This is a genomic window from Pontimicrobium sp. MEBiC06410 (genome assembly GCF_053601615.1).
This window is the reverse complement of sequence record NZ_JBSHNT010000157.1, coordinates 173,015-230,685: the sequence shown is the minus strand read 5'-3', so window position 1 is coordinate 230,685 and position 57,671 is coordinate 173,015. Positions and strand designations below refer to the sequence as shown.

51 protein-coding genes (1 of these 51 cut by a window edge) are annotated in these 57,671 nt (G+C 31.4%); 35 read left to right on the top strand and 16 right to left on the bottom strand.

What is annotated here, in order from left to right; all coding sequences use genetic code 11:
- Positions 1-27: 27 nt before the first annotated feature.
- From rpmB to ACVC08_RS13140, 8 genes are all read left to right on the top strand, one after another.
- Positions 28-264: a 50S ribosomal protein L28 gene (rpmB, locus tag ACVC08_RS13175; protein WP_452597480.1), complete on the top strand. Its 237-nt coding sequence runs from the start codon at positions 28-30 to the stop codon at positions 262-264.
- Positions 265-294: 30 nt separating this feature from the next.
- Complete coding sequence (gene rpmG, locus ACVC08_RS13170; protein ID WP_452597481.1) at positions 295-477, top strand: 50S ribosomal protein L33; 183 nt, start codon at positions 295-297, stop codon at positions 475-477.
- Positions 478-520: 43 nt separating this feature from the next.
- Complete coding sequence (locus ACVC08_RS13165; protein ID WP_452597482.1) at positions 521-673, top strand: DUF4295 domain-containing protein; 153 nt, start codon at positions 521-523, stop codon at positions 671-673.
- A 348-nt stretch (positions 674-1,021) separates the two neighbouring features.
- Entirely contained in the window at positions 1,022-1,996 is a 975-nt protein-coding gene (ftsY, locus tag ACVC08_RS13160; protein ID WP_452602354.1) for a signal recognition particle-docking protein FtsY, read from the top strand.
- Between the two features lie 239 nt (positions 1,997-2,235).
- Positions 2,236-3,666: a hypothetical protein gene (locus ACVC08_RS13155; protein ID WP_452602353.1), complete on the top strand. Its 1,431-nt coding sequence runs from the start codon at positions 2,236-2,238 to the stop codon at positions 3,664-3,666.
- Positions 3,659-4,285 (top strand): hypothetical protein, encoded by a 627-nt coding sequence (locus ACVC08_RS13150; RefSeq protein ID WP_452602352.1) that lies wholly within the window; start codon positions 3,659-3,661, stop codon positions 4,283-4,285. Before ACVC08_RS13155 ends, ACVC08_RS13150 begins: the two co-directional genes overlap by 8 nt.
- Positions 4,286-4,521: 236 nt before the next feature.
- Positions 4,522-5,826, top strand: coding sequence for a 30S ribosomal protein S12 methylthiotransferase RimO (gene rimO / locus ACVC08_RS13145; protein WP_452602351.1), 1,305 nt, complete (start codon positions 4,522-4,524; stop codon positions 5,824-5,826).
- An 80-nt stretch (positions 5,827-5,906) separates the two neighbouring features.
- Positions 5,907-6,827 (top strand): AraC family transcriptional regulator, encoded by a 921-nt coding sequence (locus ACVC08_RS13140; RefSeq protein WP_452602350.1) that lies wholly within the window; start codon positions 5,907-5,909, stop codon positions 6,825-6,827.
- 16 nt (positions 6,828-6,843) lie between these two features.
- Here the strand turns inward: ACVC08_RS13140 and ACVC08_RS13135 are convergent, their stop codons facing one another.
- From ACVC08_RS13135 to ACVC08_RS13125, 3 genes are all read right to left on the bottom strand, one after another.
- On the bottom strand, positions 6,844-7,128 hold the full coding sequence (locus ACVC08_RS13135; protein ID WP_452602349.1) for a hypothetical protein: 285 nt from the start codon (positions 7,126-7,128) through the stop codon (positions 6,844-6,846).
- Between the two features lie 14 nt (positions 7,129-7,142).
- Entirely contained in the window at positions 7,143-8,411 is a 1,269-nt protein-coding gene (locus ACVC08_RS13130; RefSeq protein ID WP_452602348.1) for a carboxypeptidase-like regulatory domain-containing protein, read from the bottom strand.
- Between the two features lie 157 nt (positions 8,412-8,568).
- A complete protein-coding gene (locus ACVC08_RS13125; protein WP_452602347.1) occupies positions 8,569-9,357 on the bottom strand; it encodes a dienelactone hydrolase family protein in 789 nt (262 codons plus the stop codon).
- A 222-nt stretch (positions 9,358-9,579) separates the two neighbouring features.
- On the opposite strand from ACVC08_RS13125, the gene bshC reads away from it, so the two are divergent.
- The 9 genes from bshC to ACVC08_RS13080 all read left to right on the top strand — a co-directional run bounded on the left by bshC (position 9,580) and on the right by ACVC08_RS13080 (position 23,137).
- A complete protein-coding gene (gene bshC, locus ACVC08_RS13120) occupies positions 9,580-11,184 on the top strand; it encodes a bacillithiol biosynthesis cysteine-adding enzyme BshC (protein ID WP_452602346.1) in 1,605 nt (534 codons plus the stop codon).
- 44 nt (positions 11,185-11,228) lie between these two features.
- Positions 11,229-12,764, top strand: a complete 1,536-nt coding sequence (gene guaA / locus ACVC08_RS13115) for a glutamine-hydrolyzing GMP synthase (RefSeq protein WP_452600054.1) — start codon at positions 11,229-11,231, stop codon at positions 12,762-12,764.
- 266 nt (positions 12,765-13,030) lie between these two features.
- The gene (locus ACVC08_RS13110) at positions 13,031-14,998 is read left to right on the top strand and encodes a PBP1 and LysM peptidoglycan-binding domain-containing protein (RefSeq protein WP_452602345.1); all 1,968 of its coding nucleotides are present in this window, start codon (positions 13,031-13,033) and stop codon (positions 14,996-14,998) included.
- 50 nt (positions 14,999-15,048) lie between these two features.
- On the top strand, positions 15,049-15,582 hold the full coding sequence (locus tag ACVC08_RS13105) for a DUF922 domain-containing protein (RefSeq protein ID WP_452602344.1): 534 nt from the start codon (positions 15,049-15,051) through the stop codon (positions 15,580-15,582).
- Positions 15,583-15,772: 190 nt separating this feature from the next.
- The gene (locus ACVC08_RS13100; RefSeq protein ID WP_452600057.1) at positions 15,773-16,006 is read left to right on the top strand and encodes a DUF3820 family protein; all 234 of its coding nucleotides are present in this window, start codon (positions 15,773-15,775) and stop codon (positions 16,004-16,006) included.
- A gap of 85 nt (positions 16,007-16,091) precedes the next feature.
- The gene (locus ACVC08_RS13095) at positions 16,092-17,705 is read left to right on the top strand and encodes a CTP synthase (protein ID WP_452600058.1); all 1,614 of its coding nucleotides are present in this window, start codon (positions 16,092-16,094) and stop codon (positions 17,703-17,705) included.
- 120 nt (positions 17,706-17,825) lie between these two features.
- A complete protein-coding gene (yidC, locus tag ACVC08_RS13090) occupies positions 17,826-19,730 on the top strand; it encodes a membrane protein insertase YidC (protein ID WP_452602343.1) in 1,905 nt (634 codons plus the stop codon).
- Positions 19,731-19,872: 142 nt separating this feature from the next.
- The gene (locus ACVC08_RS13085) at positions 19,873-20,592 is read left to right on the top strand and encodes a toxin-antitoxin system YwqK family antitoxin (protein WP_452600060.1); all 720 of its coding nucleotides are present in this window, start codon (positions 19,873-19,875) and stop codon (positions 20,590-20,592) included.
- Between the two features lie 76 nt (positions 20,593-20,668).
- Positions 20,669-23,137, top strand: a complete 2,469-nt coding sequence (locus ACVC08_RS13080; RefSeq protein WP_452602342.1) for a hypothetical protein — start codon at positions 20,669-20,671, stop codon at positions 23,135-23,137.
- A gap of 127 nt (positions 23,138-23,264) precedes the next feature.
- Here ACVC08_RS13080 and ACVC08_RS13075 read toward each other — a convergent pair whose 3' ends face one another.
- Positions 23,265-24,665, bottom strand: coding sequence for a fasciclin domain-containing protein (locus tag ACVC08_RS13075; protein ID WP_452602341.1), 1,401 nt, complete (start codon positions 24,663-24,665; stop codon positions 23,265-23,267).
- A 164-nt stretch (positions 24,666-24,829) separates the two neighbouring features.
- Here ACVC08_RS13075 and mnmA point away from each other — a divergent pair, with 164 nt between their 5' ends.
- The 7 genes from mnmA (at position 24,830) to ACVC08_RS13040 (ending at position 31,656) form a co-directional block, all read left to right on the top strand.
- Positions 24,830-26,041 (top strand): tRNA 2-thiouridine(34) synthase MnmA, encoded by a 1,212-nt coding sequence (mnmA, locus tag ACVC08_RS13070; RefSeq protein ID WP_452602340.1) that lies wholly within the window; start codon positions 24,830-24,832, stop codon positions 26,039-26,041.
- Between the two features lie 23 nt (positions 26,042-26,064).
- On the top strand, positions 26,065-27,684 hold the full coding sequence (locus tag ACVC08_RS13065; protein ID WP_452602339.1) for a S8 family serine peptidase: 1,620 nt from the start codon (positions 26,065-26,067) through the stop codon (positions 27,682-27,684).
- A 14-nt stretch (positions 27,685-27,698) separates the two neighbouring features.
- Positions 27,699-28,640, top strand: coding sequence for an NAD(P)H-dependent flavin oxidoreductase (locus ACVC08_RS13060; protein WP_452602338.1), 942 nt, complete (start codon positions 27,699-27,701; stop codon positions 28,638-28,640).
- Between the two features lies 1 nt (position 28,641).
- Positions 28,642-29,178 carry a hypothetical protein gene (locus ACVC08_RS13055; protein ID WP_452600066.1) on the top strand — a complete coding sequence of 179 codons (537 nt, stop codon included), beginning with the start codon at positions 28,642-28,644 and terminating at the stop codon, positions 29,176-29,178.
- Positions 29,179-29,259: 81 nt separating this feature from the next.
- Positions 29,260-30,639: an MATE family efflux transporter gene (locus tag ACVC08_RS13050; protein ID WP_452602337.1), complete on the top strand. Its 1,380-nt coding sequence runs from the start codon at positions 29,260-29,262 to the stop codon at positions 30,637-30,639.
- A 61-nt stretch (positions 30,640-30,700) separates the two neighbouring features.
- Positions 30,701-30,928: a hypothetical protein gene (locus tag ACVC08_RS13045; protein WP_452600068.1), complete on the top strand. Its 228-nt coding sequence runs from the start codon at positions 30,701-30,703 to the stop codon at positions 30,926-30,928.
- Positions 30,929-31,083: 155 nt separating this feature from the next.
- The gene (locus tag ACVC08_RS13040) at positions 31,084-31,656 is read left to right on the top strand and encodes a phosphatase PAP2 family protein (RefSeq protein WP_452602336.1); all 573 of its coding nucleotides are present in this window, start codon (positions 31,084-31,086) and stop codon (positions 31,654-31,656) included.
- Here the strand turns inward: ACVC08_RS13040 and ACVC08_RS13035 are convergent, their stop codons facing one another.
- From ACVC08_RS13035 to ACVC08_RS13025, 3 genes are read right to left on the bottom strand one after another with little or no spacing between them, the layout of a single operon-like run.
- Positions 31,657-33,288 carry an ArnT family glycosyltransferase gene (locus tag ACVC08_RS13035; RefSeq protein WP_452602335.1) on the bottom strand — a complete coding sequence of 544 codons (1,632 nt, stop codon included), beginning with the start codon at positions 33,286-33,288 and terminating at the stop codon, positions 31,657-31,659.
- The gene (locus ACVC08_RS13030; RefSeq protein ID WP_452602334.1) at positions 33,281-33,904 is read right to left on the bottom strand and encodes a lipid-A-disaccharide synthase N-terminal domain-containing protein; all 624 of its coding nucleotides are present in this window, start codon (positions 33,902-33,904) and stop codon (positions 33,281-33,283) included. Before ACVC08_RS13030 ends, ACVC08_RS13035 begins: the two co-directional genes overlap by 8 nt.
- Positions 33,904-34,617 (bottom strand): glycosyltransferase family 2 protein, encoded by a 714-nt coding sequence (locus ACVC08_RS13025; RefSeq protein WP_452602333.1) that lies wholly within the window; start codon positions 34,615-34,617, stop codon positions 33,904-33,906. The genes ACVC08_RS13030 and ACVC08_RS13025 overlap by 1 nt, the downstream gene beginning before the upstream one ends.
- Before the next feature lie 233 nt (positions 34,618-34,850).
- Here ACVC08_RS13025 and ACVC08_RS13020 point away from each other — a divergent pair, with 233 nt between their 5' ends.
- Positions 34,851-35,792, top strand: coding sequence for an NAD-dependent epimerase/dehydratase family protein (locus ACVC08_RS13020; protein ID WP_452602332.1), 942 nt, complete (start codon positions 34,851-34,853; stop codon positions 35,790-35,792).
- A gap of 22 nt (positions 35,793-35,814) precedes the next feature.
- Here the strand turns inward: ACVC08_RS13020 and ACVC08_RS13015 are convergent, their stop codons facing one another.
- The 4 genes from ACVC08_RS13015 to ACVC08_RS13000 are packed head-to-tail and all read right to left on the bottom strand — an operon-like array spanning position 35,815 to position 38,627.
- Positions 35,815-36,459, bottom strand: coding sequence for a response regulator (locus tag ACVC08_RS13015; RefSeq protein WP_452598806.1), 645 nt, complete (start codon positions 36,457-36,459; stop codon positions 35,815-35,817).
- 11 nt (positions 36,460-36,470) lie between these two features.
- Positions 36,471-37,226, bottom strand: coding sequence for a sensor histidine kinase (locus ACVC08_RS13010; RefSeq protein WP_452602331.1), 756 nt, complete (start codon positions 37,224-37,226; stop codon positions 36,471-36,473).
- Positions 37,227-37,238: 12 nt separating this feature from the next.
- Positions 37,239-37,904, bottom strand: coding sequence for a hypothetical protein (locus ACVC08_RS13005; protein WP_452602330.1), 666 nt, complete (start codon positions 37,902-37,904; stop codon positions 37,239-37,241).
- 12 nt (positions 37,905-37,916) lie between these two features.
- Positions 37,917-38,627 carry a hypothetical protein gene (locus ACVC08_RS13000; RefSeq protein ID WP_452602329.1) on the bottom strand — a complete coding sequence of 237 codons (711 nt, stop codon included), beginning with the start codon at positions 38,625-38,627 and terminating at the stop codon, positions 37,917-37,919.
- A 432-nt stretch (positions 38,628-39,059) separates the two neighbouring features.
- Here ACVC08_RS13000 and ACVC08_RS12995 point away from each other — a divergent pair, with 432 nt between their 5' ends.
- Positions 39,060-41,078, top strand: coding sequence for a zinc metalloprotease (locus ACVC08_RS12995; RefSeq protein ID WP_452602328.1), 2,019 nt, complete (start codon positions 39,060-39,062; stop codon positions 41,076-41,078).
- 226 nt (positions 41,079-41,304) lie between these two features.
- Here the strand turns inward: ACVC08_RS12995 and meaB are convergent, their stop codons facing one another.
- Both meaB and ACVC08_RS12985 read right to left on the bottom strand, forming a co-directional pair.
- A complete protein-coding gene (meaB, locus tag ACVC08_RS12990) occupies positions 41,305-42,384 on the bottom strand; it encodes a methylmalonyl Co-A mutase-associated GTPase MeaB (protein WP_452602387.1) in 1,080 nt (359 codons plus the stop codon).
- A gap of 5 nt (positions 42,385-42,389) precedes the next feature.
- Entirely contained in the window at positions 42,390-42,944 is a 555-nt protein-coding gene (locus tag ACVC08_RS12985) for a DUF2911 domain-containing protein (RefSeq protein ID WP_452598810.1), read from the bottom strand.
- Between the two features lie 184 nt (positions 42,945-43,128).
- Between ACVC08_RS12985 and ACVC08_RS12980 the strand changes: the two genes are divergently transcribed.
- The 4 genes from ACVC08_RS12980 (at position 43,129) to ACVC08_RS12965 (ending at position 48,637) form a co-directional block, all read left to right on the top strand.
- The gene (locus tag ACVC08_RS12980; RefSeq protein WP_452598814.1) at positions 43,129-43,671 is read left to right on the top strand and encodes an RNA polymerase sigma factor; all 543 of its coding nucleotides are present in this window, start codon (positions 43,129-43,131) and stop codon (positions 43,669-43,671) included.
- The gene (locus ACVC08_RS12975; RefSeq protein ID WP_452602327.1) at positions 43,664-44,251 is read left to right on the top strand and encodes a hypothetical protein; all 588 of its coding nucleotides are present in this window, start codon (positions 43,664-43,666) and stop codon (positions 44,249-44,251) included. The genes ACVC08_RS12980 and ACVC08_RS12975 overlap by 8 nt, the downstream gene beginning before the upstream one ends.
- 105 nt (positions 44,252-44,356) lie before the next feature.
- Positions 44,357-45,952: a hypothetical protein gene (locus ACVC08_RS12970; protein WP_452602326.1), complete on the top strand. Its 1,596-nt coding sequence runs from the start codon at positions 44,357-44,359 to the stop codon at positions 45,950-45,952.
- A gap of 333 nt (positions 45,953-46,285) precedes the next feature.
- Positions 46,286-48,637, top strand: coding sequence for a T9SS type A sorting domain-containing protein (locus ACVC08_RS12965; protein WP_452602325.1), 2,352 nt, complete (start codon positions 46,286-46,288; stop codon positions 48,635-48,637).
- A 1-nt stretch (position 48,638) separates the two neighbouring features.
- Here the strand turns inward: ACVC08_RS12965 and ACVC08_RS12960 are convergent, their stop codons facing one another.
- Positions 48,639-50,231 carry a sensor histidine kinase gene (locus tag ACVC08_RS12960; protein WP_452602324.1) on the bottom strand — a complete coding sequence of 531 codons (1,593 nt, stop codon included), beginning with the start codon at positions 50,229-50,231 and terminating at the stop codon, positions 48,639-48,641.
- 311 nt (positions 50,232-50,542) lie between these two features.
- Here ACVC08_RS12960 and ACVC08_RS12955 point away from each other — a divergent pair, with 311 nt between their 5' ends.
- From ACVC08_RS12955 to ACVC08_RS12935, 5 genes are read left to right on the top strand one after another with little or no spacing between them, the layout of a single operon-like run.
- Positions 50,543-51,397: a heme-binding protein gene (locus tag ACVC08_RS12955; RefSeq protein WP_452596798.1), complete on the top strand. Its 855-nt coding sequence runs from the start codon at positions 50,543-50,545 to the stop codon at positions 51,395-51,397.
- A 4-nt stretch (positions 51,398-51,401) separates the two neighbouring features.
- The gene (locus tag ACVC08_RS12950) at positions 51,402-52,652 is read left to right on the top strand and encodes a ferritin-like domain-containing protein (protein ID WP_452602323.1); all 1,251 of its coding nucleotides are present in this window, start codon (positions 51,402-51,404) and stop codon (positions 52,650-52,652) included.
- Positions 52,653-52,674: 22 nt separating this feature from the next.
- The gene (locus ACVC08_RS12945) at positions 52,675-53,256 is read left to right on the top strand and encodes a hypothetical protein (protein ID WP_452602322.1); all 582 of its coding nucleotides are present in this window, start codon (positions 52,675-52,677) and stop codon (positions 53,254-53,256) included.
- 11 nt (positions 53,257-53,267) lie between these two features.
- Positions 53,268-54,221 carry an MNIO family bufferin maturase gene (gene bufB / locus ACVC08_RS12940; RefSeq protein WP_452602321.1) on the top strand — a complete coding sequence of 318 codons (954 nt, stop codon included), beginning with the start codon at positions 53,268-53,270 and terminating at the stop codon, positions 54,219-54,221.
- 2 nt (positions 54,222-54,223) lie between these two features.
- On the top strand, positions 54,224-55,018 hold the full coding sequence (locus tag ACVC08_RS12935) for an HvfC/BufC N-terminal domain-containing protein (RefSeq protein WP_452596794.1): 795 nt from the start codon (positions 54,224-54,226) through the stop codon (positions 55,016-55,018).
- A 182-nt stretch (positions 55,019-55,200) separates the two neighbouring features.
- Here the strand turns inward: ACVC08_RS12935 and ACVC08_RS12930 are convergent, their stop codons facing one another.
- Positions 55,201-55,770: a type 1 periplasmic binding fold superfamily protein gene (locus ACVC08_RS12930; RefSeq protein ID WP_452602320.1), complete on the bottom strand. Its 570-nt coding sequence runs from the start codon at positions 55,768-55,770 to the stop codon at positions 55,201-55,203.
- 21 nt (positions 55,771-55,791) lie between these two features.
- Positions 55,792-57,671, bottom strand: the 3' portion of a protein-coding gene (locus ACVC08_RS12925; RefSeq protein ID WP_452602319.1) for a TonB-dependent receptor. 520 nt of this gene lie beyond the right edge of the window; the window shows 1,880 of its 2,400 coding nt (coding positions 521-2,400); its start codon lies beyond the right edge, outside the window; the stop codon is at positions 55,792-55,794.

Sequence of the window (57,671 nt, the reverse complement as noted above, 5' to 3'; positions counted from 1 at the left end):
TTTTTAATAACATTTAAAGTAGAAGTAATGTCAAGAGTTTGTGAACTTACAGGGAAGGTAGCAATGGTTGGAAACAACGTATCTCACGCTAAGAATAGAACGAAGCGTAAATTCAACGTGAACTTAATAAAAAAGCGTTTCTTCATTGCTGAAGAAGATAAATGGGTAACTTTAAAAGTTTCTACATCAGCTTTAAAAACAATCAACAAGATTGGGATTGCTGCAGCAATAAAAGACGCTAAATCTAAAGGATTTTTAAAATAATAGCCAAAACGCGCTTAAAGAAATAAAGACATGGCAAAGAAAGGAAATAGAATACAAGTAATATTAGAGTGCACAGAGCACAAAGCATCGGGACAGCCAGGTACTTCTCGTTATATTACAACAAAAAATAAAAAGAATACTCCGGACAGAATGGAAATAAAGAAATTTAATCCAATCTTAAAGAAAATGACCGTTCACAAAGAAATTAAGTAATTAGACATTGTCACGTAAGTGGTAATATCAAATATATAATATTATGGCAAAGAAATCAGTAGCATCGTTACAAACAGGTTCAAAGCGTTTATCTAAAGCGATAAAAATGGTGAAATCTCCAAAAACAGGAGCTTACATGTTTGTTGAATCCATTATGGCACCAGACTTAGTAAACGATTTCTTAAACAAGAAATAGTATTACTTTCTACACAATATATAAAGCTGCTTTCATAAAGAAAGCGGCTTTTTCTGTATCTATTAATATGTAGAGCGAAAAGCTAAAATCTTTTATAAAAACGATTAAGCATATTAAAAAAATATTCTTTTCTTTATACCTAAATTTAATGACAATATTTCAGTCCTCCCTTTTAGGCTTAACTATTGCTATTAAATATTTGGGCGTTACCGATAGGTTGGGCTTTTACAACATGCTATTTTTGTTAAAAAGAGCATCAACAAGTTGTTTTAATCCCTAGCGCACATTTAGATAATAAAATGTATTTTGCTAACCGTTAAGTACATCATTAAAACCACAAGCAAAAAAATGAGCTTTTTTAAAAAAATATTTTCTTCAGAGAAAAAACAAACATTAGATAAAGGTCTAGAAAAAACAAGCACCAGTTTTTTAGGGAAACTAAGTAAAGCCGTTGCAGGAAAATCTAAAGTAGACGATGATGTTTTAGATAACCTAGAAGAAGTATTAGTATCTAGTGATGTAGGCGTAAATACAACACTAAAAGTAATTGACAGAATAGAAGCACGAGTTGCTAAAGATAAATATTTAGGAACCGACGAATTAAATAGAATTCTACGTGAAGAAATAGCAGGACTACTATCGGAAACCAATACAGGAGAAGAAACCGATTACGTAGTGCCAACATTGCCAAAACAAGCAAATGGTAAAAAAACGCCGTATGTGTTAATGGTAGTAGGTGTAAACGGAGTAGGGAAAACAACAACTATAGGAAAACTAGCCTACCAATTTAAAAAGCAAGGCCTAAAAGTAGTACTGGGAGCAGCCGATACCTTTAGAGCAGCAGCAATAGACCAATTACAAGTCTGGGCAGATCGAGTAGACGTGCCAATGGTGCGCCAAGAAATGGGAAGCGACCCAGCAAGTGTAGCTTTCGATGCTTTAGAATCTGGAGTCTCTCAAGAAGCAGACGTTATTATAATAGACACCGCAGGGCGCTTACATAATAAAGTTAACTTAATGAATGAGCTAACCAAAGTAAAACGTGTTATGCAAAAAGTAGTTGGAGATGCACCACACGATGTATTATTAGTATTAGATGGTTCAACAGGGCAAAATGCTTTTGAGCAAGCTAAACAATTTACAGCAGCAACCGAAGTAACCTCATTAGCAGTAACAAAGCTTGATGGAACAGCAAAAGGAGGCGTTGTTATAGGTATAAGCGATCAATTTAAAATACCTGTAAAATATATAGGAGTAGGAGAAGGTATAGAAGATTTGCAAGTTTTTAATAAATACGAATTTGTAGACTCTTTTTTTAAGTAAATAAATATGCATTATTAGAAGAAGAACTAATTAAACTTGAAGCATCGAGAACAGAAAATATTAAAAACAATAACTATAATTGTACTAATATATTCTGTATTTCAAGCTTTAACAAGCTTAGTCAATGTTTTAACAATAGTATATAACTCAACTTTTCTAATAGAGCCATAAAAGAAAAGATAGAAAGCCTTTCCAAAAACTTAGAAAAAAACAAGCTTAATACTCAAAATAAAGAAACTGTGTCTAGTGAATATGGTTTTACTATAAACACAGAACAAGCAACTTATATAGAAAATACAGAAACTAACTACCATTCTTACACCTTTCCTATACAGAGGCCTATAGAAACAGAATATCTTGAAAACCTAGTGCTTAGTGTACAAAATGATGAAACCTATAAACTAGCTTTAACTACATATAATATTACAGAACAAGAGAAACAACTGATACTAGACAAGGCGACTATTAATTTAGAAGGTAAGATTACTATTACTTATCTCGAAGATGAAAACTTAATAGACGCTTTATTAAATAAAGCAACAACTACAGAGCAGTGTTTAGTTTATGACTATAGCTATGGTGCGTGCGATAATGGTGATACTTACATACATGAACCTCAGCCTTTTGCTAATGGTGGTATGTGCACAGGTTCTACACAAACAATTATAGGAGCAAGCTACGATATGGATTGCCTAGATGGTATTAGTACAGATAACGGCTCACCAGGTATTGGTACAGATAGCACCAATACAGGTACAAATACTAATAACCAAACCGATAACGGAGGAGCAGATCCAACAAGCATAGTAGTTACTGCCCCAGTAGTTTTGCAACCATGGCAGCAAGTGGTTTCTTGTTTAAATACAATTAGCGAAACGGGTAACAATGGGTTTACCTCAGAAATGGCTGCTTGGTTGCAGACTCAGTCAAAATGTGTTAGTGGTAGTATAAACAACTTTCTCAGTAAAAATTCTTGTAATGAAAAGGCACAAGAAATCGCTATTTTAGCGATAGAAAATTCTATGAATAATGAAAACGCTTTTCTCCCATTTACAATAGACCCTTTACAAATTCAAGCTGAATATAACCCAAATTTATTTGGTGATGCACCGAATCCAGCCACTCAATTAGACCATGATGCAATAAAATCGCAATATGAACAAACAAGAACTACGGATGGTGATTTAGCAGCAGTTAATTATCTTATCAATACCTATTCGATGGAATCTTTTGGGCCAAATAATGTAAGTTTCGATTATTCTATTTCCTTTGCAGACGAAGTTGAGCAAGGTCATGCTATAACAGTTCCAGGTTATGATTCTTCGGGAAATATGGTATCATGCGAAATTATTATAGAGAACAGTTTGTTTACATTTTCTGACTTTGGTTTTATTACAAGAGTTATTAAGCATGAGCTATATCATGTTCTACAAAATGAATTTTATGGACAAAATGGAATATCTAATGCTGCTAAAGAATTTGATGCTTATTATTCTCAAATTTTTAGATTTAATAAATTAAAACAAATCCAAGACTTGAGTATTATAGAACAATTAGCCCAATTTATGTATCATAATATGAATCAAATGACTGATTCTGAAAAAGCAGTTAGACAAGATATGATTGATAGAGCTAAACAACAATTTCCTAAAATATGCGGTGATGATTAAATATTTCTTTCAACTAGTATTAATTGCATTATTGTTAATTGGTTGTAAAACCTCTAAACAAAGTAATGAAAAAAAACTTTTGACTTATACTTTAAGTAAAGATGATTATTTACCAGATGACTACCTTAAAAAGTTAAAGTCATCGAGTAAAATAGATACAAATAGTGTATTGTCAAGCACTACCGATTTTTACAGAATAAAAATTATCTCAAAACCAAATAAAAAAAAATATAGTTTAGCTGAACCAAAGTTAATTTCTCTTAAAATTACTAATTATGGAAGTAAAGAACTGTATCTACCTGAATGGTTTAAAACTCATAATCTAGATAATAATCCTGAAATGATTATAGAGATTTACAAAAAAAAAGGAAAAAAGTTTAAAAAATATGTGCAAAAGAGAATAAAAACAGAAACCTTTTTTCAGCCTAAAATTAACCAAAATAGAGTTGTTTTAAATTCAAAAAAAGGGAAGCACATATCTTATGATAATATTCGAATAGATACATTCCACAAAATAGTAGATGAAGGAGTTTATAACGTTAAAATTTATATTGACTTATCTAATTTTGGCTATTTTAAAACTTTAAAAACAGAAATGTTTTTTGAAGTAATAAATTAAAATATTGCCTATAGTCAGGTATATAAAAGTAGCAAGAGGCAAATTAAAGCTTAGTTCTTTTTTTACTACCTTTATTTTAAATCAAAAATAACACATACTATGCTATACTAATGTATAAGTATTTATATGGCAAACTATAATTAGATGTTTTTAAGTTAACCCTTCAAGTGAGAAATCGAAAATCGAATATCGTAAATCATAAATCATTGTGTATCTTTGCAGTCCAAAATTAAGATATGCGTACAAAGTCACTTAAAAAGAACAAAATCAATGTAATAACATTAGGCTGTAGTAAAAATGTTTACGATAGCGAAGTGTTAATGGGACAACTAAAAGCTAGTGGTAAAGAAGTTGTACATGAAGAAGAAGGAAACATTGTTGTGATTAATACCTGCGGATTTATTAATAATGCAAAAGAAGAAAGTGTAAACACGATCTTGGAATACATGCATAAAAAAGAAGAGGGCGAAGTAGATAAAGTATTCGTTACAGGTTGTTTAAGTGAACGATATAAACCAGACTTACAAAAGGAAATACCTAATGTAGATCAATATTTTGGAACTACAGAATTACCAGGCTTATTAAAAGCCTTAGGAGCAGATTATAAACATGAATTAATAGGAGAACGTTTAACAACAACACCTAAAAATTATGCCTATTTAAAAATTGCTGAAGGCTGCGACAGACCTTGTAGTTTTTGTGCTATTCCTTTAATGAGAGGAAAACATAAAAGTACACCAATAGAAGATTTAGTTACCGAAGCCGAAAAACTAGCAGCAAACGGAGTAAAAGAACTTATACTAATAGCTCAAGATTTAACATATTATGGACTAGATTTATATAAAAAAAGAAACTTAGCAGAATTATTAGAGAATCTAGTAAAAGTAGAAGGAATAGAGTGGATTCGTTTACATTATGCATTCCCTACAGGGTTTCCAATGGATGTTTTAGACCTTATGAATCGCGAACCAAAAATCTGTAACTATTTAGATATACCATTACAACATATTAGCGACTCTATATTAAAAAGTATGCGTCGTGGTACTACAAAAGAAAAAACGACAAAACTTTTAAAAGCCTTTAGAGCAGCTGTACCAGATATTACAATTCGTACAACACTTATTGTAGGATACCCAGGAGAAACAGAAGAAGACTACCAAACCCTTAAAGAGTGGGTAAAGGAAATGCGTTTTGAACGTTTAGGATGTTTTACCTATTCGCATGAAGAAAATACACATGCGTTTAATTTAGAGGACAATGTGCCGCAAGAAGTTAAGCAAGAACGCGCTAATGAAATTATGGAAATTCAGTCTCAAATATCTTGGGAATTAAATCAAGAAAAAATAGGACAACAATTTAAAGTAGTAATCGACAGAAAGGAAGGAGAGTATTTTATAGGAAGAACAGAATCCGACTCACCAGATGTAGACAACGAAGTTTTAATAGAGGCTTCTAAAACATATTTAAAAACAGGAGAATTTGCCAATGTAAAAATAACAGATGCGGCAGATTTCGATTTATATGCGGAAGTAGTTAAATAATAATGATATAAGATAAGAGTAGCTATTAAATTAAAGCCAGTTTTATATATTAATTAATAGGATTTAAAATAGTTTAATTTATGATTTCTAAAGTAGAATTTAATAAAGACTATATAAAACGTATTAATTTAGCTTTAAAGTACATAGATGCTCATCTAGATGCAAAATTAACCTTAAATACAATTGCAGAAGTTTCATATTATTCCCCATACCACTTTCACCGCATTTTTAAGGCAATAATAGGAGAAACACTCAACGATTATATAATACGACAACGTGTAGAGAAAGCAGCAATACAATTAATAACCAAAAAGGACATAACAGTAGCCGAACTAGCAGAGCGTTACGGTTTTAATAGCCATGCTGTATTTACTAGAACATTTAAAAAGTATTATAATGTTAGCCCTACAGAATTTAAAACACTAAGCCCAAGTAGATATAGTAAGATTAATCAAACAAACCGCAAGAAAAGTCAAGGAAACTTTATTTTCGAGGAATACATTTGCAACATTAACAATCATTTAAATTGGATAACTATGAATGCAACTATTGAAATTAAAACTATTGAAACCTTAACTTGCGCGAGCATAACCCACATAGGTGTAGAGGGATTAGAACATATATTCGATAAATTAATACGTTGGGGAACATCTAACGGCTTAATGGCTAACCCTAATACTAAATTAGTAAGAGTATTTCATGACAGTTTTAAAGTCACTGCACCAGATAAAGTGAGAATGAGTATTTCTTTGTTAACAAAAGAGCCTTTTACTGCAAAAGGAGAAATAACAAAAACAGAAATAGCTAAGGGAAAATATATAGTAGGACGTTTCGAAATATTACCTAACGAATTCGAAACCTCATGGAGTTCTTTATTTATTTGGATGAATGATAAAGGCTATGAGAAGGCAGATAAAAACCCATTTGAAATATATCATAACGATTATAGAGAACATCCAGAAAGGAAATTTATAGTAGATTTCTATATCCCAATAAAATAAAGTTCTTTACATTAAACTACTCAGGAGTATAAATTAGAAGATGTCTTTTGGTTTTACTTTTATTGTAATAATTAGGAATACTAAAATAACCTTTTGGCTTTATTATAGGCATTTTACTTGCAGTTTTACTTAACTCTTGTAGCTGTTTTAAAAATGAAGGAGCTTTACTCTTTGTAATAGAAAACGAATGTAAAGCGTTATTTACAGGTTTAGATAGTGAAAAATTTTGCAAACGATTTTGTGAGTAGCCAATTATAGAGATTAAACAGATAATAATGGAAAGGAATAGTACTCTATTCATAGAATAATTTATTATTATGATTTTTTCAATTGTTTACTAATCTTTTTTATAGCAGATTCAATAGATTTTTCGGGTTCTATTATATTGTATTTACCCCAAAAATCAGGGTCGCCAAAACCAGACACTTCATCAATTAAAATAGTGCTAGATTTAATACGATCTTTTAATTTTGGCATTTGTCCAGTAGTGTTAGGTTTCCAATCGGTAATAGCCATCTCACTCTGTAAAGTATAACGGTTATTAAACAACCTGTTCTTCCAATTTACTTTAAAAGTTAGTAAAATGTTACTATAACCATAATACCATTTACCATCTTTAACCCTGTAATTAACTCTATAACTAGCTTCTGTAGGGTAAACTGTAACTTTTCTGGGTTTTTTCTTAACAAAAAGTTCTGTAGCTGCAGCTCTGTTTTCTACATTTAAGTTATATGTAGCGCTTGTTAAAGCATAAGAATCGGCATCAATAAATAACTTACCATAATATAAAGCATCATTAATAGTTTCTTTTTGTTTAAAAGAAACAACATAAACCAGTTTGTCATTTATTTGTGTAGACCTATTAAAAGTAAAATTATAAAGAGATAAATTATCTTCAGTAAATATAAACTCTGGATATTTCATAATATCAGTATGCAAAGCACTAAAAGGCCCACCTTGTAATTTTAAAGCTATAGTATCTAGCCTAGAATAATTGGTGTTTTTTCTAGACTTTATAAGTCGTATCCCATCATTTTTATTAGAATTGTAAGGCGTCTTATAGATTTCTAAAACTGCTTCAGATAAAGACGCATTTTTATTTCTCTTTTTTATAGTTTCTCTATAAAAACCAGTCATTGTAATGCTACTGTTAAAATAATTTTTATTTTTTAGCTTTAAAGTTTTCCTTACTAGGCTTTCTGCATCTTGTGGCGTGTTTAAATCTATTTGAGCTAAAACAGTGGCAGCTTCCTCAAGTTTTATTCTTGTGTTTTTAGTTTTAAAAGCAGACAGTGGGATTTCTTTCTGTTTATAACCTAAATACGATACAGTTACAGTTTTAGACAGTAAATTATTAGGTACTTTTAAAAGAAACTCGCCTTCTGTATTAGTAATAGTACTAATATTAGTGTCTTTAATAATTAAATCTGCTAAAGCCAAAGGATCATTTGTATTGTTATCTAGAACACGACCTTTGTATTCTTTAACATTTTGGGCAAAAACAAAATGTCCTATTAGAAAAAAGAAACTAATAAGAATTAAAAATTGTCTTTTAGGGTAAGTAAAGCTATATAAAGAACTCATAACAATAATTATTGGTAATTTTTATACCAGTCGTTTAAAAAGGTATTACATTTCAAAGTACGCAAAAACAAGCTGTTTTTTGTAATTATTTATGTTAAATAAATTACCAATAATTATGTAAGTGTTATTTTAGTTATTATTTAAGCTTAGGTAAAATTTACCATACATCGCTTACTAACCAAGAAGCAGCATCTTGTAAATACGAAACATATTCACAAGGTTCTGTATGTGTTAAACCAGTAGCAACAACCAATGTAGAATCACTACCAGAAAGTACAGTAGCATCTACCCAATCTTGTGTATTCTGTAACGGAAATAATTCATCATTTTCTCCATGAATAACATAAGTTGGCGTTTGTATAACTCTCGCACTACCATCAGAATTGTACGACCCATAAGCACTAGCCATAGGTATTCCAGCAGAAAACACATTAGGTTGTGTTTCGCTATACCACCAGGCACCATTACCACCATCGCTATAACCGCTAACTACAATTTTACCAGTATCTACAGGCAAGTAATCGCTAGCCAAATCAACAAGTGCGTTAACTTGAGATTGATTATAAGGCTCAAACCATTGTAAACCTCTATTATTAGGACTTATAATTATAGCGTCTAAAGCCTCAAAACCTGGCTCTGCATAACAAGCAGTATTTTTATGAGCATTAGGATCATTACCAGCAAAACCATGTAATGTAATAATTAAAGGTCTATTATTGTTAGTAAGGTCTACATCTGGCATAATAACTCTAAATTCCCAAAATTCGTTATTAACACCAATTAAAGAAGCATCAGTAATACCAGTTTCAAAATTAATAGCACTAAAATCTGCTTGTAAATCGGCATAAGTTCTACTTGGTGGAGGAGGTGTGTCATCACTACCACTACAATTAAAAAGCAATGCCGCAGTAAAAAAGTAAATAAAAGTTAGTTTGATTGATTTCATAATTTTCATAGTTTTTAATTAAAGCCCTTTTTTTAGAATAGTAAAATACACTAGCTAACCATAGCAAATAGCTAAACTAGAATAACTTTTTTGGTAATTTTTTTCTTTAAATGTAACAAAAAAATAGTATTTACGACTTTGTTAAAGGATTATTAAAAAGATTCGTTTTAAAAATTAAGCATTTAAAAAGACCGTATCTTTACAACTTAAAGACCTAATTATATGCCATCAGACTGTATTGCTTTTAAAAATACTGGATACTTTTCCGAATTAATATGCGACTATTTAGTAGAAAGTGATAGTTTAAAACCGTTTTATAATAGATTTCCAAAACTAGAAGCTTTTAAAGCACAACTAGAAGAAAAAGGAAATACGTTTTCTAAAAAAACAAGAACAGTTTTAGTAAATAGTTTATTAGAACAATATAAAACGGTAAATCTTTCCAGTGCTACAAAAGCAAATATTGAAGCATTAAAACAAACCAATACATTTACAGTAACAACAGGCCATCAATTAAATTTATTTACAGGACCTTTATATTTTTTACATAAAATAGTGTCTACAATAAATTTAGCAAAGACATTAAACAAGACCTATCCAGAACATCATTTTGTGCCAATATATTGGATGGCAACAGAAGACCATGACTTCGAAGAAATTAATTACTTTAATTTTAAAGGAAAAAAAGTAAGATGGAATAAAGAAGCAAGTGGAGCAGTAGGCGAATTAGAAACAGAAGGATTAGAAGCCGTTTTTAACCTGTTCTCTAAAGAATTAGGATTAGGCCGTAATGCAGATAAATTAAGAGAACTATTTAAAAACGCTTACCTAAAACACGACAATTTAGCCAAAGCGACACAATATCTCGCAAACGAATTATTTGCAGAATACGGTTTAGTAATAGTAGATGCAAATACTAAAGCATTAAAACAAGAATTTATACCCTATATTAAGGAAGAACTAATAGAGCAAAGTGGAGTTAAACACGTATTAAAAACAAATACTCAAATAGAAGCAATAGCAAATAAAGAGTATCCTATTCAAGTAAACCCTAGAAAAATAAACCTATTTTATATAACTAAAAACTTAAGAGAACGAATCGTTTTTGAAGACAATAACTATAAGGTTTTAAATACAGAAATAATCTGGGATAAAGAAGCTATAATAAAAGAAGTAGAAGCGTTTCCAGAGCGTTTTTCTCCAAACGTAATACTACGACCATTATATCAAGAAGTTATACTGCCAAATTTGTGTTATATAGGCGGTGGTGGAGAACTAGCCTATTGGTTTCAGTTACAAGATAATTTTAAAAACAATAATGTAGTATTCCCTATATTATTATTACGTAATTCGGTATTAATAAAAACAAAACAACAAGCACAAAAACTAGAGAAACTTAATATCTCTAACCAAGATTTGTTTTTAAAACGAAACGCATTTATAAATAAAAAAGTAAGAGAAATATCTAACATAGATATAGATTTTTCAAAACAAGAAACGCATTTAAAACAACAATTTGTAGCGTTATATAAAATCGCAGAGCAAACAGATAAATCGTTTATAGGAGCAGTAGCAGCACAAGAAAAAAAACAGTTAAAAGGAATAAAACATTTAGAAAAAAGATTATTGTTGGCGCAAAAGCGAAAGCTAAAAGACCATGTAACAAGAATAACCGATTTGCAAAATCAATTATTTCCAAATCAAAGTTTACAAGAACGTAACACAAATTTTTCTCAATTATATTTAGAATACGGAGAAGAATTAATACCAAAACTAATAGAAAATCTAGACCCATTAAAAGGAGAATTTTTAGTGTTAACATTTTAGTAAAAAAGTTTGCAATTCGTGATGCGTAATTATTACTTTTGCGTATGCAACACGACAAGATTTTAATTTTAGATTTCGGATCGCAATACACACAACTAATTGCGCGCAGAGTTAGAGAACTTAACATCTATTCCGAGATACACCCATTTAACAAAATTCCAACAGAACTATCAGAATATAAGGCGGTTATTCTTTCGGGGAGTCCAATGTCTGTACGTTCAGAAGACGCTTTCCATCCAGACCTAAATGGCATTCGTGGCGAAAAACCAATGTTAGCCGTTTGTTATGGCGCACAATATTTAGCACATTTTTCTGGAGGAGAAGTAGCCGAATCTAACACCAGAGAATACGGTAGAGCAAACCTTAGTTATGTAAAAGAAGGAGAAGCCTTTTTTAAAGGAATAACAAAAGGAAGTCAAGTATGGATGAGTCATAGCGACACCATAAAATCACTACCAACAAACGGAGAATTATTAGCAAGCACACACGATGTAAAAAATGCAGCCTTCAAAATAGAAGGAGAAACAACGTATGCTATACAATTTCATCCAGAAGTTTACCACTCTACAGATGGAAAACAACTCTTAGAAAACTTTTTAGTAGACATAGCAAACGTAAACCCAGACTGGACACCAGACAGCTTTGTTGAGGAAACAGTAGAAGGATTAAAAGAACAATTAGGAGACGATAAAGTCGTATTAGGCCTATCTGGAGGAGTCGATTCTAGTGTTGCAGCAATGCTATTACACAAAGCTATAGGCAAAAACCTATACTGTATTTTTGTAAATAATGGATTGTTACGTAAAGACGAATTCTCCCAAGTATTAGAACAATACAAAGGGATGGGGCTTAATGTAAAAGGCGTAGATGCCTCAAAGCGATTTTTAGATGCTTTAGCAGGGCTAAGTGACCCAGAATTAAAACGAAAAGCAATAGGGCGCGTATTCATAGAAGTATTCGATGACGAAGCAAACCAAATAGAAGACGTAAAATGGTTAGCACAAGGAACTATTTATCCAGACGTAATAGAAAGTGTATCGGCAACAGGAGGACCAAGTGCAACCATAAAAAGTCATCATAACGTTGGAGGATTACCAGACTTCATGAAACTAAAAATAGTAGAACCATTAAAAGCACTATTTAAAGATGAAGTAAGACGCGTAGGAGCCTCTATGGGAATGGAAAAACAATTATTAGGACGCCACCCATTTCCAGGACCAGGATTAGCAATTAGAATCCTTGGAGATATAACCTCAGAAAAAGTTCGTATTTTGCAAGAAGTAGATGCAGTGTTTATAAACGGATTAAAAGACGCAGGACTATACGATAAAGTATGGCAAGCAGGCGCAATTTTACTACCAGTAAATAGTGTAGGAGTTATGGGAGATGAAAGAACCTACGAAAAATGTGTCGCTTTAAGAGCAGTAGAAAGTACAGATGGGATGACGGCCGATTGGGTAAACCTACCATACGAATTTTTACAAAAAACCTCTAACGACATTATAAATAAAGTAAAAGGAGTTAACAGAGTAGTTTACGACATAAGTTCTAAACCACCAGCAACAATAGAGTGGGAATAAATAACCACTAAAAATAATAATTTGGGCATTACCCAGAGGGTCGGGCTTTCATGGCTCGCTCTCTGCGAGGAGCTCAAACAAACCACTCAATCCCTAATGCGGGAATACCAGCTAAGATTGAGGTTTAAAATAAAAACCGTACATTTCGTTAAAATGGTATGGCTTTTGTTTTTAACACATCCAATACCATTTTAGGAAAATAGAAAACCTACAATAATAATAATAACCTATAATCCTAAATATAACTTTTGAACGTATAAAAGTATATGAAGAAAATAATTTACATATTAGTATTAGTACTTAGCTTTAGCTGTGTGTCTACCCAAGCACAAAACTATAAAACCCATAAAGTAAAAAAAGGAGAAACAGTAGAATCTATAGCCAAAGCTTATAATATACCTATAAGTACAATATATAAGTTAAATCCAGACTCTAGAAAAAAACTAAAACCAAACTCAGTTTTAATACTTCCAGAACCTAAAAAAACAGAAGCTAAGGCATCAAAAGTTACAGTAACAAAAGAATTAACAGGGTATACTAAACATAAAGTAAGACGTAAAGAAACACTATACAGTTTATCGCAAAAATATAATGTAACACAAGACGAAATAAAAAAGCACAACACCTTCCTATACGCAAATAATTTAAGAAAAGGAGACCGTTTGCAAATACCTGTATACAAAACAATAACCAAAGTAGAAGAAGTAACAGAGGCAACAAAACAATATACCGTACAACCCAAAGAAGGAAAATGGCGTATTGCCTATAAATTTGGAATAACAGTAGCAGAGTTAGAAGCATTAAACCCAGAAATGGGTGCAGTATTACAACCAGGGCAAACAATAAAAGTACCAAATTTAAATAAAGACGTAATAAAGCAAGTAGACGAAACCTATAGCTATTATACCGTACTACCAAAAGAAGGATTTTACAGAATAAAAGTAAAAACAGGAGCAAATAAAAGCACACTAGAAAAACTAAACCCTGCACTTGCAGAATCAGGATTAAAAGAAGGTATGATATTAAAAATACCATACAATAGTCAATTACCAACAAACGCTAATGTACCAGTCACAATAGCAGATACTATAACAGAACAAATAGAAGGAACAATAAAAAGTTTCGATCAATTATCAGGTAAAATCATAGACACAGAACAAAAGCGAATAGCTATAATGTTACCTTTTAAGTTAAATAAAGTAAATGTAGACTCTGTAGCCAATACAAAAGCATTTATAAAAAAAGACTTATCCACTAAAATATCATTAGACTTTTATTCAGGAGCATTAATAGCGTTAGATTCGTTACAAAAATTAGGTGTTAACCTAGAAGTAGATGTTTACGACACTAAAAACTTAAAAAGTGAGTTAAACACAATATTAAGAAACAATGACTTTAGTAATACAAACGCAGTAATAGGGCCATTAATGGCAGATAATTTTAATACAGTAGCATCAGCCTTAAAAAGTGAAAATGTAATAGCAGTCTCTCCAATAATAAAAAAAGTAAACTTAGGAGCAAACGTATTTCAATCACGCCCATCAGACGATGCATTAAAAAATAAAATCATAGCGCACTTTAAAGCAGATTCTACAGCAAACATAGTAGTTGTAACAGACATAAAAAATAAATTAGCAAGTACAAAACTTAAAAACCAGTTTAAAAATGCAACTTTAGTAACTTCTAGAACAGACAGAAAAACTAAAGAAGATGCCTATTATGTATTCGAGCAAGACCTAGTAAGTGTATTAAAACCAGGTAAAAATATTGTGTTTTTAGAAACTAAGGACGATGGTTATGTCTCTAACGTATCTAGTATATTAAATTCGTTAATAACCGACGATCTTAAAATAACATTAGCAACAACAGATAAAAGTAAAGCCTTCGATGACGAAGACGTATCAAACGATCATTTATCTAACCTTAGCTTTACCTTTCCTTCAGTTTCAAAAATGATAAGCGAAGAAGATAATAACAGCTTTGTAAAACAATATAAATCAAAATACAAAGAAACCCCAAACGCATATGCTGTAAGAGGTTTCGATCTAACCATGGATGTTGTATTACGACTAGTAACTTCAGAAAACTTACCACAATCTGTAGAAGACTCACCCTTAACAGCCTATGTAGAAAATAAATTTGGCTACAAAAAGAAACTATTTGGAGGGTATTATAACGATACAGTGTATTTAGTACAATATAAAGATCTAATGATTGTAGAAGTAAAGCAATAAACTGTTAACAGTTAGCGTTATAGGAGTTTGATGTTTTAAAAATTAAATAAATGTACAAATTACTTATACTATGCTTTGGCCTTCTTTTTTTTCAAGGCGATAAAACAGGAGTATCTTGGGACGAAAAAGTAAAATTAACATGGAAAGATTTTAAAGGAAAACCCAATCTTAATTCAGATGCAGTAGCAGTAACAGCCTCAGGAATTACGTTTAGCTACTCTATAAAAAAAACAAAAAGCAAAGTTCTAGGTTTTAAAACAAGAATAAAAGCAGACTTTTATCCAGAACATTCATGGTGTAAAAAAGGAGAAGTAGACAATCATGTATTATCTCACGAGCAATTACATTTTGATATAACAGAACTCCATGCCAGATTATTTAAAGAAAAAGTAGCCGTATTAAAACCATCAAATAACATAGCAGAACAATTACAAAAATGCCATAAAGAGATCGATTTAGCTTTAGAGAAAATGCAGAATAAATATGATAAAGAAAGCAATTACTCTATAAATAAAGAAGGACAAACCATTTGGCAAAACTATGTTGCAAAAGAATTAAATCGACTACATAAATACAAATCATAAGCTGTTGTTCATTTTGAATTGAAAATTGCAACTTACTGTCAGTTCGAGTGATTTTGAGGAACGAAAAATTGTATCGAGAACATTTTTTAAGTAAAATTCTTATTCTCGATATAATCCCGATAGTTATCTGGGTTACTCGAATTGACGAATTTTATCAAAATGTACAACGGGTAAATCATAATTTATAAAAATGCTCCAACCAGACAAAGATTTTTTAATAAAGTTAGCACACACCAAAATGCCGTACGGAAAATATAAAGACCGTTATTTAATAGATTTGCCCGAACATTATGTTGTCTGGTATCACGGCAAAGGATTTCCTAAAGGAAAACTAGGCGAAATGCTAGAAACAGTATACACGTTAAAGCTAAACGGTCTAGAAGAATTGGTAAGAAATATACAACGTAACTTTCCTAAAGTTTAAGCAATAAACCACAATAAATAAATCCTAAAATTCCGTAAACATTCCAACTTAAAATTGTAAATTTGCTCGCGTTTAACAACGTACAATGGCAACTACAACAAAATACATATTCGTAACCGGAGGAGTTACATCTTCATTAGGAAAAGGTATAATCGCAGCATCACTTGCAAAACTATTGCAAGCCCAAGGTTATAGAACAACAATACAAAAATTAGATCCCTACATAAACGTAGATCCAGGAACATTAAATCCATACGAACATGGCGAATGTTATGTTACAGACGATGGCGCAGAAACCGATCTAGACTTAGGGCACTACGAGCGTTTTTTAAACGTACCAACAAGTCAAGCAAATAACGTAACTACAGGACGTATATACCAAAGCGTAATAGAAAAAGAACGTCGTGGAGAGTTTTTAGGGAAAACAGTACAAGTTATCCCACATATAACAGACGAAATAAAACATAGAATTCAAATATTAGGAAAATCTGGAGACTATGATATTGTTATTACAGAAATAGGAGGAACCGTAGGAGACATAGAATCATTACCTTATGTAGAAGCTGTAAGGCAATTAAAATGGGAGTTAGGTACCAATAACGCCTTAGTAATCCATTTAACACTAGTACCATATTTATCTGCCGCAGGAGAACTAAAAACAAAACCAACACAACACAGTGTAAAAACACTAATGGAAAGTGGGGTACAAGCAGATATTTTAGTATGTAGAACAGAACACGAGTTACCAGAAGACGTACGCGAAAAATTAGCACGATTTTGTAACGTAACACCAGACTCTGTAATACAATCTATAGACGCATCTACAATTTACGATGTTCCTAATTTAATGCTAGACGAAGGCTTAGATAAAATAGTATTAAAAAAACTAGCTTTAAAAAGCGAAACACCAACTTTAGACCGTTGGAACGAATTTGTAAAAAGGCACAAAAACCCTAAAACAGAAGTTACTATTGGATTAATTGGTAAATATGTAGAACTTCAAGACTCCTATAAATCTATATTAGAAGCATTCATTCATGCAGGAGCAGAAAATGAAGTTAAAGTTAATATAGAATCAATTCATTCCGAATATTTAAACGCAGATAACATTAAACTTAAATTATCTCATTTAGATGGAGTACTTGTAGCACCAGGTTTTGGAGAACGCGGAATAGAAGGTAAAATAGAAGCCGTAAAATATGTTCGCGAAAACAATATACCATTTTTAGGAATATGCTTAGGAATGCAAATGGCGGTTATAGAGTTCTCTCGTAATGTACTCGGTTTAAAAGATGCAAACTCAACAGAAATGAGTGAATCTACAGCAAACCCAGTTATTAATTTAATGGAAGAGCAAAAAACAATTACAGATAAAGGAGGAACGATGCGTTTAGGAGCATGGGCATGCGATTTATCTGAAAATAGTATTGTTAGCAATGTATATAAAAATAAAACTATAGAAGAACGTCACAGACACCGTTATGAGTTTAACAGTGAATACAAAACACAAATTGAAAATGCAGGAATGATTGCTACAGGTTTAAACCCAGACACAAAACTTGTAGAAATAGTTGAAATACCTAGTCACCCATGGTTTGTAGGAGTACAATACCATCCAGAATATAAAAGTACAGTAGCTAACCCACACCCTTTATTTGTAGCTTTTGTTAAAGCAGCATTAAAACATAAAAAAAAATAATAAAAGGTGTCAGTATGGCATAAAAAAAATAACGGATTGCTTTTTGATTCAGCAGTAAGCAAATACGTATTTATATAAAACTAACATATGTCTTAAATAAAATAAGGCATCAATTAACAAATGGAAGAAAAAAAATTAGATTTAAATACTATAATAGGATTCGTGCTTATTTTTGGAATACTATTATTTATGATGTGGCAACGCACACCAACTCCAGAAGAACTTGCAGCAGAAGAAAAAGCAAAACAAGAACAAGTAGAGGACGCTAAAGTAGAAGAAAAAGGAGTTGCAACAGGAGTTAATGAAGCTATAGAGAAGCAAATTGAGTCTTTACCAGATTCGTTAAAAACAGTCGCATTACAAAATAAATATGGAGCATTTGCTTATTCAGAAGCATTACCAAACACAAACGAAGTTACAGTAGATAATGGTGTTTTAGCATTAAAATTCAATCCAAAAGGTGGGCATATATCTGAAGTTAAATTAACACAATTTGTAGATTTCGATTCTATACCTATCCATTTAGTAAAAGATAAAAATGCCTCTTTTAATATTAATTTTGGGACTACAGATAGCCGAATTTTAAACACAAAAGATTTAACCTTTCAACCTAATGTAACTAAAAATGGAGAGAATACTATAGTTTCAATGAAGCTAAAAGTATCCGAAACTAAATTTTTAGAATACAGATATGTAATTAAACCTAATGATTATATGGTAGACTTTACCATAAAATCTCAAGGACTAAATAATATAATTAATGGGTCTCAAGCCATTAATTTAGATTGGACACAAAAAACCATTCGTCATGACCAAAGTGTTAGTTACGAAAACCGTTACACACGTTTAACTTACCAACATGATGGCGATAAAATAGACAAACTATCTCAAGCTAGCGACGATGAAGAAACAGAAGTAGATGTACAATGGTTATCGTTTAGGCAGCACTTTTTTAGTTCAATATTAGTAGCAGATAAACCCTTTAAAAGCGTAGCTTTAACATCTAAGGATTTAGTAGAAGATGATGAAGTAGATACCCTTTACACAAAACAATTCTCTGCCAAAACAGCATTAGCATTAAGTGGAAATGAACTTAATGAAAACCTTAAGCTATTTTACGGCCCTACAGACAGTAAAGTATTAGATAAATATGAGCATAACCTAGAAGAAAGTATTCCATTTGGTTGGGGAATTTTTGGATGGATTAACAAATTCTTATTTATCCCATTATTTGGCTTTTTAAGTTCATTTTTACCATACGGTATAGCCATTATTGTAATGACAGTACTAATTAAATTAGCCATGTCTTTTGTACAATACAAGCAGTATTTATCTCAAATGAAGATGAAAATCTTAAAACCAGAGTTAGATGCTATTCGCGAAAAGCACAAAGACAATAAAATGAAAGCACAACAAGAAACAATGGCACTGCAAAATAAAGCAGGAGCAAGTCCATTAAGTGGTTGTTTACCAGCATTTATTCAAATGCCAGTATTCTATGCGTTATTCATGTTCTTTCCTACAGCATTTGCTTTACGCCAAAAAAGTTTCCTATGGGCAGACGATTTATCATCTTATGATGTTGTTGCTGAGCTTCCATTTAATATTCCATTATACGGAGATCACGTAAGTTTATTTCCAATATTAGCAGCCATAGCTATTTTCTTCTATATGAAAATGACAACAGGTCAGCAATCTGCAATGTCTCAACCACAACAAGAAGGAATGCCAGACATGCAGAAAATGATGAAATACATGATTTATTTTGCACCAATAATGATGCTAGTGTTCTTTAATCAATATGCATCAGGATTAAGTTTATACTATTTTATATCTAACTTAATTAGTATAGGAATTTTAATAGTAATTAAAAACTATGTATTAGACGAAAATAAAATTTTAGCACAAATACAAGAAAATAAGAAAAAGCCTAAAAAGGAAAGTAAATTTCAAAGAAAAATGAAGGAGATGATGGAGCAAGCTGAGCAACAAAAACAAGCACAGCAGAAAAATAAAAAGAAATAAAAAAGTAATAATTATAAACAAAGCTGTCGTTCTATATTTAGTTTGGCAGCTTTTTTGTTTTCTATAAACAGTAATATGAAATTATAGAGAAAACAATTTCATTAATAAATTAACGTTAAATGTTTCAAGACTATAAATAAAAATGAAGCAAGTAAAAATTATAATCGTATTATTAGTAAGCGTTGTTAGCTATGCTGTATCTGCCCAAAATATTAATCAGTTTGATGCTAACGGAAAACGACATGGAGTTTGGAGAAAAAATTTCAATAAAACTAAAATACTACGTTACGAAGGTAAATTTAATCACGGCAAGGAAGTAGGGACGTTTAAGTTTTATAAAAACCTAGATAATAAAGCCGTGTTAACAGCTACACGAACATTTAACCCTAATAATAATATTGCAGAAGTTAAGTTTTTCTCGTCTAAGCAGAAATTAATTAGCGAAGGTAAAATGAGAGGTAAAACCTATATAGGGAAATGGGTTTATTACCATAAAAATTCTCCAGTAGTTATGACCGAAGAGTACTATAATGACAAAGGCGAATTACACGGTAAACGTAATACCTATTACAAAAATGGTAAAATAGCAGAAAAGGCATTATACAAAGAGGGGAAATTAGATGGAGAATCATTTTGGTATTCAGGAAATGGAAATGTACTAAGACACTACATTTATGTTAATGGAAAACTACATGGACCAGCAAAAACTTATGATTTTAAAGGTAATTTAGAATCAGAAGGAGAATATCAAAATAACAGAAAGCATGGCATTTGGAGGTTCTACAAAAATGGTGAATTTAAAGAAAAGAAAGATTTTACTAGGCGAAGTAAAAATCCTAAATTAAAGTATAATAAGCAGTAAAATCAAGTAAGGAAAACTTAGTTTTTTTAGTCTAAATTAAAAAGTCTATTTTTGAGTGCTAACTTAATTTATTCTTATGAAAAAAACTATACTTAATATTGCTGTTATGTTAATAACAGTGGTAACATATTCGCAAATAGGCAATGAAGTCTTAGGGAATAACGCAGGCTCCAGTATTTCTACAGGAGATTTTAACACAATTGTAGGGGATTCTACAGCACACTTTTTAAGTACATCATCTTCTAACACTATATTAGGGTATAGAGCTGGTAGAGATATTAATTTTAGTTCTACATCTCAAGCTAATTATAATGTAATGATTGGTGAAGATGCTGGTTATAAGCATACCACAGCAGATGAAAATGTTTACATAGGTTACCAAGCAGGGTATTCTAATACAACCGATGTAGATAATGTGTTTATAGGATTTAGAGCAGGGTATTATAATGATGACTCCGATGGTACCTTTGTAGGACATGGTGCAGGCTTTAATAATACAACAGGTGGCGATAATACTTTTGTTGGAGAAGCGGCAGGTGTTAGCGTAACTACGGGAGACGATAATACGTTTGTAGGACAAAAAGCTGGAGCAGGTACATTTAGTAGTGTTACTACTAATACAAATGCGACAACAAATCCCAATACAGCATCCGATAATACAGCGATAGGTTCTGCAGCTGGGTTAAATCTTAGAACAGGTTACAGAAATGCTTTTTTGGGCTCTGAAGCCGGGTACGATAATGAGACAGGTTATAGAAATACTTTTGTAGGAGATTCTACAGGAGTAGATAACAATGCTGGACGATTAAATACATTTGTAGGGCAAGGAGCAGGAAGTGCAAACGAACATGCAAGTTATAATACCTTTGTAGGTGTTGAAGCAGGTGGAGATGTTAATAGAACAAATAAAACAAATGGATCATCAAACAGAAATACTTATGTTGGTGTTTTTGCTGGGTTTGGAGGAAGAGAAGGAACAGATAATGTAGGGATAGGAGCATTTGCAGATGTCACAAATTATGGTAGTTCAGACCTTACAAATGCACAAGGTAGATGGACAGGAAATGCAACAAGTACAAAAAGAGAATATAATACTTATGTAGGAGCACAAGCCTATGCCAATGCAAACGAAATTGTATTACTAGGATACAATACTCGAGCAGATGGTAATAAAAGTATCGCAATAGGAGCTGGAGCATTTGCAGATGATGCAGAGACTATAGTAATGGGATATAGAGCCTATGGAAATACAATTTCAGATCGCTCTATAGGTATCGGTGTAAGAGATTCTATACAACATAGAGATGCTGTAAGCATTGGTTACGAAGCTAAAATAACGGGGCAATATGCTGTAGGTTTAGGTCGAGAATCTGTAGCAGATACAAGTTCTGTAGCCATGGGGTATAACAGTAAAGCATATGGAAAGTATGGTCTTGCATTAGGAGATCAATCTCAAGTAGCAGATTTAACTCAATATGCTATGGCTATAGGTGCAGGAGCAAATGCAACGGCGAGTAATAGTTTAGTACTAGGAGGCGTTACACCTTTAGATAGAGTGAGTGTTGGTATTGGTACTACAGCACCAAACCAAAATGCATCGTTAGATTTGGCAGATACAGATAAAGGGCTTTTAGTAAATAGGTTAACTAATGCTTTAAGAACAACCCTTGAAGGTAATTTAACAGCAACAGATGAAGGTTTAGTCGTTTACGATACAGATGATAAAGCCCTATACGCATGGGATGGGAGTGCTTGGATATCTGCAACAAATACTGATGTACAAGATTTAGAATTAACCAATAACCTATTAAGCTTAACAAATGATACTACACCTGTAGATTTAACTAGCTACTTAGATAACACAGATAATCAAACCTTAACTTTATCTAACAATAGTTTAGATTTAACTAGTGATGATGGTACGGACAGTGTGAATTTATCAGGATATTTAGATAATACAGATAGTCAAAACTTATCGTTAAATAACACAATGTTAGAAATTACTGGAGGTACGGGAGTTGATTTGTCGGTTATTCAAGATGGTACAGGGACAGATAATCAAAACTTAAGTTCAGCAACATTAAACAATAATGTACTAACAGTAGCTATAGAAAACGGGACATCAGTAAATGTAGATTTATCACCAATTTTATCAAATTTACAAACAGAAAACACCAATCAGCAAACACAAATCAACGATTTAATAACTAGAATTGAAACGTTAGAAGCTTGTGCTTGCCAAACATTAACAGTAGGAGAGCATGACGGAACAACGGGTAAGCCTGTAACACCAATACTATATCAAAATATTCCAAATCCGTTTAACGGAACCACGTCTATAAAATATTTTGTACCGTTAAACTATAGGCATGCATCAATTGTTTTTAGCAATGATTTAGGGCAAATTATAGATACAGTTAAACTTGAAAAATTAGGAGAACAAGAATTATTTTTCAATAGCGATTCTTTAGCATCAGGTTTATATTATTATACACTATATGCAGATAACTCTAAAGTAGCTACTAGAAAAATGATAATAGATTAACAAAAAACTTGTAAGTATCAATTAATACAAATGTAAAAGCCTCTTGAAATTTCAAGAGGCTTTCTTATTTAAAAGGCTTTAGTTTGCTATTAACCGTATACAGAAAGTACGCCTTTTAAATATGTAATTATTCTAATAACACTTTATCAATAACATGTATAACTCCGTTTGCAGCTTGTACATTTGTAAATGTAATATTACTTACTCTGTTATTTGGGTCTGTTAAAGTCGCACCTCCTGTTACATTAGCCGTTAGCATACCTCCTAGGGTAGAAATCATCATACCATCAGACAATCCAGAGTCTTGAACATTAGCATTAGTTACAACGTGTGTGTTTAAAGTAGACTCTAGTGTAGCAGTTGGAATATCTGCTAAGCTAGCTAAATTTAACTCTGTTAATAAATCTACGAATGCAGTATTGGTTGGCGCAAATACAGTAAAAGGAGCCGGAGATGTACCGTTGGCTGTAGATAAAGTTGCTACATAAGTAAATGATGACTCTCTCGTAAGAGCAGCTACAAGACTAGAAAAATTAGGATCTGCAGTAGCAAAATCTACAACAGTAGGTAAGCCAATAACTGTATCTACTGCATGTATAATTCCATTTGTACCTACTACATCTGCTGTTGTTACGGTAGAAATTCCATTAAATTTAACTCCACTGTCTGTATTATAATAAATACTCATTGAGTTATTGCCTGCACCAGTAGCTGAGGTATTTGTATAGCCATTACCTAAACCAGTTAAGTCTGTAGAAGATATAGCACCATTTATAACATGGTTTAATAAAACTTGAGAAAGAACATCTGTTGGCACATCAGCTAAAGAAGCAAAATTATTAGCAGATAAAAAATTTAAAAAAGCAGTGTTATCAGGAGCTAATACTGTAAAAGGGCCCGCACCGTTAAGAACATTCACTAAGTTTCCATCGGCAGCACCTAAAGCAGAAACTAAATTAGAAAAACCTGGATTATTACTAGCATGATCTACAATACTAGGTAAAGTAATTACTTTATCTATAATATGTACAACACCATTAGAGGCAGTAACGTCGGGAGTAATTACAGTAGCTAAATTGTTAAACTTAACACTAGAAGTAGCATCAAAATATAAGCTCATGTTATTTCCGCCAGCACCAGTAGCTAATGTATTTGTGTAGCCAGCTCCTAAACTTGATAAACCAGTAGAAGTTACAGTTCCAGAGATAACATGATTTAATAAAACTTGTTCTAAAGCAGCATCAGGAATTTCTGTAACATCGGCCCATCCGTTAGTAGACATAAACTCGGCAAATGCAGCATTTGTAGGTGCTAACACGGTAAAGGGACCATTTCCGCTTAAAGTGGTAGCCAAATCGGCTTCAATTACAGCAGCTACTAAACTGCTCAAATCTGCAGTAGCCTGTGCGGTTTCTACAATATTCATTGGTTGGGGGTCATTAACAGGAGAAGAATTGTCATCATCGTTACTACAAGACCACAAAGCTATAATTGCTAATAAAAGCGGTAATTTTTTTAAAGTTTTCATAATTGATATTTTAGTTTTAATAGTTTTTTGTTTATCAAATTTATATAAATGTTAAACAAAAGTATTTAAAATTTTGTTAAATATTTTAAACAAAAGGTTAAACAGTTTTAGGTGTATAACCCAAAAACCGATTATCTATGTGAAAACTTTAAAATCTTGTATCTTTGCATTCAGTTATAAAAAAAATGAAAAAAAGAGTAATTGTAGGGCTTTCAGGTGGAGTAGATTCTAGCGTAGCGGCATATTTATTAAAAGAACAAGGCTATGAAGTTATTGGTCTATTTATGAAAAATTGGCATGATGATTCTGTTACCATTTCAGATGAATGTCCGTGGTTAGACGACAGTAATGATGCTATGTTAGTAGCCGAAAAATTAGGAATCCCTTTTCAAACAGTAGACTTAAGTGAGCAATATAAAGAACGTATTGTTGATTACATGTTTAATGAATATGAAAAAGGAAGAACACCCAATCCAGATGTATTATGTAATAGAGAAATAAAGTTTGATGTCTTTATGAAGATTGCATTAGATCTAGGAGCAGATTATGTTGCAACAGGACATTACTGTAGAAAAGGAACAGTAGAAAAAGAGGGAAAAAACATCTATCAATTACTATCTGGAAAAGATAATAATAAAGACCAGTCCTATTTTTTATGTCAATTATCGCAAGCTCAATTAGCTAAAGCATTATTTCCAATAGGAGAGCTTCAAAAACCTGAAGTACGTGCTATTGCCGCTAAAGCAGATTTAATAACAGCAGATAAAAAAGATTCGCAAGGGCTATGTTTTATAGGTAAAGTAAGGTTGCCAGATTTTCTTCAGCAGCAATTAAAACCTAAAGATGGTGTAATTGTAGAAATTCCTAAAACGAATATAGCGTATACAGAAACAAAAAGTGATTTTTCTAATAAAGAAGAAGAACTACAGTATTTATCTCGAAAAGCAAAATACGCTGTATCGGAAGGTAAAATAGTAGGAAACCATCAAGGAGCTCATTATTTTACTAAAGGACAACGTAAAGGATTATCTGTAGGTGGTATGGTAGAACCTCTATTTGTAATAGATACCGATGTAGAAGAAAATGTAATATATACAGGACAAGGAAAATCGCATCCAGGGCTATACAAAAAAGCATTATTTGTAAACAATGACGAGTTACATTGGATTCGTGAAGACTTAGCTTTAAAAGATGGTGAAACATTACAAGTATTAGCAAGAATACGTTACCGACAAGCGTTGGAAAAAGCAACATTATATAAAGTTAATACAGGATTATATGTAGAATTCGAAAACATGCAATCTGCCATTACCGAAGGACAATTTGTTGCATGGTATCTAGAAGATGAATTAGTAGGTTCAGGAGTAATTTCATAACTTGCAGTAAAACTGCTTGCATTATGAAAAAAATGAAATTACTATTACTAATCATTACATTTTGTACATCTATTTTAGCATACGCACAACAAGACGCATGGATCTATTTAACAGATAAAGAAAATGTTGCAGCTTCTGTAGCTAACCCTATAACTATATTAACTCAAAAAGCAATAGATAGAAAGGCAGCGCATGGAGTTACAATAGATGATAGAGATGTTCCAGTTAATGAAAATTATATAACTCAATTAAAAACCCAGACAGGAATTAGTGTATTGGCAAAATCTAAATGGTTTAATGCTGTACATGTTCGTGGAACGGAAACAGATATTAATGCCTTATCAAATTTAGCATTTGTTAGCTCTATAACATTTGCAGATAATAGTTTAAATGCTAAAACAGTAACACAAGGGATTACACAAAACAAATTTATTGTAGAAAATAATATACAAACGACCTTTAATTATGGTAGTGCAACCAACCAAATAGAAATGTTTAATGGACACCAATTACATTTAGGCGGTTATACTGGTACAGGAATAACTGTTGCAGTAATAGATGCAGGATTTCCTAATGTAAATACCATGGCTGGTTTTCAAAGATTAAGAGATGCAGGTAATTTATTAGGAGGTTACGATTTTTTCGATAGAACTAGCGACGTCTATGCAAATACAACAAGTTCACATGGTACATTAGTATTAAGTGATATGGCTGGTTTTGTGCAAGATCAATTTGTAGGAACAGCACCAGATGCTAGTTATTACTTATTTAGAACAGAAAATGCACCAAACGAAAACCCTATAGAAGAAAGTCTATGGGTTGAAGCTGCCGAACGCGCAGATAGTTTAGGGGTAGATATTATAAATACCTCTTTAGGATATAAAACATACGATAATCCAAATTATAGCCACAGCTCTCAAGATATTAATGGAAATACAACCTATATAACCAAAGGCGCAAATATAGCATTCGAAAAAGGGATGTTATTAATTAATTCTGCAGGAAACTCAGGTGCAAGCGGATTAAATGCTCCAGCAGATGCAGCAGGTGTTTTAACAATAGGAGCAGTACAAGCAGATGGAACGTATGCAGGTTTTAGCTCGCAAGGTAGTGCCATACAACCAACGCAAAAACCAGATATTGTAGTACAAGGAGCTGCAAGTGCCGTTATAAACCAAAACGATGTCGTAACTACATCAAACGGAACGTCTTTTAGTTCTCCTATTATAGCAGGAGGCATAGTGTGTTTATGGCAAGCATTACCAAATTTAAATAATGCAGAAATAATGCAATTGGTTAGAGAATCTGCTTCGCAATATGCATCACCAGACTATTTTTTAGGATATGGTATTCCAGATTTAGCAATGGCTTTAAATCAAGGTTTATCTGTAGAAGAATTAGAAACTAATACAACATTAAATATTTATCCTAATCCAGTACAAAACGAATTAACAATAGAAATCCCATCGGTATACGAGTCTGTACAAGTACAATTATATAATATTCTAGGAAAGAAAGTATTAGAAACAACAGTAACAAATACCGAGTCTAAAATTAATGTATCGGTATTTGCAAACGGAATATATTTATTAAAAATAGATACAAACGATCTATCAAAAACTATAAAACTTATTATCAATTAAACGATAACAAATAAATGAACAATAGAATTACCCAATTATTCAATATACAATACCCAATTATTCAAGCAGGAATGATCTGGAATAGTGGCTGGAAACTAGCATCAGCAGCAAGTAACTCAGGGATTTTAGGTCTAATAGGAGCAGGAAGCATGTATCCAGATGTATTACGAGAGCATATACAAAAATGCAAAAAAGCAACCGATAAACCATTTGGGGTCAATGTACCTATGTTATATCCAAATATTACCGAAATAATGGATATTATTGTTGAAGAAGGTGTAAAGATTGTATTCACTTCTGCTGGAAATCCTAAAACATGGACCAAATGGTTGCAAGATAAAGGGATTACAGTAGTGCATGTGGTAAGTAGTGTAAAGTTCGCGTTAAAAGCAGAAGCCGCTGGAGTAGATGCTATAGTAGCCGAAGGCTTTGAAGCTGGAGGCCATAATGGAAGAGATGAAACAACTACGTTAACATTAATACCTATGGTAAAAGAGCAATTACAAATACCATTAATTGCAGCAGGCGGTATAGCAACTGGTAGAGCCATGTTAGCCTGTATGGTTTTAGGAGCAGATGGTGTTCAAGTAGGTAGTCGTTTTGTGGCTAGCAAAGAATCTTCAGCCCATGATGCCTTTAAACAGGTTGTTGTTGACGCTAAAGAAGGAGATACACAATTAACATTAAAAGAGTTAGCACCAGTACGTTTAGTAAAAAATAAATTCTTTAATGAACTACAAGAGTTATACAAAACTGCACCAACACCAGAACAGCTTAAAGAATTATTAGGTCGTGCCCGTGCCAAACGCGGTATGTTTGAAGGCGATTTAGAAGATGGTGAATTAGAAATTGGACAGATTGCAGGATTAATACATGATGTAAAATCGGTTGCAGAGATTGTGAAGGAAATGGTTATGGAGTTTGAGGAAGCTAAGAGTAGTATAGCTAAAATATAATTTGAAAAAGATAGTATTAATATTGACTTTTGTTTTGTTATGCAATGTATATACCCATTCGCAAAATAATGATTACAAAATAGAAGAAACAATTAAAATAGAAGAGATTAGTTTAAGTATAACTCGAAGTGTTTTAAAATACAATCCGAAAAGACTAGTAACAGTTCGTTTAAATAGAGAAAATGATAGTATTACTTATCTTTCATTTAAATATGGAAGCAAGTATGCTAATGAAGATGTTGTTGATGAAGTTTTACAAGACTGGAAACCTATAAATAGTATAGAAATTGATTCTGAAATTTTTGATGAGATTGTCAAAGATTTGAATAAATTAGATATTAAAGAGTTAAATAAAGATTTTCGTAAAAATCGGAATGTGTTGGATGGGAGTGTTTACGATTTATCTTTCACGGATTATAACTACAATATTAACGTTACCATTTATGCTCCTAATGTTAATACCGAAGAAGGAGGTTTTCGAAATTTCTTAAATGTTTGTGAGAAAATTTGGGATTTAAAAAAATTAAAGAATAACTAAAGTGTTTTTAATAACTATATAAAATAGTAAATCCTCCAAATAAAATTCGCATAACAAAAACCGAAGCAGTACTTTTGCCAAATGGTTTTAAGCGACTACACTAAAGAATTTAAATACAATTGGAAATTAGCAGCACCAGTTATGTTGGGTATGCTAGGCCACACCTTTGTTAGTTTTATAGATAACATAATGGTGGGGCAATTGGGTACTGCAGAATTAGCGGCAGTATCTTTAGGTAATAGCTTTATGTTTATAGCGATGTCCTTAGGGATAGGTTTTTCTACAGCAATAACACCATTAATTGCAGAAGCAGATTCGGCAAATAATTTCAAGCAAGGGAAGTCGGCATTTAAACATGGTTTGTTTTTATGTACAGTTTTGGGGATTCTACTATTTTTAGGTGTCTTTTTTGCAAAACCTTTAATGTATTTAATGAAGCAACCCGTTGAGGTAGTAGAATTGGCCATACCGTATTTAGATTTGGTGGCGTTTTCGTTAATACCTTTAGTTGTGTTTCAGGCTTTTAAGCAATTTAGTGATGGGATGTCTATGACGCGATATCCTATGTATTCCACAATAGTAGCGAATCTAGTTAATGTTGCTTTAAATTATCTGCTTATTTTTGGAAAGTTTGGTTTTCCAGAATTAGGCATTGTTGGAGCTGCGTATGGTACTTTAGTGTCTCGATTTGTAATGTTATGGTATATGTGGTTTTTGTTAAAAGGCAAAGAAAAAACAAAAGCTTTTGTAACCAATATAAAGTTCTTTGTATTAGATAAATTAATGCTTCGTAAACTAATTAGTTTAGGTGCGCCAAGTGCTATGCAAATGTTTTTTGAAGTCGCTATTTTTACAGCGGCTATTTGGTTAAGCGGATTATTAGGTAAAAACCCACAAGCGGCAAACCAGATAGCTTTAAACTTAAGTTCTATGACCTTTATGGTTGCTATGGGAATTAGTGTCGCATCTATGATTAGAGTGGGTAATCAAAAAGGACTAAAACAATATTTTGAGTTACGTAGAATTGCCTTCTCGTTATTTTTATTAGGAATTATTTTTGCTGTTGCTTTCGGGTTAATATTTCTTTTATTTCATGATTACTTACCAAGATTATATGTAGATTTTGATGATGTAGTTAACTATAATGATAATATGGAAGTGGTAGGTATAGCCTCAAAATTATTATTAGCAGCAGCTATTTTTCAAGTTAGCGATAGTATTCAAGTTGTAGTTTTGGGAGCCTTACGTGGTTTGCAGGATGTTAAGATCCCTACAATAATTACATTTATATCGTACTGGGTAGTAGGTTTTCCTGTGAGTTGGTATTTTGGAACAGCAGAAACTTATGGAAGCTTTGGTATTTGGCTAGGCTTATTAGCAGGTTTAACTACAGCTTCTATTTTACTCTTCATTCGATTTAACTACTTGACCAAAAGATTAATAAAAACGGAGTTAAAATAGATTGTGATTCCTGTGAGGACAGGAATTCAAAAGTTTTATATTTGTAAAAAATAATATAAAAATGACACTTCCTAAATTTATACTAGGCGATAATACAGATTTTCCTAACGCTATTTTTGTAATTCATACAGATTTTCCAAGGTTTATTATAAATCTTGAAGATGATGAAGTGGAGTGGTTTGAAGATTTTGATACTCACGATCAAAAAGAATTAGAGCTAGAAACCGAAAATTTAATTAAGGAAGCTACTGCTTTTTACGACAGAGAAGTATCGCGCTACGAGGACTAACACGTATGGGGTTACTCTTCTACTTTATTTAGTAAGCAATTGGTGAGTACTTTGTAATTGTAGCACTATCTTTTTTGTTGTTTGTTTTAACACAAAAAAGATATAGTAATAGTTTAATAGTAAAATCCTTGTGGTTAATGCACAAATAATATAATATGTTAGAACAGCTTATAGAATTAGACAAAGAATTGTTTTTATTTTTAAATGGTTTAGGAACCCCAACTTGGGATGGTTTCTGGATGTTTTATACAACAAAAATAAATTGGATTCCGTTGTATGCACTTCTAATCTTTTTAATGTACAAAAGGCTAAACACTAAAATGTTTATATTAACGCTTATTGTTATAGCATTAATGATAACGTTTACAGATCAAGTAACAAATTTGTTTAAGCACGGTTTTAAACGTTTTCGACCATGCCACGAGCCTGGTGTAGCAGAAGCAATGCGTTTAGTGAAATTGGGGTGTGGTGGGCAATATGGATATTTTTCTGGGCATGCTTCTAACTCTATGGCAGTTGCTGTTTTTACAGGGTTAATGTTACGAGAAAAATATAAATATTTAATTTTTATATTACTTTTTTGGGCATTTGCAATGGCATACAGTCGTGTATACATTGGTGTACATTACCCTTTAGATATTGTTAGTGGAATGCTATTTGGAGCTTTGTCAGGTTTTGGGTTTTATAAGTTAGATAAGTATTTACAGCGTCGTTTTACGTTACAATAATTATTGTTTTCTAGAAACAATGTAATATGTGCTAAACAAACGTTTGTTATACTGTTTACTATCCTTTTTTGCAAAATTTAAATCGTAAGTAGTAATTTCTTTAACATCAAAATTAGTATTTAAAATAGTTTTTTGCTTCTCGGTCATATCGTTAACTAAAAGGCCAAACTCACTATCGGTAGGAAAAATATATTCCTTATTCTTTATAGGAATTTGTTTAATAATACCACCGTAATTCCAAATAGTTTCTGGAGCAATATAGTTATAAGCGTATAATTTAATACCGCGCATTTCATTTTCGGCTCTTAAATCGGAGATAGGTTTGTAAGCATCACTTTTTAAAGCTTCAATTAGTGGTAAACCAAAAACAAATACAGATGCAAAAAAGAATACTGTTAATAGGAAAACATTTTTAATTTGTTTTTTTAGTAATTGAATTATAAGGTAAACTCCAGTTACAGGGAATACAATAGCAGCAAATATAAACCAAGGATTTTGCAGTTCTATATTTAAAGCAAAAAATAAAACAAAAGGTAAGGCAATGGCTATTGTAGCAATAAGACCAAAATTGAAATAAACAGGAATAGTTTCTCGTTTATCTTTTAAGGTTATAAATTTCCTAAATAAATACTCGATATAAAAACCAATATTAAAAGCCAAAGGTATAAGTACAGGCATTAGATAACGTGATTTTTTTTCTGGGATAATAGAGAGTAATATTACTGCAAAAATAGTCCATAAAAAACTAAATTTGTAGGCTTTGTAATGAGATACTCTTGTTTTTAGATAAGGATACAGTAAACTTATAACAGCAGGAATAGTCCATAACCCGCTCTGCGTGAAAAAACTCCAGTAGTAATAAAAAGGTCTTACATTATAACTTGTCCAGTTTCCAGTTTCTTTACTAGTAATAGTATTAAAGGTTTCTGGATCTTGTAAGCGAACGTATAAATACCACCAACCACCTACTATAAGGGTTATAATAAGTATGCTAAACAACGCTGTTGTTTTTCGTTTTATATACTTGTATTTAAGACTAAAACCATAAGCTAATAAAAAAGGGAGTAGTAGGGCATAAATAGAAACAGGCCCTTTACACAATATAGACAACCCTATAAAAAAACCAGCTTGTAAGGCTACAGACCAATTGATTTGTTCTTTTTTAAAGAGTTTATTAAGGTTGTATATAGCAATAAGCATAAAACCATGAGCAAAAATGTCCCAAGGTGCTTCTATAGTTATACCAATAACATAAAATGAAGTCACAACAACCAACGCATTTACCATACTATGTAGTCTACTTTTTAATATACTACGCGATAAATAAAACATATAACTACCAACAATCATAACCATAAAAACTGCTGGTAAACGCATTCCAAAAATACTTTTTACTCCAAATATCATTGTAGATATGGCAGATAACCAAGTGGGTAAAGGTGGTTTTTGGTACCGTGCTTCTCCATTCATGGTTGTTAATATCCAATGGTCGTTTTCTATCATTTCTCTTGCTGTAATAAAATTACGAGCCTCCATAATAGTTACTTGTAAGGTGTCTAAATTAGGTAGTAACATGATAGCTACAAATAGACAAAGTAATAGAACAGGATATTTTTTTAAGATTTTAAGCATCTTGTTTCTTTAATAAAATAAGATTTCTAATATATATGGTTGCGCCTAAGATATGACCAACAAAAAGCACAGGATCTTTTCTAAAAATAGCATACGTTAAAATAAGTAGAGAACCTATAAGGCTTAAAGCCCAAAAACCTAGAGGCAAGGTAGATTCTTTTTTCTTTTCAGAATACAGCCATTGAAACACAAAACGTAATGTAAATACTATTTGAGAGACAATACCTAATGCCAATAACCAAAAGGGAATGTCTTCGTTTTTAAATAATAAAGTTACGTCTATTTTATTATTGTTATAATAAAAAATAACAACAAAAACAGGCATTAAAAAGAAAACCCATTGTAACAGCTTAGGTACTTTTTGCCATTGGTTTTGTAATTGTAAATTACGAATGTATATGTAATAGGTTAACCCTTGGCCTAACATAATGGCAAAATCGTTACGCAGATAACCATATATAAACAATAAAAAGGATGCCATTAAACTTAACGACCAAAATAGGCTAGGTGTAATAACTTTCTTTTGTTTTTCGCTAGTTATCCATTGTACTATTAATCGAGAAGAAAAAAGTAGTTGTGCTAAAAAACCAACGCTATATATAATCCAGTCACTCATTAACCTTTTTTAGCAATGGAGTAGTTAATATATTTTTTCTTCATCCAGAGGTAAGCAAAACAATCCATTAAAGGTCCTAAAAGCCTATTCCATAAACCATATTTAGCTTCGCCAGCAATACGCGGAAAGTGCTGTACAGGAATTTGTTTTATAGTACCATTTTGTAATAAAATCATTGCAGGTAGAAAACGATGTAACCCTTTAAACATAGGAATACGTTTTGCGTAATCGGTTTTTATTACTTTAAGTGGGCAGCCCGTATCGTCCATACCATCGTGAGTAAAACTTCTACGAATCCCATTGGCTATTTTAGACGACATGTTTTTTACAAAACTATCTTTTCTGTTAGCACGTACGCCCGTAACTAAATCATTAGGGCCAATATGCTCTAAAAGTAAGTTAAAGTCGGAAGGAGCAGTTTGTAAATCAGAATCGATATAACCTACTAATTCTGTTTCGGTATAATCAAACCCAGCTTTTATGGCGGCACTTAAACCTCTGTTTTCCTTAAATAGGATATATGAAAATTCTGGGTTACGACTACAAATGTCTTCTATTATGGCTTGACTCTTGTCTTTAGAGCCATCATTTACAAACAATATTTTAGTTGCCTTAGAAGCTATTTTTGTATAAGCTAGTAATTCTGTTTCAACTCGTAATAAATTGTCTTCTTCGTTATAAACGGGAACAACTATTGTAAAATGATAACTCATAAATTTTTATTAATCTTACAAATGTATTGTTTTTTTAAGAATAGAAAATGAGTATCAAATAAAATATGTTTCTTTGTAGTAAATAAGCACAATTTATGAGGGACAAAGTCTAGTTTATTTACTAGATTTAAAATGTAAATAATTACGTCGTTTTTTTAGTATAAATACAATAAGAAAATAACTTGACGTTTTAACATACAGACCTCATAATTTTAAGACATAAAATAGATATAATGAATATATTAGTAACAGGAGCATCTGGTTTTATAGGCTCTCACACTAGCGAGCGATTAAAAAGCTTAGGGCATCATGTTATCGGAGTAGATAACTTTAATGATTATTATAGCTTAGATTTAAAACAGTTAAATGCAAAAGCATTAAGCAGTCAAGGTGTTACTATTATAAATAAAGATTTAAGAGACGAGGATTTAGCAGAAGTTTTACCAAAAGATATTAATTATATATTTCATTTTGCGGCTCAGCCAGGGATTTCTGTAACTTCTACATTTGAAGATTACTTTACAAACAACATAATTGCAACAAAAAACTTAATAGATTATGCTTTACAGCTTAACAATTTAAAATTGTTTGTAAATATTGGAACGTCTTCAATTTATGGGCTTGAAGCTACGTTTCCAGAAAGTGTGGCGCCAAAACCAGCATCTCATTACGGTGTTACAAAATTAACAGCAGAACAATTAGTACTTCAAAAAAGTAGAGAACAACAGTTTGATGCCTGTTCATTACGATTATATTCTGTAATTGGTCCTAGAGAAAGACCCGAAAAAATGTATACCAAGTTAATTGCATGTGCATATAACGAAACTGCTTTTCCATTATATGATGGAAGTGCTGCTCATTTAAGAAGTTTTACATACGTAGGCGATATTGTAGATGGTATTGTAAGTGTTATCTCTAATGAAGCAAAAGTAAATGGAGAAATTATAAACCTAGGAACCGAAGTAGAACATACCACACAAGATGGAATCGATGCTGTTGAAGCGGTAATAGGAAAAAAAATAAATATAGATCATGTTGCAGCTAGAGCAGGAGATCAATTACGTACTAAGGCTAATATAGATAAAGCAAGAACGCTATTAAATTACAACCCGCAAACAACTTTACTAGAAGGGGTTAGAGCACAAGTAGAATGGTATAAAGCTAATTTTTTGTAAAATTAGCTTTATTCACTCTTCTTTAAAGCTTTATAATTTTATTTTTTATAGCATAAATAACTAAGCCAATTCTGTTTTTTACTTGCAGTTTAAAAAACAAGGCATCACGATAGCCATCTATAGTTTTTGGACTTAAAAACATTTTTTCAGCAATTTCTTTATAAGTTAATTCAGTGCAAACATGTTTTATAAATTCTATTTCTCTGTCTTTTAACTGTATTTTAGAATCTTTATAATCTTCATTTAAAGTACTAATAAGAAGATTAGAAATATCTTTAGTATGATAGTATCCATTATTTATAACTTCATTTAAAGCTTCCTCTAAAATACTTTTTTCTACATCCTTAAGTAAATACCCTTTGGCACCAGCTTTTAGCATTTTTATAATAGTATCTTCTTCTTCTTCAACAGAAAGTGCTATAACTTTAATATCTGGATAATTGGTTTTTAAATACTCTGTAGTTTCAATACCATTCATAATAGGCATATTAACATCCATGAGTACAATGTCTGGAATGTTTTTTGGGGTCTTTAGTTTTGTCACTAATTCTTTGCCATGTTTACATAAATATAAAACGTTAAAGTTATCAAACGAATTTACTAAACTACTTATCGCTTGCGATAATAGCATATGGTCTTCTACAATTACTATTTTATGTGTTTCCATTTGTAAGTGTATTAATATACATAATGTATATGTATAGAGGTGCCCTCTCCTACAACAGACTCTATTGTAGCTTTGGCATTAATAAGTTGTGCTCTTTTGCAAATATTGGTTAAACCAATACCTACACTATCTAAATTGTCTTTATCGAACCCTTTACCATTATCTCTGGCTGTAATATCTATACTTGTTTCTCTATAATCTATAATAACATTTAGTTCTGTTGCTTTGGCATGTTTTATAGTGTTAGAAAAGAACTCTTGTAATATTCTAAAAAATACAATTTCTACTTCTGGGTTTAATTTTTTTTGTTCTCCTATTATTTCTAGCTTGGCATCTATATACTGAATGCGATTAAATCTATTTATTTCTTGGTCTACAGCAGTTACCAAAGAAATGTTTTTTAAAGCTTCTGGATTTATAGCTTTAGATAAGGTTCTTAGTTCTTTTAATCCTTTATTTAATGTTTCTAAAACCGACTCAATAGTATCGCCGTTTTGCAATTGTATTTTTGCAAGTGTTATTAATTGTCCAATATTATCATGAAGCTCCCAACTAATGTTTCTAAAGGTTTCTTCTCTAATTTCTATTTGGGTTTTTCCTATTTCTTGCTCAAAACGTTTTTCTGATTCTTTTTGTTCTAATAAAAGAATATTTTTACGCTTCTGAAAGATTATAAATAATATTATAATAATGATACAGAGAAAAACTAAAGTACCAACGGCTATTAAAATAGTTAATTGCCCTATGTCGTTTGAATCTTCTGTCATAAATTTATAATATTAATATTTACTATCTTTTTCACTACAAATAAATCCTATAATAAAACAGATATACATAACAATATATAAAATAAAACTAACAAGTTTTATTAAAGAATCATAAGCAACTACATCTTCGTCCCAGTAATTAATGATGAATCTAACGGGGATAGTTCCTGCAAAAATTAATAATAAACCTACACTAACCCAGAATAATAAGTTTTTAGAAACATATAAGACTTTATTAGTGTTTAAAATTTCTGAGAAGTAAAAAATTATGGATGTTATAATTAATGAACCACCAATGATATAGGGAGTTACTTGAATTTCTTGCAAGTAGTCTTGGTTAAAACCATTAATAAAAAAACTAATTACGTAAATAATATGAAACAAGGTAATCCATTTTTTATGCTTATTCTCTTTTACATATCTCCTAAATAATAAAAATAAAAACGAAAAATAAATCAAATAATAAATATTGTAGAGTAGAGTATTATTTATGCTTGTATATACTCTTATATAATATCCTAAAGATTCATTGATTACAGCATACCACAATACTAATAGTAAATACTTTAAAACTGTATGTTTATACTTATAATAGTATATACTACCAGTTATTGCAGTAATATATACTATTATTGTACCTATTTTTGAAAGTAAATCTACTAGATTTTTAATATCCATATATATAAACTATTATTCATCATCTTTAGGTGGCGGAGCCAAATTAAACTCATTTAAAATGGTCTTAGTTGTATTATTTTCTTGAGCTGCAGCTGCTGTTGAGCTACTAATAGCTTGAGAGGAACGAGCTGCAGTTTTTTGTAGCCCATTAGTTTTATTATACAAAGTCATTCTATCCTCTTTTTTATAATCTATCATTAAATTTTCAAGCGGAATAAAGTCTCCCTTAATAGGATCATTAGGTGTATAAGGCTGTATAACAAAAGGCAAATGATTCATAATGTTAAACTCTGGATCATTAAAATTTGTTTTTACAGTTGGTACCATAAAACTCGTTTGATTTCCTGGGTACTTTTCGTTTGTTCTATTAGGATAAGCAGCAAAATAAACACGTATACCAGAAACATCTTTATCTCTGTTTTTTCTTTGAATTCGCTCTAAATATTTAATGTACGCTTTCATTTTATCTAGTGAGATCCATACAAATTGGGTGTCTTCAAAATCATCATGGTATACATCTTTTAACTTGTCTTCAAATAAATCCAACCTAAGAGAATCGTATTGCTGTTTTATTGCTAATGCGCGTTCTTTTGTAATAAGGTGGCCTTGTAACGTTTCATTAGGATTACTTGGGTAATCTATATTTGGAAGCGACTTACAGCCAGTTACAATAATTAATAACAGTGTTAGTATAATAACTAACGAGGGATAAAATTTTTTCATAATTATGGAGGGTTTTTGGTTTATGCAAATTTAGTATAATTATAAGTAGTTTCAACGTGATTAAAAAACACAAGTATTTATGTTTGTTTTCAAGTGATTGATAATCAGTGTTTTGGGTTTATTTATTATAAATAATAGGGTGTTTTTCCTTATATTAAATAGGTAATATCCTTTATGCAAAAAGAGTTTAAGGTTAATAGTATTTTTTGTTTTTGTAAAATATTATATGTATTTGACTCTCTGTTGATTATACCATTTAATATACCTTTAAGTGTTTCCCCTTAAACCTACAAAAGTCTTTTCCCTCTTTTAAAGCCGTTAAAAAAATAAAAGAAATAGGTTTTAAGCTGTTGATTTTAAGTGGTGTAGTATGCAAATTTGTAGTGTATTTAAAATAATAAAATACGCTATTAATAATAAAACATACTAATTATGAAAACAAAAAAACTTAAAGCACTAGTACTTTTTTTACTATGTATGTGTGCATGTGGTCCAATAAAAGACCAAACAGGAATTAAAGGAGAACGAAATTGTGGAACCATGAACGGTTACCAAGAACGTATAAAGAATGATGCAGAATTTGCCAGAAACGAACGTAATTTAGAAAATACAATTACTAACTATGTCGAGAATATAAGACAAGGCGGTTTATCTAACTTTAGATCTCAAGTCGTTACTATACCAGTAGTAGTGCATGTGGTATATAATACAAGTGCAGAAAACATATCAGATGCACAAATACAAAGTCAAATAGCAAATTTAAATCGAGATTTTAGACGTAACAATGCAGATGCAAGTACAATACCATCTGCTTTTAGTGGCTTAGCTGCAGATTCTAAAATTGAATTTAAATTAGCGCAAAGAGACGAAAACTGTAATCCAACTACTGGAATTACAAGAACAAATACTAGTACAGTTACATTTAGCTTTAATCCATTTGCAGCTACGGAAACGTCAAGAAACCCTGTGAAATTTGCGAGTAGTGGAGGAGTAGATGGTTGGGACTCTAGCCAATATTTAAATATGTGGGTTTGTAATTTATCGGGTACACTTTTAGGTTACGGTTCTTTTCCTTCAGATTTAGCCTCTAGGCCAGATGAAGATGGTGTGGTAATGGATTATCAATATTTTGGTGATACAGGAACAGCAACAGCTCCTTTTGATATGGGAAGAACAGCAGTACATGAAATTGGGCATTGGCTAAATTTAAGGCATATTTGGGGTGATGATGGTAACGCTTGTACAGGAAGTGATCAGGTTGCAGATACACCAAACCAAGCAGGTCCTAATTATAGTTGTCCATCTTTTCCATCAATAACTTGTGGTAATGGGCCAAACGGCGATATGTATATGAATTTTATGGATTATGTAAACGACGATTGTATGACGATGTTTACATTAGGACAGTCTGAACGTATGGACGCTGTATTGTATACAACAAGAGCCAGTATTGTAAGTTCTCAAGGCGATATACCACCGCCAGCAATAGCAGGAGCCGATTTATTCTCTAAAGATACAGATGCAGATGTTGGAAATGAACCTAATAATGAATCTACTAGGTTTTATAGAAGCGAAGATATGTGGGTAAGAAACACAAACGATGGCTTAACTAATGAAGAACACCAAAACCCAATAGGTGGAGCTACAAACTACGTGTATGTAAAAGTACGTAATAGAGGTTGTACTACATCTGCAAGCGCTAATGTAAGATTATATTGGGCGAAGGCATCTACAGGGTTAAGTTGGCCAACACCATGGGATGGAAGTGTAGGGTCTCCAGTTTATGGGTCGCCTTTAGGCGTACAACCTACTGGGGCAGTAAGTGGTTCTGGTTATACTATTTTAGAGTTTCAATGGAATAATACACCAAACCCTAATGACTATGCTGCTTTTGGAGCAGATAAAGCGCACTTTTGCCTATTATCTAGAATAGAAACAAGTAGTACGGCTCCTTATGGAATGACTTCTCCAGAAACTACCAATTTAGGTAATAATGTTAAAAATAATAATAATATAGTTTGGAAAAATGTAACAGTAAGTATTCCTTCAGGAGGGCGATATGCTTCTGTACTGGTCTCTAACTATACAAGAACACCAAAGGTATATACACTACGATTCGATATTCCAAGAATTAAAAATATATTAAATAACGGTGAATTATATATTAGCCCAGAGAGCCCTTTAATAAAATACCTAAAAGAAACAGGGCAATTAAAAACTAAAGGAATAGAACAAACCAATAGAGGCTATTTAGTAGCGGATAGAAATGCACAATTATTAGATTTTAAATTAGACAGTTCACAAACGTTAGCCTTAGATATAGAATTTATTACAAACCCAGAGCGCTTAAAGTATAATAAAGCTGTTTTTGAATTTGAAGTTGAACAATATAATAAGCAAAAACAAATAGGAGGTCAACATTTTGCTTTTAAAGTAGAAAAACAAAAATAATAATAAACTTATAACAGTAAGAGGTACTTAGTAATAGTATTATTATCAATAGAATTACATTCTATAGCACAAAAAAGGAGTGTTAGTAGTTATGGTTAGCTTGGAGCGTATTCTGTTTATAATAGGAGGAATACTATTATTAATGTGCCTCTTTATTTAATATAAAGGACCTCTATGTAAGCTTTTTTAAGAATTGAAGCTTAAGTATTTTACTTGCATACAAATACTATTTTAAATTCAATAAATAATCGGCTGCAGCAAAGGGCGTCGTTTTATTAGCTTCAATTAAAGCTAACTGTTTATTAAGTTCTGCTTTTATAGTAGAATGGTTAAAAAAATCATGTTTTAACTGCTCTTCAATAGTTTGTAATAACCAAAATTTATTTTGCTCGTTACGTTTAGTATCAAAATAGTTATTTGTAGAGGTTATAGAAATATATTCGGTAATAATATCCCAAATAGTATCTATCCCTTCTTTATTAATGGCGCTACAAGTTGTTACTTTAGGTTGCCAACTAGAAGCTTTTTCAGGATATAAATGTAAGGCACGATTAAACTCTACTTTTGCAAGTTTTGCCCGCTTTATATTATCGGCATCTGCTTTATTAATAGCAATAGCATCTGCCATTTCAATAATACCGCGTTTTATACCTTGTAACTCATCTCCAGCACCAGCTAATTTTAAGAGTAAAAAGAAATCTACCATACTATGTACAGCCGTTTCGCTTTGCCCTACACCAACAGTTTCTATAATAATGGTATCGAAACCAGCGGCTTCGCATAATATAATGGTTTCACGTGTTTTACGAGCTACACCACCGAGCGAATCGCCAGAAGGAGAAGGTCTAATAAAAGCATTTTTGTTTTTAACTAAATCCTCCATTCGGGTTTTGTCCCCTAGAATGCTTCCTTTTGTTAATGTGCTACTTGGGTCTACAGCAAGTACAGCAACTTTTTTACCAACACTAGTTAAGTAATTACCAAAAGCTTCAATAAAAGTACTTTTTCCAACACCAGGAACTCCCGTTATACCAACTCTAACCGATGCATTAGCATGAGGTAAACACTGCTTAATAATGGCGTTTGCTTTTTCTAAATGCTTACTGTTTCTACTTTCTACTAAAGTAATAGCTCTACTTAATGCAGTAATATCTCCTTTAATAATGGCTTTAACTAAATCCTCTGCACTAGGTTGCGTTCTACGTTTTAATTTAATCTTAGAGATAGACGAGGCATTGGTTATTTCTGGAGGAGAAATACCATCGTTTTCCTTTAACGCAGATTTTTTAGACTCTAAATTCAATATCTATTTTATTTTAAAGGCACAACAATTTTAGTGTCATCCCAAGCCATGGTTAACGATAAATTATCTGTAGAATTATCAAAAGCAATGGTAAACTGTTCTACTGTAGTGTTAAGTTTTTGTACGGGAGCAGTATAAACGACAACATCAAAATCTGGGTTTCTCATGGCTTTCATAGTTTCATCTACACCCCATTTATATTGTTTAGAGTTAAAAATAACATCCCAAGAATCATTATTAGGAATCGTCCAAAGTGTATATTTCCCTTCAGGAAGTATTTTCCCATTAATGTTTAATGCTTTATTGGTTTCAAAAGTAGTTGCTTCGTTTGCTCCTGTTCTCCATACCTCATTAAAAGGAACTAAAGCACCAAACACCACACGATTTCTTTTAGAGGGTCTATTATAAAACACTTCTAACTCAATATCATCTACAGAAAAACTTACAGTTTTCTTAGGACTTAAAGGTTTATTAAATATACCTCCAGTAAAATAGGAGTAACAAAATACACCTACAGCAACTACGGATAATAGAACTATAAGGCGCTTTAAAAAAATGCTCATTACGTTAAAAATTTGAAAGGATAAAGATACTTCAAAAAAATACAGTTTATAAATAATAACTGTTATAAAAACGCAAAATTTTGTAGCTTTCTTATAGATTTAGAAAAAAAATGTAACTTTTTTGCAACACAAGAATTTTTGTGTCGTCTTTAGTGAGAACAACAACCAAAAACCAAAAGTGAAAATAGTCTCGACAGATATTATTAAGTTGTGTAAGCAAAACAATCGTAAAGCGCAATTACAATTGTATAATAAGTATTGCGATGGTATGTATTGTGTAGCCAGACGCTTTATAGCTAATACAGCCGAGGCAGAAGATGTAGTGCAAGAATCATTTATTAAGGCCTTTTCTAAACTGCATCAATTTAAAGGGGATGTTACTTTTGGAGCTTGGTTAAAACGTATTGTTATTAATAAAAGTATAGACTATCTAAAACTAAAAAAGCAACGCTTAGTAGAGTTAGATGAGGTGCACCTAAAAGTCGTAGATACTGTAGATAATAGCAAATGGTTAGTAGAAGACGATACAACCCTAGATGATATTAAAAGTGCAATAGAGCGATTGCCCGATAAATATAAATATGTGGTTATGCTTTTTTTAATAGAAGGGTACGACCATCAGGAAATTGCAGAGATATTAAAGATATCGGCAGTAGCATCAAGAACACAATTATCTAGAGGAAAAATAAAATTACAAGATTTATTAAAACAAAAAAGCTATGGCTAGAGATATAAGAGAATTGTTTGAGGAGGATAGCAAACTAACAAATGAAAAAATGAAGCAAGGACACGAAGCTCGTTTTTTAGATAAGTTAGATACAGCCTTACCACAACAAAACAAACCTAAGTTTAGCTGGTTAAATATAGCGGCAAGCATCGTAATTATTTTAGGAATAAGTTATGGCGCATATAAAGTATTTAATGGAGATACAGAAACGATAGAGCCTATAGAAGTTGTAAATAAAGGCGAAGACTCTAAAAAAGAATCTGAAGCAAAAAAAATTACAACATTAGGAGATATTTCTCCAGAATTTAAAAAGGTTGAAGACTATTATGTAGCTAACATTAACTTAGAGCTATCTAAAGTAAAAATAACACCAGAAAATAAAGAATTATTTGATGGTTACATAGCTAAACTAGAAGAGCTAAATACAGAATATAATAGACTGTCTTTAGAACTAGCAAACGGACCAGATGAGTTAACCGTAAATGCATTAATAAATAACTTGAAATTACGTTTAAACCTAATGTATCGCCTTCAAGAGCAATTAAAACGATTAAAAACTATAGAAGCAGAACAAGCTTAAAAGAGAGCATGTTATTAATTATAATCGTATAAAACATAACAAAAAAAATCAAAAAACGAATAGGTAATGTAGATTATATTTTGCATTGCAATTAAAACCAAAACAATGAAATTTTTAAATATAAAATTAATCACCATTTGCTTGTTGACATTTAGTCTGTCTGCTCAGCAAAAACTAGAGAAAGCATCGCAGTCTATAAAAGCAAATAAAGATGTTGTTATAAACCTAAATACAACACATACAGACATAGAAGTCGATACCTGGAATAAAAACTATATAGAAGTAGAAGCCTATATGGAAAGCGATAAATTAACAAAAGAGCAATTGCAGAAAGCATTAAAAGCTTGGAAAGTAAATATTAATGGAACAACAGATGAGGTAACAATAGAATCTAACAAATCTGGAGGGTTATGGGAAATAACTGAAATGCGTAATTTAGATAACACCTCTCTAGAAGCCTTAAAAAACTTAGAAGGGCAGTTAGCCGAAATGCCAGTAATTACAGAAATGCCAGAACTACTTGTAGAACTAGAAAGCTTAAAAGCACTTGAAAATTTAAAAGCATTAGAGAATGTAGCAGTAATTCAAGAAGAATTATTACAAGCAAATATGCCTAAATTACCAGAATTGCCAGAATTACCAGAAGGAATATCTAATGTTAACTTTGATTACGATAAGTATAAAGATGAAGGAGAAAAATACTTAGAGCAATGGAGTAAAACTTACGAGAAAAAGTATGGTAAAGAATACAAAGAAAAAATGAAAGCCTGGGCCAAGGAGTTTAGTAAAGTAGACTTTAAAGCCTATGAAAAGGAAATGGAAGCATGGGGAAAAGCGTTTGGAGAAAAATTTAGCCAAAAATTTAATGGCGATTTTGAAAAGAAAATGGAAGCATGGGGTGAGAAATTTGGAAAAGAGTTTGGAGAAAAGTTTGGGAAGAAAATGGAAGCATGGGGAAAAGACTTTGAAAAAAACTTTGCAGAGAAAATGGAAGGAAACACTTTAATTATTGAAGAACGAGCTAAAGCCTTAGAAAGAGAACATGAAGAATATGCAAGATTACTTGAAGAAAAGGCAGCTGGAAATAATAATTTATTTTTTGAAGGAGCAGCAAATCAAAAAGTAAGAAAGGTAATTAAAATAAAAATGCCTAAAAAAGCTAAACTAAAACTAAACGTTAAGCATGGAGAACTTAAAATGGTTTCGGTAATACATAACCCAAAAGGGAACATTGCGCATGCAACATTACAAGCAGATAACATTAATGGAAGTGATACTTCCATTAATGTATCTTACTCAGATATAAATGTAAGCGATTGGGCAGAAGGGGAGTTAGAGCTAAATTATGTTGAGAATGCTATGTTGAAAAGTGTAAATAATATTATTTTAAATTCTGTATCCTCAAATGTAATAGTCAATCGTTTAGGAGGGAATACTGTAATAAATGGTAGTTTTGGCGATTTAATAATTAAAGATATTTTACCATCATTTAATAATTTAAACCTTGTTTTAGAAAATAGCGAAGCTTCTCTTAAATTACCAAAATCTACAGATTTTAATTTAATTTTTAAAGGAAAACGATCGCTGTTTAATAATAAAAATATAAGTAAAACAACCATAAAAAACACTCCAAATAATAGCATGAATACAAATAAAACTATTGTAATAAATGCAAAATACAGTAGTGTTATAGCACAATAACTTTCCTTTTTAGTACAAAAACTATTTGAGCTTATTATTATATTAGCTCAAAAAAACTACCACTTATTTAGATAGCTCTAAACAGGATTCTTACCTGTTGTTAATCTAGACATTGCACACTTATAAAGTGTTTCCTTTTTAGCTTGTAAACTATTCTTTCATAATAAATTATAAAAAGAAACAATTTGTTATTAATATTTAATAGATATTATAAATGTGTTTTTCTGAAAAACTAATACATATTTATAATTAACTTTTAAGAATAAAATAACATTAAAGAAAATTTTGTTTGAAGTATTTATAGCTACTTTTACAAGCCTAAAAAATAAATACATGAAACAATTTTACTTACTATTATTTTCTTGTTTAACAATTTCTTTAATACAAGCACAAATAGTTAATATTCCAGACACAGCTTTTAAGAATATTCTTTTAGAGAATGATTGTGTTGATACTAATAATGACAATATTGGAGATAGTAATATTGACTTAAATAATGATGGTGAAATTCAATTAAATGAGGCATTAGCTGTAATAAGCCTAGTAATTCCTAACAATGAATATTTAGATACAGCTACAAGTTCACTTACTTATATTGCAGATTTTACAGGATTAGAAGCATTTTCTAACATGGAAAAACTAACTATAGATACCTCTGCTAATAATACTATTACAACTCCATTAGTGTCTGTAGACCTTGGAGATAATAACCAAAACCTTAGAGAAATAAGAATACCAGATTACAGAGGTTTAAATAATTTTAATTTAGGAACTAAGCCAAATTTAGAACTTTTAGAAATTTTTAATGCTTTACAGTTAAATGCAATAGATTTTAGTGGAGCAGTAAATTTAGAAACACTGTATTTAGGGATGACGGTTTTAACAAACGTAGATCTCTCTCAGAATGTAAACTTAATTAGTTTTAATATAGATATGTTTGGAGGTACAAATTTAGATTTTTCTCAAAATCTAAACCTAGAAACTATAGGCATATCTTATCCAAATGGATTATCAACTATAGATGTTAGTAATAATATAAACTTAAAAAACTTAAGTACTATTGGAGCTTTCGATTTACTAAATATAGATGTGTCAAATAATACACTATTAGAGACTTTAAATGCATCACAAAATTTTGCATTAGAAACATTAAATATTAAAAATGGTAGCGTATTATCAAATTTAGAATTCCCAGACTCAAGCATGTTAGGATCTGTATGTGTTGATAATGAAGAGTTAAATGATGTGGCAGCATTGGTTAGCCAATATGGTATTACTAACTGTATTGTTAACACATACTGTTCGTTAGACCCAGGAGGAGCTATTTTTACTGTAGAAGGGGTAAATAGGCTAGATTTAAATAACAATGGCTGTGATGTAGGTGATGCATTTTTTCCAGAATTACAGTTTAATATTGCTAATGGTGGTAATAATAGTATTGCTTTTTCTAATAATTCGGGAAATTACAATTTATCTCTTTATGAAGGTGAAAGTACTATAACACCTCAATTAGAAAATAGTGCTTATTTTTCTACTATTCCAACGAGTATCGTTGTCGATTTTCCAACAGATAATAGCCCTAATGTTCAAGATTTTTGTATAGTACCTAACGGTGTTCATGATGATTTAGAAATAACTATTGTACCAGTAGTGCAGGCAAGACCTGGCTTTAATGCTCCTTATAAGTTAATATATAAAAATAAAGGTAATACAACACTGTCTGGAGATATTACGTTTAATTATAGTAATAATTCTAATGAGACAAATTTTTTAAGTGCAAGCCCAAGCCCAGTTAATGATACAAATGGTATTTTATTGTGGAATTATACTAATTTATTACCTTTTGAAACGAGAACGATAGATATAACAATGGATTTAAATACACCAACAAATCCTAACTTCCCACTAAATGGAGGTGATATTTTATCATATATAGCTGAAATTACCCCAATTGCTAATGATGAAACAGAAGGAGATAATTCAATGTCGTTAAGGCAGTTAGTTGTGAATTCTTTTGACCCTAATGATAAAACTTGTTTAGAAGGAGAGGAGATAGAAGAAAGTACAGTTGGAAAATATTTACATTATTTAATTAGATTTGAAAATACAGGAACAGCAAATGCTATAAATATTGTAGTAAAAGATATAATAGATCAAACTAAATATGATGTAACATCTTTAATACCTTTAAATGCAAGTCATAGTTTTGTAACGAGAATTCAAAACACAAATGAAGTAGAATTTATATTTGAGAATATAAACTTACCATTTGATGACGCAAATAATGATGGTTATGTTTTATTCAAAATAAAAACACTGCCAACTTTAGTAGAAGGAGATATATTTAGTAATACAGCCGAAATCTATTTCGATTTTAATTTTCCAATTATTACAAATGACGAAGAAACTCTAATTGTAACTAATAGTTTAAGTGTTGTAGAGTTTAATGAAGGAGATGTAAAAGTTTCTCCAAATCCAGTGCAGAATGAATTAATTATTGAAACTAAATCTAATTTAAAAGAGATTGCTATTTATAATTCTAATGGTCAATTAGTAATTAGAGCTAAGAATGAAACATTAAAATTAGTATCTAAAATAGATACAAGTAAATTGACAGCAGGCCTTTATTTTACTATGCTTAAAACAGATAAAGGGGTAGTGACTAGAAAAATAATTAAAGAGTAAGTTATTTAACACTTTTTTCCATGGCTTTAAAGTAGATAATAAAAGTTTCTGCTTCAATATCGTATTGAATATGCCCATTAAGCTGTTCGGTTAAAACATAAACTAGTTTCATTCCTAACGAATTGCTCGATTCAAAATCGAAATCTTTATTTACACCATTACCATTATCTAAATAAATTAATTCAAAAATATCTTCTTTTTTAGTAATAGAAATTTTAATCTTATTTATACTTTTTTTAGAAAAGGCATACTTATAAGAATTAGTTACTAACTCGTTAATAATTAAACCAAGATTAGCGGTAGTATCTGCTCCAAAAATTAAATCCTCTGGAACATTAATTTCTTTTGAAACATAGACTTCTTTTCCGCCAATAGTATTCTCAACAAAAGCAATAAGCTGTACTATATACTCTTTAGTTTTAATATCTTGTAGAGAGGCGCTATTGTATAACTTCTCGTGAACCAAAGACATCGATTGTATTCTATTTCTACTCTCTTCTAAAGCTTTTATAATTTTTTCATCTTGGTATTCATCTTCTTGTAATTCTAATAAACCAGAAATCATTTGCATGTTATTTTTTACCCTATGATGAATCTCTTTTATTAAAGTTTGATTTTTATGTAAGCTATGTTCTAAAGCTTCATTTTTTAATTCTATTTCTTTATTAGCAGCCTTTAACCCAGCATTAAGTTTTTTATTTTTAGATAACTGAAATAATAATATAATAGAAAATAACATAAAAACGGCATACCAAGAGTACGATAACCACATAAAAGCATTATTTATAGTAGGCGTCTCTTTGTAAGCACTTGTAATATTTAAGTTTAAACCATAAAGGTTAATACTAGACGAAATAATATCTTTATTTAAGAAATCAAAGTTTTGGTAAAATTCAAGATCTCTATTAGTATTGTAAATTTTGGTACCATCGTAAACAGCTTCTCTAGATAAATCTATAGTATTATTTATTGTAAATTGATGTATAAACTGGAGGTCTATATCATTGTCATAAAATGTATTTAATAAATATTTTACATCTACAATAGGAGATATGTAACCAACAACTTCATTCTCATAGTTTTTTGCAGAAAAATTAAACGGAAAACCAGCCCAGCCCTCTTTTAAATTAATGGGAGGGAAAAGGCTAATGCTATCTTGCATCATTAACTCTTCAAGTTTTTTTAATTCTTCTTTTGGTCTAAAATCTCTGGCAGAAACTCCTTTTAAATTCGATGGGTCTATTTGGTTTGGCGAGATAACATATTTAATAACATGGGCTTTATCAACATAATTTACCAACAAAGAATCATTAAATTTTAAGTCTCTAAGAAGGTCGTGTAAGTAGTTTTGAATTTGTTCTTCTTTAGGAAATTCTTTAGAATTTTTTACATACCCTCTTATAGAAGATACAAGTGTTGCATAGTTATCAATTCTAGATTCTGCATCAGAGACAGCATTTAGGTGAATTTTATTTAACTTATCTATTTGTTTTTGCTTCTCTGTATTATTATAAGAGTTAATTAGATGCTGCAATACAACCCCTCCAACAATGAGCGCTATTATTAATATAATGTGATATTTAAGGTGTTTCACAATTTATGGTTGCTTGTGCGAGGGAAGAATACATTTTCAATACTGAATAAATGCGATAACGAAAGTAAAAATATAATTCAATTTAACAATAAGATAGCGCTGTTTTTTTTATGTTTTCTAACTATAAATCAACATTTTAATTAAGTTAGTGTAACAAAATTACTAGTACTATTACACTGTTTGTTGGCTATTTAGTTTCTTTCTAAATTAAAAAACAGGTATTTATACTTGGTTTTTTAAAAGAACAGAAAAGTACATTTATAAAGCTTAAAAATTACATATAAATTGACTAACTTAAATATAACCAAATTATGAGTGGAGATAAAATATCAAGATTAGGATTATCCAACAAAGAAATGGCTAGTAAATATGGCCCATTGTCAGGATTAATTGGTACATGGTCTGGTAATCAAGGTGTAAACCTTATAGCCGTTCCAGACCAAAAGGGGAGTTTTACTCTTTTAGTAGCGCCTTATTACGAAACCTTAACTGTAACCGCTTTAAGTAGCCCAACACCAAATAGAGGTTTAAAAACTATAGAAAATATACCTACCTTAATGTATAGTTTAATGATTCATGATGCTACAAATAATGAATTAATGCATGCCGAAAATGGTATATGGGAACTATTAGATGGCTCAAAAGATAACGATGGATACAATTTAGCAAGAATCTCCACAGTACCACATGGCGATGCTATTATGGCTCTAGGAAACGCTACAGAAACCAAAGGAAGACCAAATATAGATTCTAACTTAAGTTCTTCTCCAGTATTAGATTTTCCTACGTTTGGTTATGGAGAAGCAGTATACAACGATGTATATGTTCCAGGGTTTATTACAAGAAAACCAAATCAATACCTTATAGATCATTTAGATAAACAAGAAAAAGAGGGGAAAACTGTAATAAGTAGTATTAATCTAAATGTAAGTACAGCTAACAATGGAGGTATTAACAATATACCATCAATAAATAAAAATGCAGATGCTACAGCCTTTAATAGTACTTTTTGGATAGAAACTGTACAGAATTCTAAAACAGGGAGAACTTTTCAGCAATTACAATATTCACAAAACACTAACATTAATTTTCCTGTAAAAGGGACACCAAAGGGAAAAACAATTGGTTGGCCTCACATTAATGTTAATACTCTAATTAAACAATAATAATATGCTTACACCAGAAAAACTAGAAGATTTACGTAAACATTTACAAACAGCTGTAGAAGTAGAGTTAAGTACAATACCATTATACTTATATACCTATTATTCTATAAACCGCACCCCAACTTTAAAAATTAAAGACGAAAAAAGAGCTAATGAAATAAATACCTTTGCAAACAAAGCAGGAGGCGTATTAATGAGTGTTGCAGTAGAAGAAATGTTACACCTATCATTAGCCAGTAATATTTTAAAATCGTTAGGAGGTTCTCCTGCAATTTATAATAAATCCCCTAAAAGCTATCCAACAAACTTATTGCATCATAAAGATGGGTTTTCTATAGGATTATCAAAACTAACGCAATCACAGCTTCAAAAATTTATGGATGTTGAAAAACCAGCGCCAGTAGAAGAAAAACCAGAAGGAGACCAATGGGAAACATTAGGGCAGTTTTATGAGTATATTGCTAATTTAGTAAAACAAACAGAACCATGGGATTATACTAATCCAGACAACCAATTAGTAGATGGAAGAGGTTATTATGCACCAAATAATATAGACACAGTATATGCTAAAGATGCTGCACAGTCTGCATCTACAGTAGAATATGCTAATAGTGATGATAGTGGAGGATTAAAACAAATTAAAAATAAAGAAGATGCTTTAGCAGCTATAACAGAAATCTCAGAACAAGGAGAAGGTTTTCGCACAAGCCCTTCGCATGAGTATGACGATCCCTCACATCAAGAAGACAGTCACTGGTATAAGTATAGCGAACTAAATACCAAGTTCTTTGACTTAGAGCTAACAGAAGAAGAAAAATCACAATTTATACACAATTTTCCAGAGAATCCAAAAGCTAGTGATTTGTCAGACGATTATAAGCTTATTGTAGATTTAAATAATGCTGTTTATTCGTATTTATTATGGATGACAGAAATGAGTTTTACACTACAAGGTACAGCACAATCTAGTATGTTTTATATAGGGATGCATAAAGGAATGATTTTTATTTTAGATAAAATTATAGGAGGTATGCGTAATTTAACCTACCAAGGAGCAGATAAAAAAACATACCATTTATCTCCTAGTTTTGAAAACTTTGAATTTACATCTAAAGAATTAGCAAAAAGTGAGTTAGTAGCATTAGCAGAATTGGTTTCTGCAGCTAACCCTAAACTTGGATGGGATGGTATTGTAGGAAGAATAAAAGACCTTCCAGATGTAAATGTTATTGGAAATAAAGTAAGTTTTGCCTAAATTTAAAACGATATAAATAATTATGAAAAATATTATATATAGCCCTATAAACGACGAAAAAAGCTCTGGATCTAGCTGTGGTACAAAACCATCAGGAGGATGTGGTACAAAGCCATCGAGCTGTAGTACACCATCTGGACCAAGTGTTATTCCAAACCCAAAAGAATTACATGCCTGTATGGGTTTAAATGCTTGTAAAGGTCATGACCGATTAGGAACTAATGATTGTGCAGGAATGGGAGAATGTGCTACTGCTTCTATGCATTCTTGCCACACATTAAACGATTGTAGAAATCAAGGCGGTTGTGGATTATATGGCACACCAGACGAACAAAACAATCCAGGAAACAATTCCTGTTCATGGCAAGGCTCATGCGCAGTGCCAATTAATGCAGAACGTTTTTCTACCGAAGGACCAAATCGAGGAAAAAGTGTATGGAAACGAGCAAGAGTGGTTTTTGAAGAAAAAATGCTTGAAGCCAACAGACAATTTGGAGATTCTCCAATGGAAGGAGGTCCAACCATGGACTACATAAATAAAAACTTTACTGGCTATGCAGCTTGCGGTGCAAGTGGCTTAAGTGGAGGAGGAACTTGTTCTTAAACAGTTATAATTTGAAGCAAAATACAATAAAAGACACCCTAAAATCCCTTCCAAATCTTGGCTTGGGATTAGGGTTACGTCACACGCACTTTCAACACATATTAGCACATTTTCCAGAAGTAGATTGGTTCGAGATTATTTCGGAAAACTTTATGTATTCTCATGGGAAACCTAGATACATTTTACAGCAAATAGCAGAACGTTACCCCATAGTTATGCATGGGGTATCTATGTCTATAGGCAGTACAGAACCATTAAATACAGATTATTTAAAAAAACTTAAAATTTTGGCAGAAGAGGTTAAGCCAAAATGGATTAGTGACCATTTGTGTTGGACAGGAGTTTTAGGTGCTAATACACACGATTTATTGCCCTTACCATTAACCGAAGAAACTTTAAAGCATGTATGTAGTAGAGTTGAAACTGTGCAAGAGTATTTAAAAAGACCACTAATAATAGAAAACCCTAGTACTTATTTAGATTTTAATCAATCTACAATACCAGAAGCAGAGTTTTTAAAATTAATGGTTGAGCAAACTGGGTGTGGGCTGTTATTAGACGTAAATAATACTTACGTAAGTTGCTTTAATTCTGGCGAAGACCCGATAAAATATATTAAAACATTACCACACGAATCTATTGTACAAATGCATCTAGCAGGACATCAAAACTGTGGTACACATATAATAGATACCCATGACAGAAAAGTAACTAAGGAAGTTTGGGAACTGTTTCATTTAGCATGGACATTAACAGGAGGAACAGCTACATTATTAGAATGGGATGGTAATATACCATCATTTGAAGATTGTATTAAAGAATTGCATAAAGCAAAAGATTACATGCTGAGTCCAACAGGGAATTCTGCAATAGCTGTAGATACTTTAAATAAAACGGAAGAATTATCTACACCTATAGACTTTATGGTTAACCCTTTAATGGGGGAAACAATACACTCTAATTAGTTATGGAAAAACCATCAGAAGAATTACTAGATATCCAAAAATGGATGCAATCCTCACTAATAGACCCTAAATTAGAAAATATTGATTTAGTAGACCACTATGTCTCGCCATCTAAAACACTAACGGCACATCAAAGATTAGCAATATATCAACGATCATATTACAGTAGGTTAATAGAATGCATGCGAGAACAGTTTAAAGCGTTACGGCATACATTAGGAGATGATTTATTTGACGATTTTTCTAGACTATATTTAAAAGCAAAACCATCATCAAGCCCAAGTTTAGCCGATTTAGGAAAAGACTTTCCTAATTTTCTTAATAAAACGAGACCAGATAAAGATAATCCTGAACTTTGGATAGATTTTATGATCGCTATGGCACAATTTGAGTGCGATCTCTATCGAATTTTTGATCAAGAAGGAAGCGAAGGAAAACCATTAGCAGATAAAAATACTTTAAATGAAAACCTAAAACTTCAAAAATGCTTTTCTATACATACTTATCCTTTTGATGTTAATACTTACTATCAGCAAGTTGCTCAAAAAAATAATCCTGAAATATCCAGAACAAATAAAATATATATAGCGTTTGTAAGAACAAATTACCAAGTTTACATTATTAACTTGACAGCTATTCAATATCAGTTTTTAGAATCTTTACAAAAAGGAGAGGCCGTTTTAGATATCTTACAACGTTTCTCTACAGAATCTGGTTTGCCAATAAATACAATTAATAAAGAGTGGTTACAGTGGAAGAATACTTGGGTTGAGAAAGGCCTTTTCTTGAAAGGTTAATACATTTCTATTAAGTATTGTGTGTAGTTTAAAATTATAAAACATCTTGTAATTCTAGAATAGTATTTATTACTAGAAAATCAATTTTTTAGTACATAAGGATTAGAAAGAATTACTTTTAAAAATAAAAAAGCCTGAAACATAAATGTTTAGGCTTTTTTATTTTTGTATTAAGATGAGTTTTACTGAACATTTACGCCTGTAAATGTCACTTGAATATCTGTTTCACCTCCAGCATTTGTAATATCTCCATCACTAACTCCAGCAGCAGATTTATTAGGCTCATGACGTAATGTAATAGTTAAATTTCCTGTAGCAGCCGCAGTAGTAGTAGTAGTAAAAGAAATACCTATAGGATTCCCATTACCATCTTGATCTGCATAAGCTATAGTCGCTATACTATTAGTTGCTGTAAAGAAAAATTGATGATCTTCGTCCTCTTCTGCAACTTCTGTTGTAATATTTTCTGCAGGGTCTTCTGTTTCATTTAATAAAACAATTGTACCATTATAAGTTGTATTTGCTGCTAAATTTCCAGATACAGTAATAACAGGAGCATCAGGCCCATCGCCATCTAAATCTTGGCTTCTCATAACTATTGTAGTGCCTCCTCCTTGCGGAACTAATGTGGCAGTAAGTGTTGTAATAACTTCTTCTTCATTTACTGGAGCAGGAGTACTATCATCATCATTAGAACATGAACTAAATATTACAGTTGTAAGAACTAAAGTTAAAATTTTTATTGTTTTCATTTTTTTTACGGTTTAGTATTTTTAATAATTAATTTTTAAAGATAACATCACATTCCTTCCTATATCATCTGTAAAGTATCTTAATCTGTTTAAGTAATCTATGTATGAAGTATTAAATATATTATTCACATTAATACCTAATACAATTGGTACGTTCTTTTGCTTATTTAATGTAAAACTACTAGCAAAATGTAGTACATGATAAGCACTAGGTGGCGTACTAATGTCTACAAGAACATTAGTTCCTGTGCTTGGTATAAATTGTTCAAAATTATTGTTTGGGTAGCGCGATTGTTTTGCTGTAAATTCACTAGTAATACTGCTTTTAAACCCATTCCAGTTTTCTTTTGTAAAGTTTATGCTTGTTACAGTTTTAAAAGCAGGAATATCTATTAATGGGCGTTTATTTTTAGTATCGTCTCCTTTAATGTAAGATGATGTATTGCTAATACTCCATTGTTTGTTAAGCTTATAATTTAAAGCAATATCAAAACCAAACAAAACAGCATTAGATTGCTTATACTCCCATACAGGGAAAGCACCTCTAATAGTTTGTTCCGTTCCATTTGGCTCTATATAAATAAAGTCATTAATAGTATTATAATAGGTTTCAAAAGTAGATGAAAAAGCATCATTAACATAAGTAAGTGTACCCGAAAATCTATGAGACTGTTCTTGTTTAATCCTCAAATCTCCGAGTTCTATACGTGCTGCAGAATGATGTAAACCATCACTAAATAATTCAGCAGGATTTGGTGCTCTATTAGATAAACTGTAATTAAACGCTACAGTTGCTTTTGCATTTAAAGCATATTTTATACCTGTTGCTGCTGAAATATTATGATATTCAAATTTAGGGTTTACTAATAATTGTGTGCCAATATCATCTATAATAATATCTGCAAAATCTAAAGCGTAACCACGTTCTGCCCAACGACTTTTTTGATAAAATTTTTGAGCATTAATAACATTAAAATCATAACGTAATCCAGCGTCAATAATAGTTTTATCATTTAAGCGCCATTCTGTTGTAACAAAAGCACCAAAGTCAGTTTTTTCGTAATCTGGAATTAAGCGTCTTACACCAGTTTCTGGATTAGCAAAATTATCTTGATACCTAAAGAGTATACCGGTATGAAATTTTCTATCTCTATTGGCATCAAATTTAAAATCGGCTAATAAAGATTGTGTTTTTAATGTTAAGTCTACAGCAGGCTTGTCTCTATCTGAACCAACACGTTTATCAAATTCAAATCTTTGATTGTTTTGAAAATCATACTGTAACGTTAATTTTCCTAAACTTTCAAAGCGCTTGTAAAACTTAGTTTTTACTAAATGATGTGTAACCTCTTGTTTTGGATTATTAATGTCATAACTAAAATCATTTTCAATTAGTGGTTCATTACTATTAATAGCATTAACAAGGTCTTCTATGTTACCAATATGTGATGCACTAAGAATGCCTGTAGTATTATCAACAAAACTATAGAAAACATCAAACCCTTTTTCAAATTGTTTAAATCCACCACGAATAGAAAAAGCTTTAGCATTTAAACCTGTATTTGTAAGGTTGTATTTTGGCGCTTTAAAATCTCCAAAACGTTTATAACTACCTTGCCCAGTAACAAACCACCCTTCTTTATAGGTTTTGGTTAAAGAGGTGCTAATATTACCTCCACGACCATTAGTTTGTCCATTAATAATAGTTTTTCCAAATAAAGAATCTTTACTAATGGTTTTTATAGGGTTAAGTACTACAACACCACCAATAGCATCTCCTCCATAAGCTAAAGCTCCAGCTCCTTTTATAACAGAAAGGCTTCCAGCAGTATTTATGTCTATATTTGGAGCATGTTCAATACCCCATTCTTGGTCCTGTAGTCTAACGCCATCAGTCATGA

Excerpts from the sequence above, each read along its gene's own strand:
- rpmB (WP_452597480.1), top strand. The coding sequence starts at position 28 with ATGTCAAGAGTTTGTGAACTTACAGGGAAGGTAGCAATGGTTGGAAAC.
- rpmG (WP_452597481.1), top strand. The coding sequence starts at position 295 with ATGGCAAAGAAAGGAAATAGAATACAAGTAATATTAGAGTGCACAGAG.
- ACVC08_RS13165 (WP_452597482.1), top strand. The coding sequence starts at position 521 with ATGGCAAAGAAATCAGTAGCATCGTTACAAACAGGTTCAAAGCGTTTA.
- ftsY (WP_452602354.1), top strand. The coding sequence starts at position 1,022 with ATGAGCTTTTTTAAAAAAATATTTTCTTCAGAGAAAAAACAAACATTA.
- ACVC08_RS13150 (WP_452602352.1), top strand. The coding sequence starts at position 3,659 with ATGATTAAATATTTCTTTCAACTAGTATTAATTGCATTATTGTTAATT.
- rimO (WP_452602351.1), top strand. The coding sequence starts at position 4,522 with ATGCGTACAAAGTCACTTAAAAAGAACAAAATCAATGTAATAACATTA.
- ACVC08_RS13140 (WP_452602350.1), top strand. The coding sequence starts at position 5,907 with ATGATTTCTAAAGTAGAATTTAATAAAGACTATATAAAACGTATTAAT.
- ACVC08_RS13135 (WP_452602349.1), bottom strand. The coding sequence starts at position 7,128 with ATGAATAGAGTACTATTCCTTTCCATTATTATCTGTTTAATCTCTATA.
- ACVC08_RS13130 (WP_452602348.1), bottom strand. The coding sequence starts at position 8,411 with ATGAGTTCTTTATATAGCTTTACTTACCCTAAAAGACAATTTTTAATT.
- ACVC08_RS13125 (WP_452602347.1), bottom strand. The coding sequence starts at position 9,357 with ATGAAATCAATCAAACTAACTTTTATTTACTTTTTTACTGCGGCATTG.
- bshC (WP_452602346.1), top strand. The coding sequence starts at position 9,580 with ATGCCATCAGACTGTATTGCTTTTAAAAATACTGGATACTTTTCCGAA.
- guaA (WP_452600054.1), top strand. The coding sequence starts at position 11,229 with ATGCAACACGACAAGATTTTAATTTTAGATTTCGGATCGCAATACACA.
- ACVC08_RS13110 (WP_452602345.1), top strand. The coding sequence starts at position 13,031 with ATGAAGAAAATAATTTACATATTAGTATTAGTACTTAGCTTTAGCTGT.
- ACVC08_RS13105 (WP_452602344.1), top strand. The coding sequence starts at position 15,049 with ATGTACAAATTACTTATACTATGCTTTGGCCTTCTTTTTTTTCAAGGC.
- ACVC08_RS13100 (WP_452600057.1), top strand. The coding sequence starts at position 15,773 with ATGCTCCAACCAGACAAAGATTTTTTAATAAAGTTAGCACACACCAAA.
- ACVC08_RS13095 (WP_452600058.1), top strand. The coding sequence starts at position 16,092 with ATGGCAACTACAACAAAATACATATTCGTAACCGGAGGAGTTACATCT.
- yidC (WP_452602343.1), top strand. The coding sequence starts at position 17,826 with ATGGAAGAAAAAAAATTAGATTTAAATACTATAATAGGATTCGTGCTT.
- ACVC08_RS13085 (WP_452600060.1), top strand. The coding sequence starts at position 19,873 with ATGAAGCAAGTAAAAATTATAATCGTATTATTAGTAAGCGTTGTTAGC.
- ACVC08_RS13080 (WP_452602342.1), top strand. The coding sequence starts at position 20,669 with ATGAAAAAAACTATACTTAATATTGCTGTTATGTTAATAACAGTGGTA.
- ACVC08_RS13075 (WP_452602341.1), bottom strand. The coding sequence starts at position 24,665 with ATGAAAACTTTAAAAAAATTACCGCTTTTATTAGCAATTATAGCTTTG.
- ACVC08_RS13065 (WP_452602339.1), top strand. The coding sequence starts at position 26,065 with ATGAAAAAAATGAAATTACTATTACTAATCATTACATTTTGTACATCT.
- ACVC08_RS13060 (WP_452602338.1), top strand. The coding sequence starts at position 27,699 with ATGAACAATAGAATTACCCAATTATTCAATATACAATACCCAATTATT.
- ACVC08_RS13050 (WP_452602337.1), top strand. The coding sequence starts at position 29,260 with ATGGTTTTAAGCGACTACACTAAAGAATTTAAATACAATTGGAAATTA.
- ACVC08_RS13045 (WP_452600068.1), top strand. The coding sequence starts at position 30,701 with ATGACACTTCCTAAATTTATACTAGGCGATAATACAGATTTTCCTAAC.
- ACVC08_RS13040 (WP_452602336.1), top strand. The coding sequence starts at position 31,084 with ATGTTAGAACAGCTTATAGAATTAGACAAAGAATTGTTTTTATTTTTA.
- ACVC08_RS13035 (WP_452602335.1), bottom strand. The coding sequence starts at position 33,288 with ATGCTTAAAATCTTAAAAAAATATCCTGTTCTATTACTTTGTCTATTT.
- ACVC08_RS13030 (WP_452602334.1), bottom strand. The coding sequence starts at position 33,904 with ATGAGTGACTGGATTATATATAGCGTTGGTTTTTTAGCACAACTACTT.
- ACVC08_RS13025 (WP_452602333.1), bottom strand. The coding sequence starts at position 34,617 with ATGAGTTATCATTTTACAATAGTTGTTCCCGTTTATAACGAAGAAGAC.
- ACVC08_RS13020 (WP_452602332.1), top strand. The coding sequence starts at position 34,851 with ATGAATATATTAGTAACAGGAGCATCTGGTTTTATAGGCTCTCACACT.
- ACVC08_RS13015 (WP_452598806.1), bottom strand. The coding sequence starts at position 36,459 with ATGGAAACACATAAAATAGTAATTGTAGAAGACCATATGCTATTATCG.
- ACVC08_RS13010 (WP_452602331.1), bottom strand. The coding sequence starts at position 37,226 with ATGACAGAAGATTCAAACGACATAGGGCAATTAACTATTTTAATAGCC.
- ACVC08_RS13005 (WP_452602330.1), bottom strand. The coding sequence starts at position 37,904 with ATGGATATTAAAAATCTAGTAGATTTACTTTCAAAAATAGGTACAATA.
- ACVC08_RS13000 (WP_452602329.1), bottom strand. The coding sequence starts at position 38,627 with ATGAAAAAATTTTATCCCTCGTTAGTTATTATACTAACACTGTTATTA.
- ACVC08_RS12995 (WP_452602328.1), top strand. The coding sequence starts at position 39,060 with ATGAAAACAAAAAAACTTAAAGCACTAGTACTTTTTTTACTATGTATG.
- ACVC08_RS12985 (WP_452598810.1), bottom strand. The coding sequence starts at position 42,944 with ATGAGCATTTTTTTAAAGCGCCTTATAGTTCTATTATCCGTAGTTGCT.
- ACVC08_RS12975 (WP_452602327.1), top strand. The coding sequence starts at position 43,664 with ATGGCTAGAGATATAAGAGAATTGTTTGAGGAGGATAGCAAACTAACA.
- ACVC08_RS12970 (WP_452602326.1), top strand. The coding sequence starts at position 44,357 with ATGAAATTTTTAAATATAAAATTAATCACCATTTGCTTGTTGACATTT.
- ACVC08_RS12965 (WP_452602325.1), top strand. The coding sequence starts at position 46,286 with ATGAAACAATTTTACTTACTATTATTTTCTTGTTTAACAATTTCTTTA.
- ACVC08_RS12955 (WP_452596798.1), top strand. The coding sequence starts at position 50,543 with ATGAGTGGAGATAAAATATCAAGATTAGGATTATCCAACAAAGAAATG.
- ACVC08_RS12950 (WP_452602323.1), top strand. The coding sequence starts at position 51,402 with ATGCTTACACCAGAAAAACTAGAAGATTTACGTAAACATTTACAAACA.
- ACVC08_RS12945 (WP_452602322.1), top strand. The coding sequence starts at position 52,675 with ATGAAAAATATTATATATAGCCCTATAAACGACGAAAAAAGCTCTGGA.
- ACVC08_RS12935 (WP_452596794.1), top strand. The coding sequence starts at position 54,224 with ATGGAAAAACCATCAGAAGAATTACTAGATATCCAAAAATGGATGCAA.
- ACVC08_RS12930 (WP_452602320.1), bottom strand. The coding sequence starts at position 55,770 with ATGAAAACAATAAAAATTTTAACTTTAGTTCTTACAACTGTAATATTT.